General features: G+C 72.4%; 39 protein-coding genes and 2 pseudogenes (1 of these 41 running past the window's edge). 14 read left to right on the top strand and 27 right to left on the bottom strand.

Annotation, left to right across the window (positions count from 1 at the left end; genetic code table 11):
* Nucleotides 1-579, top strand: partial view of an NAD-dependent deacetylase gene (locus ACGFML_RS36670; protein ID WP_393550055.1) — the 3' portion only. Its footprint begins 180 nt before the window's first position; the window shows 579 of its 759 coding nt (coding positions 181-759); its start codon lies off the left edge, out of view; the stop codon is at nt 577-579.
* Between the two features lie 92 nt (nt 580-671).
* On the opposite strand, the gene ACGFML_RS36665 is transcribed toward ACGFML_RS36670, so the two are convergent.
* The 3 genes from ACGFML_RS36665 to hydA all read right to left on the bottom strand — a co-directional run bounded on the left by ACGFML_RS36665 (nt 672) and on the right by hydA (nt 4,267).
* Complete coding sequence (locus ACGFML_RS36665) at nt 672-1,727, bottom strand: biotin/lipoate A/B protein ligase family protein (RefSeq protein ID WP_393550054.1); 1,056 nt, start codon at nt 1,725-1,727, stop codon at nt 672-674.
* A gap of 120 nt (nt 1,728-1,847) precedes the next feature.
* The gene (locus tag ACGFML_RS36660; RefSeq protein WP_393550052.1) at nt 1,848-2,849 is read right to left on the bottom strand and encodes a TIGR03842 family LLM class F420-dependent oxidoreductase; all 1,002 of its coding nucleotides are present in this window, start codon (nt 2,847-2,849) and stop codon (nt 1,848-1,850) included.
* Nucleotides 2,850-2,860: 11 nt separating this feature from the next.
* On the bottom strand, nt 2,861-4,267 hold the full coding sequence (gene hydA, locus ACGFML_RS36655; protein WP_393550050.1) for a dihydropyrimidinase: 1,407 nt from the start codon (nt 4,265-4,267) through the stop codon (nt 2,861-2,863).
* Between the two features lie 457 nt (nt 4,268-4,724).
* On the opposite strand from hydA, the gene ACGFML_RS36650 reads away from it, so the two are divergent.
* Complete coding sequence (locus ACGFML_RS36650; RefSeq protein ID WP_393550048.1) at nt 4,725-5,609, top strand: ABC transporter substrate-binding protein; 885 nt, start codon at nt 4,725-4,727, stop codon at nt 5,607-5,609.
* A gap of 187 nt (nt 5,610-5,796) precedes the next feature.
* On the opposite strand, the gene ACGFML_RS36645 is transcribed toward ACGFML_RS36650, so the two are convergent.
* The 3 genes from ACGFML_RS36645 to ACGFML_RS36635 all read right to left on the bottom strand — a co-directional run bounded on the left by ACGFML_RS36645 (nt 5,797) and on the right by ACGFML_RS36635 (nt 9,388).
* Entirely contained in the window at nt 5,797-7,110 is a 1,314-nt protein-coding gene (locus ACGFML_RS36645; RefSeq protein ID WP_393550047.1) for an aspartate aminotransferase family protein, read from the bottom strand.
* Nucleotides 7,107-7,949, bottom strand: a complete 843-nt coding sequence (locus tag ACGFML_RS36640) for a nitrilase-related carbon-nitrogen hydrolase (RefSeq protein ID WP_393550045.1) — start codon at nt 7,947-7,949, stop codon at nt 7,107-7,109. Before ACGFML_RS36640 ends, ACGFML_RS36645 begins: the two co-directional genes overlap by 4 nt.
* 125 nt (nt 7,950-8,074) lie before the next feature.
* Nucleotides 8,075-9,388, bottom strand: coding sequence for a hypothetical protein (locus ACGFML_RS36635; protein WP_393550043.1), 1,314 nt, complete (start codon nt 9,386-9,388; stop codon nt 8,075-8,077).
* Nucleotides 9,389-9,547: 159 nt separating this feature from the next.
* Between ACGFML_RS36635 and ACGFML_RS36630 the strand changes: the two genes are divergently transcribed.
* Genes ACGFML_RS36630 through ACGFML_RS36615 form a run of 4 tightly spaced genes read left to right on the top strand, consistent with a single transcriptional unit; the run spans nt 9,548 to nt 11,457 of the window.
* Complete coding sequence (locus ACGFML_RS36630) at nt 9,548-9,979, top strand: MarR family winged helix-turn-helix transcriptional regulator (protein WP_393550041.1); 432 nt, start codon at nt 9,548-9,550, stop codon at nt 9,977-9,979.
* A complete protein-coding gene (locus ACGFML_RS36625; protein WP_393550039.1) occupies nt 9,976-10,107 on the top strand; it encodes a hypothetical protein in 132 nt (43 codons plus the stop codon). The genes ACGFML_RS36630 and ACGFML_RS36625 overlap by 4 nt, the downstream gene beginning before the upstream one ends.
* Nucleotides 10,107-10,661: an isochorismatase family protein gene (locus tag ACGFML_RS36620; protein WP_393550037.1), complete on the top strand. Its 555-nt coding sequence runs from the start codon at nt 10,107-10,109 to the stop codon at nt 10,659-10,661. The genes ACGFML_RS36625 and ACGFML_RS36620 overlap by 1 nt, the downstream gene beginning before the upstream one ends.
* Before the next feature lie 55 nt (nt 10,662-10,716).
* The gene (locus tag ACGFML_RS36615) at nt 10,717-11,457 is read left to right on the top strand and encodes a Type 1 glutamine amidotransferase-like domain-containing protein (protein WP_393550036.1); all 741 of its coding nucleotides are present in this window, start codon (nt 10,717-10,719) and stop codon (nt 11,455-11,457) included.
* Between the two features lie 46 nt (nt 11,458-11,503).
* On the opposite strand, the gene ACGFML_RS36610 is transcribed toward ACGFML_RS36615, so the two are convergent.
* A complete protein-coding gene (locus tag ACGFML_RS36610) occupies nt 11,504-12,973 on the bottom strand; it encodes an amidase (protein WP_393550034.1) in 1,470 nt (489 codons plus the stop codon).
* Nucleotides 12,974-13,134: 161 nt separating this feature from the next.
* Nucleotides 13,135-14,967: a gamma-glutamyltransferase gene (ggt, locus tag ACGFML_RS36605; RefSeq protein WP_393550032.1), complete on the bottom strand. Its 1,833-nt coding sequence runs from the start codon at nt 14,965-14,967 to the stop codon at nt 13,135-13,137.
* 158 nt (nt 14,968-15,125) lie between these two features.
* Here ggt and ACGFML_RS36600 point away from each other — a divergent pair, with 158 nt between their 5' ends.
* The 3 genes from ACGFML_RS36600 to ACGFML_RS36590 all read left to right on the top strand — a co-directional run bounded on the left by ACGFML_RS36600 (nt 15,126) and on the right by ACGFML_RS36590 (nt 17,971).
* Nucleotides 15,126-15,869 carry a hypothetical protein gene (locus tag ACGFML_RS36600; RefSeq protein ID WP_393550030.1) on the top strand — a complete coding sequence of 248 codons (744 nt, stop codon included), beginning with the start codon at nt 15,126-15,128 and terminating at the stop codon, nt 15,867-15,869.
* A 44-nt stretch (nt 15,870-15,913) separates the two neighbouring features.
* Nucleotides 15,914-17,014: a calcium:proton antiporter gene (locus ACGFML_RS36595; RefSeq protein WP_393550029.1), complete on the top strand. Its 1,101-nt coding sequence runs from the start codon at nt 15,914-15,916 to the stop codon at nt 17,012-17,014.
* A 93-nt stretch (nt 17,015-17,107) separates the two neighbouring features.
* Nucleotides 17,108-17,971 (top strand): polysaccharide deacetylase family protein, encoded by an 864-nt coding sequence (locus ACGFML_RS36590; RefSeq protein ID WP_393550027.1) that lies wholly within the window; start codon nt 17,108-17,110, stop codon nt 17,969-17,971.
* A 285-nt stretch (nt 17,972-18,256) separates the two neighbouring features.
* Here the strand turns inward: ACGFML_RS36590 and ACGFML_RS36585 are convergent, their stop codons facing one another.
* Nucleotides 18,257-18,994 (bottom strand): SDR family NAD(P)-dependent oxidoreductase, encoded by a 738-nt coding sequence (locus tag ACGFML_RS36585; protein WP_393550026.1) that lies wholly within the window; start codon nt 18,992-18,994, stop codon nt 18,257-18,259.
* Between the two features lie 406 nt (nt 18,995-19,400).
* On the opposite strand from ACGFML_RS36585, the gene ACGFML_RS36580 reads away from it, so the two are divergent.
* Together ACGFML_RS36580 and ligD are read left to right on the top strand one after the other, a co-directional pair.
* Nucleotides 19,401-21,683: an MMPL family transporter gene (locus ACGFML_RS36580; protein WP_393550024.1), complete on the top strand. Its 2,283-nt coding sequence runs from the start codon at nt 19,401-19,403 to the stop codon at nt 21,681-21,683.
* Between the two features lie 93 nt (nt 21,684-21,776).
* Complete coding sequence (ligD, locus tag ACGFML_RS36575) at nt 21,777-22,748, top strand: non-homologous end-joining DNA ligase (protein WP_393550023.1); 972 nt, start codon at nt 21,777-21,779, stop codon at nt 22,746-22,748.
* Nucleotides 22,749-22,896: 148 nt separating this feature from the next.
* Here ligD and ACGFML_RS36570 read toward each other — a convergent pair whose 3' ends face one another.
* A complete protein-coding gene (locus tag ACGFML_RS36570) occupies nt 22,897-23,799 on the bottom strand; it encodes a hypothetical protein (RefSeq protein ID WP_393550022.1) in 903 nt (300 codons plus the stop codon).
* 251 nt (nt 23,800-24,050) lie between these two features.
* Here ACGFML_RS36570 and ACGFML_RS36565 point away from each other — a divergent pair, with 251 nt between their 5' ends.
* Nucleotides 24,051-25,118, top strand: coding sequence for a glutathione S-transferase family protein (locus ACGFML_RS36565; protein ID WP_393550020.1), 1,068 nt, complete (start codon nt 24,051-24,053; stop codon nt 25,116-25,118).
* Nucleotides 25,119-25,230: 112 nt separating this feature from the next.
* Here the strand turns inward: ACGFML_RS36565 and ACGFML_RS36560 are convergent, their stop codons facing one another.
* Nucleotides 25,231-25,548, bottom strand: a complete 318-nt coding sequence (locus ACGFML_RS36560; protein WP_393550018.1) for a hypothetical protein — start codon at nt 25,546-25,548, stop codon at nt 25,231-25,233.
* A gap of 203 nt (nt 25,549-25,751) precedes the next feature.
* On the opposite strand from ACGFML_RS36560, the gene ACGFML_RS36555 reads away from it, so the two are divergent.
* Nucleotides 25,752-27,350 (top strand): alpha/beta fold hydrolase, encoded by a 1,599-nt coding sequence (locus ACGFML_RS36555; protein ID WP_393550016.1) that lies wholly within the window; start codon nt 25,752-25,754, stop codon nt 27,348-27,350.
* Nucleotides 27,351-27,396: 46 nt separating this feature from the next.
* On the opposite strand, the gene ACGFML_RS36550 is transcribed toward ACGFML_RS36555, so the two are convergent.
* The 5 genes from ACGFML_RS36550 to ACGFML_RS36530 all read right to left on the bottom strand — a co-directional run bounded on the left by ACGFML_RS36550 (nt 27,397) and on the right by ACGFML_RS36530 (nt 31,203).
* Nucleotides 27,397-28,266 carry an amino acid ABC transporter permease gene (locus tag ACGFML_RS36550; protein ID WP_393550015.1) on the bottom strand — a complete coding sequence of 290 codons (870 nt, stop codon included), beginning with the start codon at nt 28,264-28,266 and terminating at the stop codon, nt 27,397-27,399.
* Nucleotides 28,263-28,907, bottom strand: coding sequence for an amino acid ABC transporter permease (locus ACGFML_RS36545; RefSeq protein ID WP_393550013.1), 645 nt, complete (start codon nt 28,905-28,907; stop codon nt 28,263-28,265). The genes ACGFML_RS36550 and ACGFML_RS36545 overlap by 4 nt, the downstream gene beginning before the upstream one ends.
* Before the next feature lie 10 nt (nt 28,908-28,917).
* Nucleotides 28,918-29,847: a glutamate ABC transporter substrate-binding protein gene (locus ACGFML_RS36540; RefSeq protein ID WP_393550011.1), complete on the bottom strand. Its 930-nt coding sequence runs from the start codon at nt 29,845-29,847 to the stop codon at nt 28,918-28,920.
* Between the two features lie 14 nt (nt 29,848-29,861).
* Nucleotides 29,862-30,605, bottom strand: coding sequence for an amino acid ABC transporter ATP-binding protein (locus ACGFML_RS36535; protein ID WP_393550009.1), 744 nt, complete (start codon nt 30,603-30,605; stop codon nt 29,862-29,864).
* Between the two features lie 157 nt (nt 30,606-30,762).
* A complete protein-coding gene (locus ACGFML_RS36530; protein ID WP_393550007.1) occupies nt 30,763-31,203 on the bottom strand; it encodes a DUF6278 family protein in 441 nt (146 codons plus the stop codon).
* 263 nt (nt 31,204-31,466) lie between these two features.
* On the opposite strand from ACGFML_RS36530, the gene ACGFML_RS36525 reads away from it, so the two are divergent.
* Entirely contained in the window at nt 31,467-33,284 is a 1,818-nt protein-coding gene (locus ACGFML_RS36525; protein ID WP_393550006.1) for an SGNH/GDSL hydrolase family protein, read from the top strand.
* Nucleotides 33,285-33,587: 303 nt separating this feature from the next.
* On the opposite strand, the gene ACGFML_RS36520 is transcribed toward ACGFML_RS36525, so the two are convergent.
* The 11 genes and pseudogenes from ACGFML_RS36520 to ACGFML_RS36470 form a co-directional block, all read right to left on the bottom strand.
* Nucleotides 33,588-34,367 carry an exodeoxyribonuclease III gene (locus tag ACGFML_RS36520; protein WP_393550004.1) on the bottom strand — a complete coding sequence of 260 codons (780 nt, stop codon included), beginning with the start codon at nt 34,365-34,367 and terminating at the stop codon, nt 33,588-33,590.
* A gap of 43 nt (nt 34,368-34,410) precedes the next feature.
* Nucleotides 34,411-35,052: an MBL fold metallo-hydrolase gene (locus ACGFML_RS36515; RefSeq protein WP_393550003.1), complete on the bottom strand. Its 642-nt coding sequence runs from the start codon at nt 35,050-35,052 to the stop codon at nt 34,411-34,413.
* 95 nt (nt 35,053-35,147) lie between these two features.
* Nucleotides 35,148-36,431: a 4-carboxymuconolactone decarboxylase gene (pcaC, locus tag ACGFML_RS36510; RefSeq protein ID WP_393550002.1), complete on the bottom strand. Its 1,284-nt coding sequence runs from the start codon at nt 36,429-36,431 to the stop codon at nt 35,148-35,150.
* A 495-nt stretch (nt 36,432-36,926) separates the two neighbouring features.
* Complete coding sequence (locus ACGFML_RS36505; RefSeq protein WP_393550000.1) at nt 36,927-38,138, bottom strand: cytochrome P450; 1,212 nt, start codon at nt 38,136-38,138, stop codon at nt 36,927-36,929.
* Nucleotides 38,139-38,203: 65 nt separating this feature from the next.
* Nucleotides 38,204-39,541, bottom strand: coding sequence for a crotonyl-CoA carboxylase/reductase (gene ccrA / locus ACGFML_RS36500; protein ID WP_393550079.1), 1,338 nt, complete (start codon nt 39,539-39,541; stop codon nt 38,204-38,206).
* Between the two features lie 78 nt (nt 39,542-39,619).
* Complete coding sequence (locus ACGFML_RS36495) at nt 39,620-40,813, bottom strand: cytochrome P450 (RefSeq protein WP_393549998.1); 1,194 nt, start codon at nt 40,811-40,813, stop codon at nt 39,620-39,622.
* Nucleotides 40,814-40,842: 29 nt separating this feature from the next.
* Nucleotides 40,843-42,276: an MFS transporter gene (locus tag ACGFML_RS36490; RefSeq protein ID WP_393549996.1), complete on the bottom strand. Its 1,434-nt coding sequence runs from the start codon at nt 42,274-42,276 to the stop codon at nt 40,843-40,845.
* Between the two features lie 58 nt (nt 42,277-42,334).
* Entirely contained in the window at nt 42,335-43,096 is a 762-nt protein-coding gene (locus ACGFML_RS36485) for a thioesterase II family protein (RefSeq protein ID WP_393549994.1), read from the bottom strand.
* Nucleotides 43,093-44,130: pseudogene (locus ACGFML_RS36480) on the bottom strand (phosphopantetheine-binding protein); the annotation flags it as partial. The gene ACGFML_RS36485 and the pseudogene ACGFML_RS36480, both read right to left, overlap by 4 nt.
* 150 nt (nt 44,131-44,280) lie before the next feature.
* A pseudogene (locus tag ACGFML_RS36475) lies at nt 44,281-56,333 on the bottom strand (type I polyketide synthase); the annotation flags it as partial.
* 210 nt (nt 56,334-56,543) lie between these two features.
* The coding region (locus ACGFML_RS36470; protein ID WP_393549992.1) for a beta-ketoacyl reductase at nt 56,544-57,671 on the bottom strand (1,128 nt) is incomplete at its 5' end.

Genomic DNA, 57,671 nt, shown 5'->3' with positions numbered 1-57,671 from the left:
CCGGAGATCCGGCGGCGGTCGTGGCGGATGCGGTTGGACAGCCCGGCGTTCCGGGCCCGGCCGAACGCCGCGCACGAGGCGGTGGCGCGGCTGGAGCGGTCCGGCGCCCCGGTGCGGGTGATCACCCAGAACGTCGACGGGCTGCACCAGCTCGCCGGGATGCCCGAGCGCAAGGTCCTGGAGCTGCACGGCACCGCCCGCGCGGTCACCTGCACCCGCTGCCGTGCGCGGTCCTCGATGGCGCGGGCGCTGGAGCGGGTGGCCGCCGGCGAGGCGGACCCGCCGTGTCTGGTGTGCGGCGGCATCCTAAAGTCGGCGACGGTGATGTTCGGGCAGCGGCTGGACCCGCAGGTGCTCGGGACGGCGCTGGGCCTGGCGAAGGCCGCCGAGGTCTTCCTCGCCGTGGGCACGACGCTGCAGGTCCACCCCGCCGCCTCCCTCGCGGGGATCGCCGCCGAGCACGGTGCCCGCCTGGTCATCGTCAACGCCGATCCGACGCCGTACGACGAGATCGCCGACGAGGTGGTCCGGGAGCCGATCGGCAGCGCACTGCCGCGCCTGCTGACGGATCTGGGCTGACGGATCCGGACTGACGGATCCGGACTGACGGCCCGTGCCCCGTCCGGAGCCGGCGTCCACCGCGGCGCTCCGTGCGGCGGGACGCGGTTCCGTCAGGGGACGCGGGCGGTCCACTCCCGGGAGCTGAACTTCCCCGCCGCCAGGGCCCGCGCCCGCGCCAGTTCCGCCTCCGAGACCGTCCCGTCCGCGCCGCCGTAACGGGACCGGAACGACCCGATCATCCGCTCGATGACCTCGGCGCGGGGCAGTCCGGTCTGCCGCCGCAGCGGATCGACGCGCTTCTTCGCGCTGGCGACCCCCTTGTCCGACAGCTTCTCCCGGCCGATGCGCAGCACCTCGACCATCTTCTCGGCGTCGATGTCGTACGCCATCGTGACGTGGTGCAGCACCGCCCCGGCATCCGTCACGACGCGCTTCTGAGCCGCCCCGGCGACCTTCCCGGCGTCCGTCGCGATGTCGTTGAGCGGCTTGTACCAGGCCGTGACGCCCATATCGCCGAGCGCCCCCAGCACCCAGTCGTCCAGATAGGCGTAGCTCTCCGCGAAGGACAGCCCCTGGACCAGCGCCGCCGGCACGCACAGCGAGTACGTGATGGTGTTGCCCGGCTCCACGAACATCGCGCCCCCGCCGGAGACCCTGCGCACGACGGTCACGCCGTGCCGTGCGGCGCCACGGAGGTCGACCTCGTTGCGCAGCGACTGGAAGCTGCCGATGATCACCGCGGGGCGGTCCCACTCCCACACCCGCAGCGTCGGCGCCCGCCGCCCGGCCGCCACCTCGGCGGTCAGCACCTCGTCCAGCGCCATGTGCAGCTCCGGGGGCCGGGGGCCCTCGTGCAGGATCTGCCAGTCGTAGTCCGTCCAGTCCGTGGCGCGGACCACCGCGCGGCGCACGGCGATCCCGACGGCCTCGCTGGTGAAGCCGAACAGCACCGCACCGGCGGGCAGCGCCGCGTCGATCCGGGCCGCCAGCGCCCGGGCATCGCTGTCGGCGGCGGCGCCCTCCAGGGCCCGGTCGATGTCGAGGAGCGCCTCGTCGGGCTCCAGGAAGAAGTCCCCGGCGACGCGCACGGCGCGCAGCGCGCCGTCCACGACGTCGAGGTCGACGACCACGAGCTTGCCGCCGGGCACCTTGTATTCACCGTGCACCGCGGTCCTCCCTGTGCTGTCGGGCGAGCGGAATCCGGAGCGATGCCGCCCCGCCGCGCGCACCCGGGCCCGGACCGGCCGCTGGGGCGGGCCCGGGCTGTGCCCGGGCCCGGTGCCCGTTCAGTCGGCGAACGCGGGGATGATCCGTGCGCCGTAGGCGTCGATGGTGGCTTCCCTGGCGTCGTGCATGGCGTACACCGCGAACTGGTCCACGCCCAGTTCCTCGAGCCGGCGCAGCTTGTCGATGTGTGCCTCGGCGGGGCCGAGGAGGCAGAAGCGGTCGACGACGGCGTCCGGCACGAAGGCGGTGTCCGGGTTGTCGGCGCGGCCGTGGTGGGAGTAGTCGTAGCCCTCGCGGGCCTTGATGTAGTCGGTGAGCTCACCGGGCACCAGGCCGGAGTGTTCGCCGTAGCGGGCCACGAGGTCGGCGACGTGATTGCCGACCATGCCGCCGAACCAGCGGCACTGCTCACGGGCGTGGTCGAGGTCGTCGCCCACGTACGCGGGCGCGGCGACGCAGATGGTGACGTCGGACGGGTCGCGGCCGGCCGCCACCGCGGCGTCCCGTACGGCCTTGATCATCCACTCGGTCAGGAAGGGGTCGGCGAGCTGGAGGATGAAGCCGTCCGCCAACCGCCCCGCCATGGCGAGCGCCTTGGGCCCGTAGGCCCCCATCCACACCGGCAGTTTGCCGTCCTTGATCCAGGGGATCCGGACGCGCCGGTCCCCGATGTCCGCCTCGCGCCCCTCGGCCAGATCGCGGATGACGCCGATGGCCTCGCCGAGTCGGGCCAGGGTGTTGGGTGACCGGCCGGCCACCCGCATCGCGGAGTCGCCGCGCCCGATGCCGCACACGGTGCGGTTGCCGTACATCTCGTTGAGGGTGGCGAAGGTGGAGGCGGTGACCTCCGGGGTGCGGGTGGAGGGGTTGGTGACCATCGGGCCGACGATCAGCCGCTCGGTGTGGTCGAGGATGCGGCTGTAGAGGACGAACGGTTCCTGCCACAGGACGGCCGAGTCGAAGGTCCAGCCGTAGCGGAAGCCGTTGCGCTCGGCGCGGCGCATCAGGGACACGACGGCGGACCCGGGCGGGTCGGTCTGCAGGACAACTCCAAAGTCCACGGCGGCGCTCCTTAGATGAGGTACTGGCAGGTGCCACGTGGGATGTACTGCCCGTGCCCCGCGTGGCCGGTGAACTCCCGCCGGTCGATGACGAGTTCGCCTCGCGAGAGGACCGTCTCGACCTGCCCGGTGAGCCGCTTGCCCTCGTAGGCGGAGTAGTCGACGTTCATGTGGTGGGTCTCGGCGGAGACGGTCTGCTCGGCGGTGGGGTCGTAGATGACGAGGTCGGCGTCGGCGCCCGGGGCGATGGTGCCCTTCTTCGGGTAGAGGCCGAACATCCGGGCCGGGGTGGCGCAGGCGATCTCGATCCAGCGCCGGCGGCTGATCCGCCCTTCCACGACGCCCTGGTGGAGCAGGTCCATGCGGTTCTCCACGCCGGGCATCCCGTTGGGAATCTTGGAGAAGTCACCGCGGCCGAGTTCCTTCTGGCCCTGGAAGCAGAAGGGGCAGTGGTCGGTGGAGACCACCTGGAGGTCGTTGGTGCGCAGCCCGCGCCACAGCGCCGCCTGGTGCTCGCGCGGCCGCAGCGGCGTGGAGCAGACGTACTTGGCGCCCTCGAAGTCCGGCTCGGCGAGGTTGTCGGTGGACAGGAACAGATACTGCGGGCAGGTCTCGCCGAAGACGTTCAGCCCCTTGTCGCGGGCCTGGCTGATCTCGGCCAGGGCTTCCTCTGCGGAGACGTGGACGACGTAGAGCGGTGCGCCGGCCACCCGCGCCAGCTGGATGGTGCGGTGGGTGGCCTCGGCCTCCAGGAGGACGCGCCGAACCTCGCCGTGGTAGCGCGGGTCGGTCCGGCCCTCGGCCAGCGCCTGCTCGACGAGGACGTCGATGGCGATGCCGTTCTCGGCGTGCATCATGATCAACCCGCCGTTGCCCGCGGCGCGTTGCATCGCCCGCAGGATCTGGCCGTCGTCGCTGTAGAACACGCCCGGGTAGGCGGTGAACAGCTTGAACGAGGTGACGCCCTCCGCCACGAGGAGGTCCATCTCCTTGAGCGTGCCGTCGTTCACGTCCGAGAGGATCATGTGGAACGCGTAGTCGATGGCGCACTGGGCGTCGGACTTGGCGTACCAGGTGTCCAGGCCCTGGCGCAGCGCCTGGCCGCGGCCCTGGACGGCGAAGTCGACGATGGTGGTGGTGCCGCCCCAGGCGGCGGCGCGGGTGCCGGTCTCGAAGGTGTCGGAGGAGGCCGTCCCGCCGAAGGGGAAGTCCATATGGGTGTGCGCGTCGACGCCGCCCGGGATGACGTACTTGCCGGTGGCGTCGATGGTGCGGTCCGCCGACCGACTCCAGCTCTCTGCGGACGGGCTGTCGTGCGTGGCGAGGGCCGCGATCCGGCCTTCCTCCACCAGGACATCGGTATGCATCTCGTCGGCGGCGGTGATGACCAGTCCGCCCCGGATGACCGTACGGCTCACAATCCTGCTCCTTCCACCCCAGCAACCTCGGCGGCACCGGAAGGCGGAGCGCGACGTCCACCGTCCCCTCGGCACACCTGCTCCGCTGACGCCATGCCACAACCGGTCTACACCCGTAGATCCCGGCCGAGAAGGAGACGGTAGAAGCATGTCACCCACGGTGGCAATACCGTGACCGTTAATCAGCGGGGGCGTTCGTGTTGCGCCGACGATCGGCTGGACGGTGGAACGCCGGTGCGGTTCGGAGCCCGGCCACCGCTTGCTCCGGGCCGGTCCGGGAGGGGTGCGGGGGCGCCGCGGCGGGCAGAACGAGGACGCCGGAGCGGGCGGTGGGAGGGCGCCCGACCGGCCCGTAGGGCGGCCGGGACGGCGGAAGGGCAGGAGGGGCCTCAGGGCGCGGACGACGCGGCACAGCGCGGATCACAGGACATCGGAGACGTCAGAAAGGCGACACGTCATGGAGCAGAGCACGCCGTGGGAGTTCTCCGACGACCGCGGGCGCCTGGCGGTGGCCGGGGCCCGACCGTTGAGGATCGTCACCTATGTACAGGCGGGGGCGACGCTCTGGGACCACGGCATCCGCCCGGTGGCCGTCTTCGGGTCCCAGCACGACGGCGACGCCCCCGACCCGGCCAAGACCGGCGAGCTGCCGCTCGGGGAGATCCGGTACCTCGGGCCGGGCGGCGCACTGGATCCGGACACCCTGTTGGAGGCCGCACCGGATCTGGTGGTGGCGGTCACCTATGACGGCGAACAGGTCTACGGGCTGGCGCCGAAGACCGCGCTGGAACTGGAGGCGCACGTCCCGGTGGCCGCCGTCGCAGTGGGGCCGGGGCGGGGGCTCGCCGAGGTGCGGGAGCGCTTCGCGGCCCTCGCCGGATCGCTGGGCAAGGGCGAACCGCTGGGCACGGCAAGGGAGTTGGATGCGGCGGAGGACCTGCTGCGGCAGGTGACCGGTGGTCCGGCGCGGCCCCGGGTGCTCGCGCTGTCACCCGGCGACCGCGAGCGGGTCCATCTGGCCCGGCCCGGCGCCTGGCCGGATCTGCGGGCGCTGGCCGAGCACGGCGTCGAGCTGCTCGAGCCGGCCGCCGGTTCCGGTGCGAACTGGTCGACGGTCGGCTGGGCGGAGGCGGCGGGCATGCGCCCGGACATCGTGCTGTCGGACGAACGGGTCAACGCGGCCCGGCCCGGGCAGCTGCGCGGCGACGAACACTGGCGCGCCCTGGAGGCCACCGCCCGCTTCCTGCCGTGGAACCCGGAGCCCCCGTGCAGCCGCCGCGCGCACACCCGCTTTTTCACCCTGGTGGCCGAGACGCTACGGGAGGTGGCGGCCGGAAGGTAGCGCACCCGGCCGAACGGGCCCTGGGGCGACGGGCGGGAACCGGAACCCTTGACGGGAACGGAAGACACACCTGCGGCATGGACGCGGGAGGGACCGGCGCGCTCGCACGCGGGCACGGCGCCGTGCGCGGCGACGGCGGGCGGGCGGGCGGGACGACCGGAGTCGTCCCGCCCGCCGGGTGCTGCCGCTAACCACCCGCGAGCATGCCCTGCGCCGCCGCCAACGCCGCCGCGAGCAGCTCCGCGCCCTCCTCCGCCTCGGCGACGGTGAGCGTCATCGGGGGCGCGATACGCAGCGAGGCACCGCCCTGGCCGCCCCGGCCGATCAGCAGGCCGCGTTCCCGGGCCGCCTCGACGACCAGGGAGGCGGCGTCCGGTGAGGGGTCGTCGGTGCCGGGGCGGACGAGCTCGACGCCGATCATCAGGCCACGGCCGCGCACCTCCCGTACGACGTCGAGGGCGGCCGCGACCGCCCGCAGCCGCTCGATGAGCAGGCCGCCGACGCGCCGGGCGTTGCCCTGGAGGTCGTGTTCGAGGAGGTAGGTGAGGTTGGCGAGGCCGGCGGCCATGGTGACGGGGGTGCCGCCGAAGGTGGAAATGGAGTGTGCGGAGAGGGAGTTCATCACCTCCGCGCGGGCGACCACGCCGCCGATGGACATGCCGTTGCCGATGCCCTTGGCGAAGGTGAGCATGTCCGGCGGGCCGTTGCCGGCATGCGCCTGCCAGCCCCAGAAGTGGTCGCCGGTGCGGCCCCAGCCGGTCTGCACCTCGTCGCTGATCCACAGGATGCCGTGCCGGACGAGCACCTCACGGAACGCGGCGTACAGTCCGTCCGGCGGTGCGGTGAAGCCGCCGACCCCCTGCACCGGTTCGGCGATCAGCGCGGCGACGCCGCCCGCGGTCTGCTGGAGCATGTCCTCCAGGTCGGCGACACAGGCCCGGATGAAGTCGGCGTCGCTCAGCTCGGCGTACGGGCCACGGCTGCGCACCCCGCCCTGCACATACAGGGTCTGGAGCGGGGAGAGACTGGTCGGCGACCAGCTCTGGTTCCCGGTGATGGCGACGGTGGAGAAGGACCGGCCGTGGTAGCCGTTGCGCATCGCCAGGATCTGGTTGGAGCGGCGGTGCGCGGTGGCCAGCAGCAGGGCCGTGTCGTTGGCCTCGGTGCCGGAGGTGGTGAAGAAGACCCGGGCGTCGGGGATGCCGGAGAGCGCCACGATCCGCTCCGCCAGCTCGACCATCGGGCGGGAGAGATAGAGCGTCGAGGTGTGCAGGATGCGGCCGGCCTGTTCGCCGACCGCCTTGGTGACCTCCGGCAGGGCGTGCGCGGTCATGGTGGTGAGGATGCCGCCGAAGAAGTCGAGGTAGCGGTTGCCCTCGGCATCCCAGACGTAGCGGCCCTCGCCGTGGGTGATCTCGATCGGCTGCCGGTAGTAGAGGCTGAGCCAGGACGGCATGACGGCCTGATGGCGGGCGTGCAGTTCCGCGGGGTCGTGGGTCATGGCTGCACCAGCCCGCCGTAGGCGTCGGGGCGGCGGTCGCGGTAGAACGCCCACTGCTGGCGGACCTCGTCGATCACCTCGAAATCGAGGTCCCGGATGACCAGTTCCTCCTTGGAGTCGCTGGCCACCTCGCCGACGAACCGGCCGCGCGGGTCGACGAAGTAGCTGGTGCCGTAGAAGTCGTTGTCGCCGTACTCCTCCACACCGACCCGGTTGATCGCCGCGATGAAGTACTCGTTGGCCACCGCGGCCGCGGGCTGCTCCAGCTGCCACAGGTAGGCGGACAGTCCGCGGGAGGTGGCGGAGGGGTTGTAGACGAGCTGCGCGCCGTTGAGTCCCAACTGCCGCCATCCTTCGGGGAAGTGACGGTCGTAGCAGATGTAGACGCCGACCTTCCCCACGGCCGTGTCGAAGACCGGCCACCCGGCGTTGCCGGGCTTGAAGTAGTACTTCTCCCAGAAGCCCTTGACCTGCGGGATGTGGTGCTTGCGATAGGTGCCCAGCACCGTGCCGTCGGCGTCGATGACGGCCGCGGTGTTGTAGTAGAAACCGGACTGCTCGACCTCGAACACCGGCACGACGATCACCATGCCGGTCTCGCGGGCGAGGTCCTGCATGCGGCGCACGGTCGGGCCGTCGGGCACGGGCTCGGCCCAGCGGTAGTGCTCCGGCTCCTGGACCTGGCAGAAGTACGGGGCGTTGAAGACCTCTTGGAAGCCGATGACCTTCGCGCCCTGCGCGGCCGCCGCGCGGGCGTGCTCCTCGTGCTTCGCGATCATCGATTCGGTGTCGCCGGTCCAGGTCGCCTGAACCAGTGCGGCACGCACAACATCGGCCATGAGCTGCTCCTTTGTCGATGCGTCAGCCTGCAGCCCACGCGGGTCTACGCGTGTGGAGGTGACCGTAGGCCCCGTCACGCACGGTGGCAAGACCATCTCTCAGCGCGGCGCGTCCGGGGCGGAGGTCACAGCCGGGCGGCGCGCAGGGCGTGGGCGACGTCGCCGCGCCGGTGCGGCGAGACCCGCTCGGCCGCGGTCAGCAGCAGCGGGCCGAGCACGCCCGGCGCCGCCTCGGCCGCCTGGGCCGCCTCCTGCGGCGTCCGGGCCCCGACGAATGCGGCCAGCAGTTCCAGGGCCGGTGCGGCCCGGTCCCGGTCGAGCAGCGCCAGCGTGGCCCGCGCCACCTCCGCGGCCGGACGCGTCACGGCCTGCCGCAGCATCCGGGCGCCGTCCTCCGTGCGCCCGGCGGCGACCAGTGCGTCGGCGGCCGCGGCCAGCCCGGCGGGCGGCAGGCAGGCCGCCTCCCAGAGCAGGGTCGGCACTTCGGAGGCGAGGCCGGCGTGCTCCAACTCCGCTATCAGCAGAGGGATTTCTTCGGGGGCGCGGTGGGCGGCGGCGCAGAGTTCGGCGTACGCGAGGCCGCCGTCGCCGGTTGCCCGCAGGCGGACCAGGCGGGCCGCGGCGGTGGCTGCCGCGAGGCGGGCCTCGGGGGTGACGGGGGCCGCCTCGGGGCGGGTCCCGCCCGCCGCCGCGCCGTCACCCGCCGACTCCTCGCCGTACGCCCCGGCGAAGCGGGCACCGCGCGGAGCGGGCCCCGCGGCGGGGATGCCGCCCTCCCCTGCCCCCTCGACCTCCTCGGCCCCCTCGACCTCCTTGGCCTCCCCGACCCCCTCGGGCGCCTCCAGCCCGGCGAACCGGGCACCCCGTGGACGGGCCGGCCGCCGGGCGGCGGCACCCCGCGGGCTCTCGCGCCGGGGCCGCCGCCGCTCCGCCGCCTCGTCCAGCGCCTCCAGCCGGGAGCGGAGTTCGCCGACGCGGGCGCCCGCCCGGGCGTGGTCGTCCTGCGCCCAGGCCAGCTCGTCGCCCAGCCGGAGCGCCTCCGGGAAGCCGGCCGCCGCCTGCGCGGTGGCCCGGAGCTCGTCCGTGCGCCGCGCCGCCCGCCGCTGCTCGTACAGCATGGCGGCCAGGCGCCCGTGGAGGTCGGAGCGGGCGCCGGGCCGGGCGTCGTGGCCGGCCACCGCCCGGGCGTGCAGCCGCTGGGCGCGCGGCCTCGCGGCGCTCCCGGCGTGTTCACCCGGTAGCCCCGCCAGGTCGTGGAGCAGCGACTCCACGACGTCCCAGGGCGGCACGTCCCGCCCCTCCAGGCAGGCCCGCAGCCCTTCCGGGTCACGTCCGGCGAAGACCGCGTACCACCCGGTCGACGGGTCGATCCGCCGCACGAGGCCGTTCAGGAATTCCGCGAACTCCACGACGGAGTCCTGGAGTTGAGTACCGGACACGCTCTTCGCCCCGCCCTCTCAGCCCGACTTCTCCCCTCGTGCGCAGTCGACTCCACCGATGTTTCGGCGACGGCGACGGCACGCTACGGGCGTTTTACGGAACGCGCACACAACAGGGAAACTTGCAAGTTTGCCTGTCGACTGCATACGCTCGACGGTATGACCGACCAGAGCCAGGAACGCCTCGCCACGGACCTCGGCGCGGCCGTGGGACTGCTGCTGCGCCACCTGCGCGCCGCTTCCCCGCAGGGCGAGCTCAGCCCCACCCAGCGCGCGGTCATCGCCCGGATCGACGCCGACGGACCGGCCACCACCGCCGCGCTGGCCCGCGCCGAGCTGGTCCGCCCGCAGTCCATGCGGATGACGCTGAGCGCGCTGGAGGAGCGCGGCGTCCTCGCCCGCAGCCCGCACCCGACCGACGGACGACAGGTCGTCTTCTCCCTCACCGAAGAGGGGCACCGGGTGCTCAAGGTCGTACGGCAGGCCAAGCGGAACTGGCTCGCCGTGGCCATCGGGGAGCGCCTGACCCCGGAGGAGCAGCGCACCCTCGCGACGGCGACGGCGCTGATACGACGGCTGACCGAGGAATGAGCGCACCGATCCGTTCCCGCGAGATCGAGGCGATCACCGCCTCCGGCCTCGTCGGCCTCCCCTACGGCGGGCCCTACGGCGGCCCCGCCCGGCACCGCACCACCGACCCCCAAGGAGCACCTGCCTGATGCCCGCCACCGCGCTCGACCCCCGCACCGCCCTGGTATTGATCGACCTGCAGAAGGGAATCGCCGGCCTGCCCACGGCACCGCACCCCGCCGCCGACGTCATCGCGCACGGTGCCCGCCTGGCCGCCGCCTTCCGCGCCCGCGAGCTGCCCGTCGTCCTGGTGAACGTCACCGGCGGCGCCCCGGGCCGGACGGACGCCCCGCGCCACACCGCCACCCCGCCGGCCGACTGGGCCGAGCTGGTGCCCGAACTCGACCGGCAGCCCACCGACATCACCATCACCAAGCAGCAGTGGGGCGCCTTCCACGGCACCGCCCTGGACCTCGAACTACGCCGTCGCGGCGTCACCCAGGTCGTCCTCGCCGGCATCGCCACCAGCATCGGCGTCGAATCCAGCGCCCGCGCCGCCCACGAGCACGGCTACCACGTCACCATCGCCACCGACGCGGTCACCGACCTGGACGAGGCGGCGCACCGCAACAGCGTGGAGAAGATCTTCCCCCGGCTGGGCGAGACCGACACGACGGACGCGGTCGTCAAGCTGCTGGGCTGAGTTGGCAGGCAGGCCCGCCCCGCCGGACGACGATCACGCTGCATAGGATGCGGCCATGAGCGCTTCGGAGCCCACCATCCTCGCCACCTCCGGTGGTCACCGCGTCGGAAACCGCACGATGGTGGCCTTCGACGCCCTGGTTCATCATGCGGTCGAGCTGTCCGGGGTCCACGGCCGCCGGCCCCGCGTCATGTACGTCGGCACCGCGATCGGCGACGCCGAGCACTTCACCGCGCGGATGACCGAGGCGGCCCGGGTCGCCGGGTTCGATCTCACGCCACTGCACCTGTTCCCCATGCCGAACGTCGAGGACGTGGCGGGCACCGTCCTGGAGCAGGATGTCGTATGGGTCATGGGCGGTTCGGTGGCGAACCTGCTGGCGGTGTGGCGGGTGCACGAGCTCGACACGGTCTTCCGCCGCGCCTGGGAGGCGGGTGTGGTGCTCAGCGGTGTGAGTGCGGGGTCGATCTGCTGGTTCGAGGGAGGGGCCACCGACTCCTTCGGGCCCGAACTGCGGCCGCTCACCAACGCGCTCGGCTTCCTGCCCTACGGCAACGGAGTCCACTACGACAGCGACCCCGGGCGCCGCCCGCTGGTGCACCGGCTCGTCGCGGACGGCACCCTGCCCACCACCCACTGCACCGACGACGGCGTCGGCCTGGTCTACCGGGGAACCGAACTCGTCGAAACCGTCACGGAAGCACCGGGGCGGGGCGCGTATGTGGTCGTGCGCGAGGGCGGCTCGGCCGTCGAGGAACGGCTCGAACCACGCCGGCTGCCGGCTCCGCGGCGGTAGCCGCCACCGCCCGCGCCCAAGTCCGCCCGATGGCCCGGGGGTACGGCTACGGCGCCGGTTGCCCCGCCGGTCTGCGCTCGTGCCACCGCAGGTCGTCCTGCAACTGCGCCGCCAGGGAGATCAGCCGCGGCTCGCCATGGGCCGGGCCCAGGAGCTGGGCGCCCAGGGGGAGGCCGTCGGCGCTGAAGCCGGCGGGGACGCTGACGCCCGGCCAGCCGAGGACGTTCCAGGGCCAGGCGTAGGGGCAGGCGGCGATCATGGCCTGGTCGGTGCGCCACCCGCTGAGTCGGGCGAGGGTGCCGATGCGCGGCGGCGGGGTGGCGGTGGTGGGGGTCAGCAGGATGTCGTAGGGGCCGAACAGGGCGCCGATGCGCCGCTGTTGGCGGCCTTCGGCCGCGCGGGCGCGGCGCAGGACCGGACCGCCGAGGACCCGGCCCATGCGCACCGACCCACGGGTGCGGGGATCGAGCAGGGTGCGGTCGGGGACGCGGGCGGCCCATTCGCCGACACCGGCGGTGGCGCGGGGCAGGAAGGAGAGGCCGACCAGGCCGTAGGCGGGTTCGGCCTCCTCGACGAAGTGGCCGAGACGGGCGAGGGTGCGGGCCACCCCGGTGACCGCGGCACGGACCTCGGGGTGCAGCGACTTGCGGGTGAAGGTGAGGGCCGGCTTCCAGGAGAGGGCGATCCGCAGGCGGCCGGGGTCGCGGCCGGCGGCCTCGCTGGCCGCGATGGCGGGTGGCCGGTGCAGATCGCCCGCGTGGTTGCCGCTCGCCACGTCCAGGAGGAGCGCGGCGTCCTCGACCGTGCGGGCCAGGGGCCCGATGCCGGTGATGCCCTGGAAGGACTCGGCGTCCGGCCAGGTGGAGATGCGGCCGCGCTGCGGCTTGATGCCGACGAGGTGCGACCAGGCGGCGGGGATGCGGACCGAGCCGGCGCCGTCGGTGCCGAGCGCGGCGGGGACCAGGCCGGCGGCCACCGCGGCGGCCGAGCCGCCGGAGGAGCCGCCGGGGGTGTGGTCGAGATTCCAGGGATTGCGGGTGGCGCCGAAGGCCGGGCCCTCGGTGAACGGCCACTGGCCCAGTTCGCAGGCGTTGGTCTTGCCGACGATGACCGCGCCGGCCGCCCGCAGCCGCCGCACGACCTCGGCATCGTGTTCCTTGGGCGGGAACTCCCCCGCGCAGCCGAACGCGGTCGGCTCACCCGCCACGTCCGTGTCGTCCTTGACCGCGACGGGGACGCCGAGGAGCGGCAGCCGTTCGCCCGCGGCCAGCCGGCGGTCGGCCTCCGCGGCCTCGGCCATCGCCGCCTCGGCACGTACCCGGCGGAAGGCATTGACGGTGTCCTGGGTGGCCTCGATGCGCTCCAGGCAACGGCGTACCAGTGCGGTGGAGGTCACCCGCCCGTCGGCCAGCGCACGCGCCTGTTCGGTGAGCCCCTCCAGCTCTCCGTCGGCCGTACCTCCGCGGTCCGCCGGGCCGGACCCGGGTCCGCCCTCATGACTCTCGTCAACGCTCACAGTGCGCGCCCTCCCTGGGACCGTTCTTGCGAACAGACCGTCCCTGCCGATGAACGGCTCTTGCCGTCGAACGGTCCCAGGAGGCTAGTCGTCACCCAGGTGGCCAGCAATGACACGCGCGGTGGGCCACATGGACGCCACACGGACGGCACAGTCCGTTCTCAGGGGCGTCCCCGGGACGGCCGGACCACCATGGCCGAACCGCCGCCGCGCCGTACCTTTTCGGCCGCCGCCAGCCAGCGTCCGTCCGGCATCCGCTGCACCCCGGTGGCCGCCCCGATTTCCGGATTCTGTGTGAAGGCGTGCCCGAGCGCCGCCAGTTGGCCGCGCAGTGCGCTGTTCCACAGGGCCGGTTCGAGTTCGGTGGCGGGCGCGTTGCGCTGGCTGGCGCGGGGGGCGGCGATGGCGTCGGCCAGGGGCATACCGCGGTCGAGGAAGTTCACCAGGGTCTGCAGGACGGTGGTGACGATGGTCGCGCCGCCGGGTGACCCCAGGGCGACCACGGGCGTGCCGTGCCGCAGCACGATGGTCGGGGAGATGGACGAGCGCGGGCGCTTGCCGGGCCCGGGGAGGTTGGGGTCGTGCACGGCGGGATCCGCCGGGGCGAAGGAGAAGTCGGTGAGTTCGTTGTTGAGGAGGAAGCCGCGGCCGGGTACGACGATGCCGCTGCCGCCGGTCTGCTCGATGGTGAGGGTGTAGGCGACGACGTTGCCCCACTTGTCGGCGACGGTCAGGTGCGTGGTGTTCTCGCCCTCGTACGTCGTCGGTGCGGCCTTGCCGGCCGTGCCGCAGGGCTTGGGATGGCGGGGGTCGCCGGGGGCGAGCGGGCTGGTGAGGGCCTTGTCGTCGGTGATCAGGCAGGCGCGGGAGTCGGCGAAGCGCTGCGAGGTCAGGCCCCGGGTCGGTACGTCCTCGAACGCCGGGTCACCGACCCAGCGGCCCCGGTCGGCGAAGGCGATCCGGGCGGCCTCGATGTAGCGGTGCAGGTACTGCTTCTCCGTCAGGCGCGAAATGTCACTCCTCTCCAGGATGTTGAGCGCTTCGGCGACGGTGGTGCCGCCGGAGGAGGAGGGGCCGATGCCGTAGACGTCGAGGCCGCGGTAGGCGGTGTGGGTGGGCGCCTGGGTCAGGGCCCGGTAGGCGCGCAGGTCGCCGGCGGTCAGGTCGCCCGGCCGTACCCGGCGCTCCGCACCGGAGCGGACCGGCGGCCGGCGGACGGTGCGCACGATGTCGCGGCCCAGGTCGCCGTGGTAGAGCGCGCCGACGCCCCGGTCCGCCAACTCCCCGTATGTGCGCGCCAGGTCGGGGTTCCTGAGCGTCGAGCCGACCGCCGGCAGCTTGCCGCCGGGCAGGAAGAGGCGGGCGGTGGCGGGGAAGTCGCGGAAGCGGGCTTCGTTGCCGGCGGTCTGCTGACGGAAGGTCTCGTCGACCGTGAAGCCGTCGCGGGCCAGTTTCCGGGCGGGGCCGAGGACCTGGCCGAGCGAGCGGCTGCCCCACTTGCGCAGGGCGGTGTCCCAGGTGGCTGGTGTGCCCGGGGTGCCCACGCCCAGGCCGCTGGTGACCGCGTCGGCGAACGGTATCGGCTTGCCGTTCTCCAGGAAGAGGTCCTTGCCGGCGGTGTGCGGGGCCCTCTCGCGGCCGTCGAGGGTGTCCACGGAATGCGTCGCGGCGTCGTAGCGGACGAAGTAGCCGCCGCCCCCCACACCCGAGGAGTACGGCTCGGTGACGCCGAGGGCGGCGGCGGTGGCGACGGCGGCGTCCACGGCGTTGCCGCCGTTCTTGAGGACGGCGATACCGGCCGCGGAGGCGTCCGCGTCCACGCTGGAGACCGCCCCGCCGTACCCGACGGCGACCGGGGACTTGGCGGGGGCGGCGGCCGGCCGGGGCGAGGAGCCGCCGGGTGGGGCGGGCCGTGCGGCGGCCGGCACGGTCAGCAGCGAGCCGGCCAGCGCGGCGGCCGCCCCCAGGACGGTGAGACGTCGGACGTTCGGCATACCGGTGTCCTCCAGATGCGTACGCGGCGGGGGGCGGCAGGGGCCCGGAGCCTACTCGCGGAGGCAGCGCCGCGGCAGAGGGCATAGTGGGGCAAGCCGGCCCAGCCGCCCGCCCCGCCCTCGAACATCCACCCGGGCAGCCGCTACGCTCGCCCGCCATGGATGACACCCTGCTGCTCCTGACCGTGGCGTTCGCGGCCCTCGTGGTGGGCCTGGCGGCCGGCTGGGCCGTGCAATCGGCGGCGGTCCGCCGGAAGCTGACCCGCGAACAGGGCTTCTTCGGCCTGCCGGACGGTTCGGAGTGCGTACTGGTCACCCACCGGGACAGCACCTCGGCCCACTGGAGCATCCCGCGCCATGACGCGCTGGCGCTGCTCGGGCTGGCCTCGGTGATCGAGAACTGCGGGGCGCACCCGGAGGTGGCCCCGCACGACACCGGCCTCCAGGGCTTCGGGGCACGCACCGAGTTCTGTGTCGGCGACCCGACGGCACACCGCCGGCTGGCGGCCCATCTGGCCAATCTGCTGCCGGGCGTCGCGGTGCATCCGGGCGACGAGTCCGGCGCCGGCCGCGGCACCTTCACCATCGGCGGCACGGCGTACCGGATGGAGCCGGGCGCGGTCGAGTACGTCCTGCTGGCCCGACTCACGGCCGGCGAGGGGGACCGGCCGGTGTTCCTGGCGGCCGGTCAGCGCCCCGTCACCCACCGGGCGGCGGTGCGCCATCTGGTCCGCAACCGGGCGCGGCTGGCCCGAAGGCACGGCGCGGGCGGCCAGTTCGCGCTCCTGCTGAAGGTGGTGAACTCGCAGGCGTACGGGCCCGATGTGGTCGAGTTGGTCGCCGATGTCACCAAGGCGGCGCTCTCGCCCGTGGAGACGAAGGGGCACCGCGCGGCGGCCTGACGCCCGGCGGGCGGCCCCCGGAGGTATCTGCCAAGCTCGGAGGCATGATCGCCAGCCTGCGTCCCGCCGTGCTGCACTGGACCGGTGTCGTGCCGGTCCTGGCGGTCGTCCTGCTGGCCCTGACGTGGGGGCGGTCGCTGCCGGTCGGCGTGGTGGTGCTGGTGTCGTGCTTCCTGGCGGGAGCGGTACTGGCCGCGGTGCACCACGCCGAGGTGATCGCGCACCGGGTGGGCGAGCCGTTCGGGTCCCTCGTCCTGGCGGTCGCGGTCACGGTCATCGAGGTGGCGCTGATCGTCACGCTGATGGCCGACGGTGGCGACAAGAGTGCGGCGCTCGCCCGGGACACCGTCTTCGCCGCACTGATGATCACCTGCAACGGCATCGTCGGCCTGTGCCTCCTGGTGGGCTCCCTCAAGCGCAAGGTGGCCGTCTTCAACGCCGAGGGCACCGGCGCGGCGCTGGCCACCGTCGCGACGCTGGCCGGACTCAGCCTGGTCCTGCCGACGTTCACCACCACCACGCCGGGGCCGCGGTTCTCCACCCCTCAGCTGGTCTTCGCCGCGCTGGCCGCGCTGGTGCTCTACGGCATGTTCGTCACCACCCAGACCGTCCGGCACCGCGACTACTTCCTGCCGGTGACCGCGGCGGGCGAGGTGATCGACACCTCGGACCACGCCGATCCGCCGACCCGGCGGATGGCGCTGGTGGCCCTCGGGCTGCTGACGCTGGCCCTGGTCGCGGTGGTCGGGCTGGCCAAGGCGGTGTCGCCGACCATCGAGTCCGGCGTGGCCGCGGCCGGCCTGCCGTCCTCCGTCGTCGGCATCGTGATCGCCCTGCTGGTGCTGCTGCCGGAGACCATCGCCGCCGCACGGGCGGCCCACCGGGACCGTGTGCAGACCAGCCTCAATCTCGGGCTGGGCTCGGCGATGGCCAGCATCGGGCTCACCATCCCGGCCGTCGCGGTGGCCTCGGTCTGGCTCACCGGCCCGCTCTACCTGGGGCTCGGCGCGACGCACATGGTGCTGCTCGCCCTGACCGTCATGGTGGGCACCCTGACGGTGGTCCCCGGCCGCGCCACTCCCTTGCAGGGCGGCGTGCATCTGACCCTGCTGGGCGCGTACATCGTGCTGGCGGTCAGCCCCTGACGCCCTCGCCGGAGGTCGGCCGAACGGGTGCGGCACCTCGCGCTCCTGGTGTGGCTGCGGCCCGGAGCGGGGGCCGTATGAGAGCACGGGAAGGTGACCTCCGATCGGTATGCTCGTCGCACGAACTCCCGGCGGCTGGTCCTTCGGGGCGGTGTCGCGGTGGGCCTGCTCGGCGTCGGCCGCCTGCTGACCTCGTCCGGCTCTCGGGCTCCGCAGGCCCAGTGGGACCGGGTGCCGGTACCGAAGCCGCATCCGCCGGCCGGTGCGCCCCCACCGAGGATCCAGCGCGCGATCGCCAGGCACTACCGGCTGCGCCCGATGGCGGGCGAGACGTCGCTCTCCGGCCCCGGCGCCTCGCCCGTCCACCCGGACGTCGCCTTCCGGCTGCCGACCCGGGGCCACGAGGTGGCGCTGACCTTCGACGACGGGCCCGACCCCCGCTACACCCCGGAGGTCCTGCGGGCGCTGCGCCGGCACGGGGTCCGGGCGACCTTCTTCGTCGTGGGCGAGAGCGCCGCCGCCTTTCCCGGCCTGCTGCACGACATCGTCGACGACGGTCATGCCGTCGCGAACCACACCTGGGCCCATGCCCAGCTCACCACGCTCCCGCCGGCCGCGGTCCACGATCAGCTCGGCCGCACCAGCAGCGTCATCGCCGACACTCTGGGCGCCGCACCGCGGCTGGCCCGCGCTCCGTACGGCGCCTGGAACGCGCCGTCGCTGAGCATCTGCAGCGACCTGGGCATGTCGCCCGTCGGCTGGTCGGTCGATTCGCAGGACTGGACGCGCCCCGGCCCCGGGTACATCGCGGACACCGTTCTGAGGGGCCTGGAGCCCGGCACGATCGTCCTCTCCCACGATGGCGGCGGCGACCGCGCGCACACCGTCGAGGCCCTGAAGCGGTATCTGCCCCGACTGTTGGACCGCGGCTACCGGCCGATCCGTATCGAGGTCTGAGGTCGGCCGACACGCACGGCGGGACCCGCCGCTGCGGTGGCGGTGCGCCACACCGGACACGGCCCGCCGCCCGATCTGCGGCTGCCGTGGCATGAGGGGCACCTGCGGCGGGTGGGCCGGGTGACCACTGTCACCCGGCCCACCCTCTTCGGGAACGGCCCGAATGGTTTATCGTTCAATTGGAGCGGGACGGAAACGAACTTCCGGATCCCTCCCCCACAGACCGCCCCGGCCGAAATCCCCCGTTCGGCCGGGGCTTCCCCTTTTCCACCGCCGGCGCCCCGCTCAGCGCAGATGCGACGCCCCGTTGACGTCGAGCACCGCCCCCGACGACCAGACGGCGTCGGGCGAGGCGAGGTAGTGCACGGCGGCGGCCACGTCCTGCGGCGTGGCCACCCGACCGAACGGGCTCTGCCGCTCGACGTCGTCGGTGATCCGGTCCGCGACCCGTTCGGTACGGACGAAACCGGGCGCGACCGAGGCGACGGCGATCCCGTACGGCGCCAGATGCACCGCGAGGGACTGGCCCATGGCGTGCAGCGCCGCCTTGGCCGCCCCGTACGCCGGGTGGTCCGGCTCGCCGCGGAACGCACCCCGCGAACCGATGTTGACGATCCGGCCCGTCACCTCCCGCTCGATCATGTTCCGCGCCGCGCAGTAGCTGAGGTGCGCCGCCCCGAGCAGGTTCACGTCCACGATCCGCCGCCAGGCGGCCTGCCACTCCTCGAACGACGTACGGTCCAGCGGATGTGCCGTATTCGCCGCGGCGTTGTTGACCAGCACGTCGACCCCGCCCAGACCGTCCACCGCCGCCTCGGTGACCGCGGCCGCCCCCTCCGGAGTGGACACGTCGCCCTGCACCAGGACGTGGCCGCTCCCGGGCAGCGCGGCGAAGGCCTCCTCGGCCGCCTCCCGGCGCGACGCGAAGTGCAGCGCGACCCGGTCCCCGTCCGCGGCGAACCGCTCCGCGACCGCCCGGCCGATCCCCCGCGAGGCTCCCGTCACCAGTACCGCCCGGCTCATCCGCACTCCCGCCCGTCCACAACAGCCTCGACAGTTCCGATCGACCACCCGCGGCATCCCGCCGGGCGATGACCGGACAAGATCGTAGAGGTACGACGCCCGAGCTGCCGACGGCGGGCCTTCGACGGCGCCACCCGCGAGTTCTCCGCGCCGTGCGCCCCGGCACCCACTGCCTCCGCCGCACCACGACCGCCACCCGCGACGGGCGCACGCACCGCGCCGGCCCGGCACCGGGCCCGTACCGGCATCACCCGTCTCGGCCCCCTGGACGTGCCGGACGGCCGGAACGCGCCTTGAATGCTGAGTGTCCGATGCGCTCCACGTGCCGCCCCGCTCCCGGGGCGGCACGTGGAGCACCACCAGGCCGTGGTGGCCGTCCGCGCCCCGGCCACCGTCGGGAGCACACATGCCGTTGCCGAAGGAGCCGAGCGCCCCCACCGCGCCCGGCGACGGCCGCCGCAGAGGTGTGCTGCGTCCGCTGGGCGAGTGGTGCGCCCGGCACTTCGTCACGGTCCTCGTGCTCTGGCTCGCCGCGCTGGTCGGCGTCCAGGCGTGGCAACACGCCTACGGCGGCGAGTACTCGGACAACTTCACGCTCCCCGGCACCCAGTCCCAGCAGGGCAGCCAGGTGCTCAAGGCGCACGAGCCGCAGGCCGGCGGCTACAGCAGCCAGGTGGTCCTGCACGACACCCGGCCGCTGACGGACTCCCGCAGCCGGATCACCGACGCCGTCGGCGCCCTGCAGAAGCTGCCGCAGGTGCTGGCCGCACAGAACCCGCTGCCGCCGTCCGGATCGGCACCGGCGAAGCCGCCGCCCGGTACGCCGAACGTCGGCCCGCTCGCCGCCGACGGCCGGACCGCGTACATCACCATGCGCTTCGCCGTGCAGCCCTCGACGCTGCACGCCGGCTACCTCGACGGCGTCGACCGGGCCGTCCAGCCGCTGCGCTCGGCCGGCGTGGAGGTGGAGTACGGCGGGCCGCTCGGCGAGCTGGCCCGGCCCAAGGCGAACGACGTGGTCAGCGAGGCGATCGGCTTCGGCGTGGCGATCCTCGTCCTGTTGGCCGGCTTCGGCAGCGTCCTGGCGGCCGGGGTGCCGCTGCTGACCGCACTGATCGGGGTGGTCTGCGGGCTGGGCGTCCTGGGGCTGATCGCCGCCGCCTTCACCTTCGCCACCGTCTCCCCCACCCTCGCCACCATGATCGGCCTCGGCGTCGGCATCGACTACGCGCTGTTCCTGATCACCCGGCACCGGCAGAACATCATGGACGGCCTCGACCCGGTCTCCTCCGCCGGCCGGGCGAACGCCACCAGCGGCCGGGCCGTCCTGGTCTCCGGCTGCACGGTCGTCATCGCGCTGACCGGGCTGACGGTCTCCGGGGTGAGCTTCATCGGCAAACTGGGCGCCGCGGCCGCCGTCACCGTGGTCTCCGCCGTGCTCGGCGCACTCACCCTGGTGCCCGCACTGCTCGGGCTGATCGGCCGTCGGATCGACCGGCTGCACGTCCGCAGGCCCGTCGCGGAGACCGACAGCCCGCCCGGCCACGAAGCCCAGGGCACCTGGCACCGCTACGCACAGCGGGTGGAGCGGCGCCCCTGGTGGTTCCTGACGGGCGGCGTGCTCGTGATCGCGGTCCTGGCCGTCCCGCTGTTCTCCCTCCAACTGGGCCACATCGGCGACGGCGCCGACCCGAAGTCCTTCACCGACCGGCGTGCGTACGACCTGATGTCCTCGGCGTTCGGCCCCGGCTCCAACGGGCCGCTGATGCTGGTCATCGACCAGAGCGACGTCCCGCAGCCGGACCGCCCCGATCTGGCGGCGCAGGCCCAGAAGGCGCTCACCGGGGTGCCGGACGCCGCCCTGATCACCCCCCTCAAGCCCACCGCGGACGGCGATGTGCTGGTCGCGACCGCGTACTCCACCCGGTCCCCGCAGGACGCGGCCACCACCCGGCTGACCAACCACCTCACCGACGACGTCCTCCCGGACGCCGTTCGGGGAACGGACGCGCGCGGCCTGGTCACGGGCACCACCGCGGCCCAGGTGGACTTCCTCGACATCGTGGCCGCCCGCCTCCCACTGATCATCGCCGTCGTCGTCGGCCTCGCCTTCCTCGTCATCCTGCTCGTGTTCCGCGGGGTACTGGTGGCCGTCAAGGCGGCGGTGCTCAACGTGCTGTCGATCGCGGCCTCGTACGGGGTGGTGGTGGCCGTCTTCCAGTGGGGGTGGGGCGGCCCTTCGCTCGGCGTCTCCGGCACCGTGCCCATCGAGAGCTATGTGCCGATGATGATGTTCGCGATCGTCTTCGGGCTGAGCATGGACTACGAGATCTTCCTGCTGTCACGGGTCCACGAGGCGTGGCTGCGCACCGGCGACGCCCGGGCGAGTGTGGCGCACGCCCTGGAGATCACGGCCCGGGTGATCTCCTGCGCCGCACTGATCATGGTGAGCGTCTTCGCCGCCTTCATCATCAGCGACAACATCGTGGTGAAGATGCTGGGGCTGGGCCTGGCGGTGAGCGTGTTGATCGATGCCACCGTGGTGCGGCTGCTGCTGGTCCCTGCGGTCATGACGCTGCTCGGCCGGGCCGCCTGGTGGACGCCGCGATGGCTGGACCGGATCCTGCCGCATGTGGACCCGGAGGGCGGGGACGCGGACGCGGCGGTGCGTACGGCGGCGAAGCCGTAGGGGCTCGACCCGTGCGACCGTACGGCCCCGACCCCGGCGCGGGGCCGCCTGGCCCGCCTGGCCCCCGGACCGGTATCCGCCGATCATCGGAACATGGCCCCGAGCGAGGAGCGCGGCTTCTTCCCGTACCCCGAGATCCGGCCGATGCTGGCCACGGTCGGACCGTTGCCCGCCGAGTACGAGCAGGCGTCGTGGGCGTTCGAGGCCAAATGGGACGGTGCGCGCTGCGTCGTCAGCACGCCGGGGGACGGCACGGTCCGGCTGGTCACCCGGGCCGGCAACGACGCGACCACCACCTACCCCGAGCTCGCGCCGCTGGGTGAGCAACTGCGCGGGCGGCCCGCGGTGCTGGACGGCGAGGTGGTGGTGCTGGACGCGCGCGGGCGGCCGGACTTCGGGCTGCTGCAACGGCGGATGGGGGTGGTGAACCCGCGCCGCACGGCCCGCCTGGCCATGGAGCACCCGGTCCATCTCGTCCTGTTCGACGTGATGTATCTGGGTGGCTCACTGCTCGGCGCGCCCTACTTCGAGCGGCGCGGCGTCCTGTCCGGGCTGCGACTGCGCGGCCCGAACTGGTCGGTGCCCGCCTACCTGGAGGGCCATGGCCAACAGGCGTGGGAGGCGTCGCTGCGGGGCGGCATCGAGGGCGTGGTGGCCAAGCGGCTGAACTCGCCGTACACGCCGGGGGTCCGGTCACCCGAGTGGCGCAAGACCAAGCATCTGGAGACCCTCGACGTGATCATCGGGGGTTGGACGGAGGGCCATGGCGGGCTGGCCGGGCTGCCCGGATCGGTGCTGGCGGGCGTGGCGGAGGCGAGCGGGCTGCGCTACGTCGGCAACGTGGGCTCGGGGCTGTCCGACCGGGAGCGGCGCGAGCTGGCGCAGTACCTGGGCGTGATCCCCCTCGGCCGGTCCCCCTTCACCAACCCCGTGGAGGTGCCCGGTGCCCATTGGGCCGAGCCCCGGCTCGTCGCCGAGGTCACCTTCACCGGCTGGACCTCGGCGGGAAAGCTGCGCCACCCGATCTGGCACCGGCTGCGTCCCGATCTCACCCGCCTGGGGTGACGCCGTGTCGGGACTGCGGGGGAGGGCCTGGTGGGAATGCCTGGTGTGCGGGCCTGGTGGGGTGCTCGCGGGCGGCCACCGTGAGGCAGGGACGGCTGCCCCTCGGCCACGCTTGCCCGTCAGCGGTTCATCGGTCCGACAGTGGGCCTCACGGGCGGCAGAACCCGGCGACGGCGACCGAGCCGCCGTCGTTCTCGTCGTCCGTGCCCAGGATTCCCTCGTCCGACCCCGGCAGACAGGCCAGCGCCTCGACCTTGTGGCCGGCGAACGCGGCGAGCCGGTGCGGCGAGCCGGAGACGGACAGACGGGCGTCGCCGTCGTCACCGACGGAGAGGTGCCCGGCGCGGTAGAGCGCGGAGTCGTACGGCCCGTCGTCACCCGGGTCCGATGCGGAGGACACGGTCAGCCCGCCGGCGGGCGAGACCTTGACGTCCGAGACGTGCCGGACGTCCTCGGCCGGATACGGCGCGGTGAATTCAGCGGAATCGCGTTTCCCGAAGTCGCCGGTGGCCGGATTCCAAGTCGCGGCGGTCAGCTTCGCCGGCCGGTCGTCCTGTCCGCGGTCCGCCCAGACGGCGGCAATGCCGTCCTTCGTCGCGGTCAGCGCAAATCCCTCGTAGTTGCCGTCCGAGGAAACACCGGGCAGCCGAAAGGAATCGACGACGTACGCAATGCCCTTTTCCGTGTGAATGCGGTACGCCGTACCGCTGCTGGCCAGGGCCACGTACTCGTGGGCGTGCCCCGGTACGGCGTCGATCGCCTCCAGGTCGACGGGCGGTTTCCCGCGCCACTCCACCGGTTGCACCCGGGGTGCGGCGGTCGGGCTGTAGCGCACGGCAACCAGCCGGTTCTCGCCGGGGTTCTTGTTGTCACGGACGGCGAGGGTGTTCACTGCGTCGCCGTCCCGGCCGTCGACCACGATGCCGCTGATTCCGGAGGTGATGCCGTCCCCCACCCGCTGCCAGTCCGCCGATTGCGCGGCGTGGGCGGTCGCGGTGGGCGCGATGAGTGCGGCGCCGGCTATCGCGGCGCCGAATAGCTTCTTGATCATCGGCCGATTCTAAATGCGGTCCCCGGGTTACCGGCGAGTGGCCTTTACGACCTTCGTAAAGCTTTGCACAGCGCGCGGTCGTCGCCGGCCACTCACCGTCAAATCACCACCTCCATAATGGTATTCCGGGACATATATCCCTGCGCGTCACCGGCCGGCCGCCGGGGAAGGCTCGCACTGCGCACGTACGACACACCGTCCGCCCCGCGACCCTCGCGCCCGCACGTACAGGACACGGAAAGGAGCCGGTGATGGGCCACCCCACGCACCACGACGGCACTCGGAACGACGGCAGCGGCGGCGCCGGCGCCGGCGCGGACGGCAACGCCGGATACGGCCGACGGCCGTTCGCACGCTCGAAGAGCCACTTCGCCGACCGGATCACGGCGGACGGCCGGGACGGCTGGCCCGTGGAGGCCGGCCGCTACCGCCTCGTGGTCAGCCGCGCCTGCCCCTGGGCGAGTCGGGCCCTGATCTCACGGCGACTGCTCGGCCTGGAAGGCGCGCTGTCGCTCGCCGTCACCGATCCCCTCCAGGACGACCGCAGCTGGCGCTTCACCCTGGACCCCGGCGACCGCGACCCCGTACTCGGCATCCGCTTCCTGAGCGAGGCGTACACCGCTCGCGAGAAGGACCACCCGGGCGGCGTCAGCGTCCCCGCCGTCGTGGACGTGCCCAGCGGACAGCTCGTCACCAACGACTACCAGTCGATCACCCTGGATCTGGCGACCGAGTGGACGGCCCTGCACCGCCCCGGCGCACCCGACCTCTACCCCGAGCCCTTGCGCGCCGAGATCGACGACGTCATGGAAGCGGTCTACCGCGACGTCAACAACGGCGTCTACCGCGCCGGTTTCGCCACCGGGCAGCGCGAGTACGACCAGGCGTGCGGCGATGTCTTCCGCCGTCTGGACCTGCTGTCCGAGCGCCTGGCCGACCGCCGCTACCTGGTGGGCGACACCCTCACGGAGGCCGACATCCGGCTGTTCACCACCCTGGTGCGCTTCGACGCCGTCTATCACGGCCACTTCAAGTGCAACCGCTACAAGCTGGCCGAGGACCCGGTGCTGTGGTCGTACGCCAAGGACCTGTACCAGACGCCCGGCTTCGGCGACACCGTCGACTTCCACCACATCAAGCAGCACTACTACCGCGTGCACACGGGCATCAACCCGACCGGGATCGTCCCGCTGGGGCCGGACCTCCACGGCTGGCTGACGCCGCATCACCGCGAGGAGCTGGGCGGCCGGCCGTTCGGGGACGGCACGCCGCCGGGCCCCGTCCCGGCGGGCGAGGAGGTGGCGACCGGGCACGCGTAACCGCCGCCACCCCCGCCGTCCACCGTCGCGGGGCGGGCCCGCCGGGCCGGGGAGGCCGGGGAGGCCGGGACCGCTCGCTCTGCCGTCGCCCTCGTCCGACACCGAACAGCCGTTACGGCTGCCGCGCGGACCGCTCCTCGATCCAGCGGCCGTGCGCCTCCCAGGCGGCCTGTTTGCTCATGCCCAGGGCCGCGCCGATCTGCGACCAGGAGGCACCGGCCTCCCGCGCGGACCGCACCGAGACCTGCCGCCCTTCCGCCGCCTTGCGCGCGACCACCTCGCCGAGCGCCAGCATCTCCAACACCTCGTCCCGGGAGAGCGGCTGGACGTCCGCATGCGACGCCGGGGAGTCGCGTGCCCTGAGCGCGTCATAGCGGGCCGTGGCGGAGTGCAGGGTGAAATGCCCCGCAAGGCTGTCGGGAGTCAACATCACCCCAGGCTTTCGTCATGTGATCTTGACGTCAAGTTGCCATGACAGTTTCCCCGGAGGGCACCCTTGACGTTACTCAGCCGTAACCTACCGACGGGTTACCTCAGGTAAGCGGCGGACCTTACTCTCCAGTCAACTCGAGCCTCGCGCGCCCCTCCTGTCTTCGGACAGCGCGCGGCTCGCCTCGAGATCTGGAGCAGAAGATGAAGCCCTCCCGCACGACCCTGCGCGCCGCGATCGGCACCGCCTCCGCCGCGGTCCTCGCCACCACGGTTCTCACCGGCGCACCGGCCACCGCACACGCCGCGACGCCGGCAGCGGCACCGGCAGCCGCCTCCGGCTCGCCCTCGGTGAAGTTCGTCGACATCCAGGGCGACGGCGGCACCACCCTCAAGGCGAACGTCTTCACCCCGGCCGGTGCGGACGGGACCCGGCGCTACCCGGTCATCGTGCTGCCGACGAGCTGGGCGATGCCGCAGGTCGAATACCTGGCGCAGGCCAAGAAGCTGGCCGACTCGGGGTACGTGGTCGTCGGCTACAACTCGCGCGGCTTCTGGCAGTCGGGCGGGCAGATCGAAACCGCCGGCCCGAAGGACATCGCCGATGCGTCGAAGGTCATCGACTGGGCGCTGGCGCACACGCCCGCCGATCCGCACAAGGTCGGCATGGGAGGAGTCTCCTACGGGGCCGGAATCAGCCTGCTGGCGTCCGCATTCGACAAGCGGATCAAGGCAGTTGCGGCCCTCAGCGGCTGGGGCGACCTGATCGGCTCCATCTACAGCGGCCGCACCCAGCACCTCCAGGCCGCGGCGATGCTCGGCGGCGCGGGCGCGCTCACCGGCCGCCCCAGCCCGGAACTCCAGACCGTCCTGAAGGACTTCCTCGCCTCCCGTCTCGACAAGGAGCAGGACATGATCGCGTGGGGGAGGAAGCGCTCCCCCGCCACGTACATCGACAAGATCAACGCCAATGGCGCGGCCGTGATGCTGGGCAACGCCTGGGGCGATTCGCTCTTCCCGCCGAACCAGTACGCCGACTTCTACGAGAAGCTGAAGGGGCCGAAGCGGCTGGAGTTCCGCCCCGGTGACCACGCGACGGCCGAGGCGCTCGGACTCCTCGGACTGCCCAACGACACCTGGACGCACACCAAGCGGTGGTTCGACCACTACCTCAAGGGCACCGACAACGGCATCGACCGCGAGTCGCCGGTTCTCCTCAAGTCCCGTTCCACCGGCGCCTACGAGGGCTACCCGAGCTGGAAGGACGTGCCGTCCGCGCACCGCAGGATAGACCTGGACGGCAGCAAGCAGATCAACACCAACCTCGACTCCGGCGCCGACGGCGGGCTGATCTTCCTCTCCAGCATGCTGGACCAGTTCCTGCGGCTGCCGCCGATGGCGTCGGTGCCGCTGCTGCCGCGCTCCCTGGCCGCCGTCTGGCAGTCGGAGCGCTACGAGACGGGGCAGCGGGTGCGCGGGACGACCCGTGTGCACACGACCGTGACCAGCACCGCCGAGAGCGGCACCGCCATCGCCTACCTCTACGACGTGGGCCCGCTCGGCCTGGGCAAACTGGTCACCCACGCGCCGTTCACCTTCCACGGCAAGACCCCGGACAAGCCCTTCGGCGTCGACCTGGATCTCTTCTCCACGGCCTACGACGTCCCGGCCGGGCACCGGCTGGCGGTGGTCGTGGACACCGTCGACCCGCTCTACATCGAGCACAACCCGCACGGCGCCCGACTGACGTTCTCCTCGCCGGCGGACGACCCGTCGTATGTGTCGGTGCCGGTGCGCGACTGACGCACCCTTCCCGCGGGCCCGGGTCGCATCCGGGGCACCGGCCGCCTCATCCGTGGGGCGGCTGGTGCGCGCCCGGCAGCAGGGTGCCCGGCTCCGGCGGGGCCACCTCCGCCGCCTCCACCTTCGGGTTGCGCCTCTGGCGCTTGGCGACCCAATTGGCGAGCCAGGACAGCAGCATGCACATCCCGATGTAGATCGGCGAGATGATCATGACGACGGGGATGAACGGCAGGTCGTAGTCGAGGTTGGAGGCGATGAGCTTGCCCGCGTGCAGGAACTCCTCGTAGGTGATGAGGTAGCCGAGCGAGGTGTCCTTCAGGGCGACGACCAGCTGGCTGATGATTGCGGGCAGCATGGCGCGGAGCGCCTGCGGCACCAGGACGTACGTCATGACCTGCGTCTTGCGCATGCCGAGCGCATACGCGGCCTCCCGCTGGCCGCGGTCGACGGAGTGGACGCCGGTGCGGAAGACCTCGGCGAGCACCGAGCCGTTGTAGAGGGTCAGGCCGGCGACGAGGGCGGGCAGCGGGGCCACCTGCAACGCCACATAGATGAAGAAGATCATCACCAGGACGGGCATCGCGCGGAAGAACTCGACCAGCAGCGTGCTCACCCAGCGGACGGCCCGGTGCTCGGAGAGCCGGCCGGTGGCCAGTACCGCTCCCAGCGCCAGCGAGAGGACCGCCGCGAAACCGAAGGCCCGCAGGGTGTTGCCGAGGCCGGTGAGCAGGAGTTCCTGAATTCCCTTGTAGGTGAAGGGAGTCCACTTCGCCGCGGTGAACTGCCCGGTGGCGAAGAGGAGCTGGATGATCCAGCCGATCAGGGCCAGGAGGACGAGGGTCGACAGGAGGCCGTAGAGCCGGTGGCGGTGCCTGGTCCTGGGGCCCGGGATGTCGTAGAGGGCGGTGGTGGTCATCGGGCGACTCCGAAGTGCTTCTCCAGAAAATTGAAGATCGCGCTGATGGTCAGGGTGACGATCAGATAGCCCACGGCGATCCAGACAAAGGTCCAGATGATGTTGTAGCCCTGCTCGTTGAGCGGTTTGTAGACCCCGAGGAGTTCGACGACGCTGAAGGCGCCGGCGATCGCGGAGTTCTTGGCGAGCGCGATGAGAGTGGAGCCGATCGGCGGGATGACCGAACGGAACGCCTGCGGCAGGACGATTCCGCCGAGGGTCTGCGGAAACGTCATGCCCAGGCTGCGGGCCGCCTCGCCCTGCCCCGTCGGCACGGTGTTGATGCCGGAGCGCACCGCCTCGCAGATGAAGGCGGAGGTGTAGCAGCCGAGGGCGAGGACGGCGAACAGCTGGAAGGGCAGGACGAGGCCGAAGCGCGGCAGCCCCAGCACCACGGCGAAGAACAGCAGCGTCAGCGGTGTGTTGCGCAGCACCGTCACCCAGGCCGTACCGAAGGCCCGCAGCGAACCGACCGGCGCGACGCGGAAGGCCGCCATCACGAAGCCGAGGACGAGGGCGAGGAGCGAGGCGAGGACGGTGAGTTCGACGGTGCCCAGCAGACCGTCCCCGTAGAGGGCGAGGTTGTCGAGGAGAACATTCACGGGTCGGGTCCTAGCTCGCCGGGTAGCGGTCGATCGGGGGCGGCTTCGGTGCGGGCACTCCGGACAGGCCGAGCGTCGCGTCGTACGCCTTCTTCCAGTAGCCGTTCTTCTCGTCGGTGGCGAGGATGCCGTCCAGGGCCAGGCGCAGTGCGTTGTCCCCGCGCGGGACCCCGATTCCGTAGGGCTCCTCGGAGAACGGCCGGCCGACCACCTTCAGTTCGTCGGGCACCTTGGCCGCATAGCCCAGCAGGATGGCGTCGTCCGTGGTGACCGCGTCGACCTGATAGGTCAGGAGGTTGTCCACGCACACCGAGTAGGTGTCGTAGGTGACCAGGTCGGCCCGGGGGTAGTCGGCCTGGATGCGTTGCGCGGGGGTGGAGCCGGCCGCCGAGCAGACGCGCTTGCCGGCCAGGTCCTGCGGCCCGTGGATGTCCTTCTCGTCGGCGCGGACCAGCAGCGACTGACCGGCCATGTAGTACGGCCCGGCGAAGCCCACCAGCTTCTTGCGCTTGTCGTTGATGGTGTAGGTGCCGACGTAGTAGTCGATCTGCCCGTTCTGCAGGGCCGTCTCGCGGTTGGCCGAGGCGATCGTCTTGAACTGGACGGACCCGGGCGGGAAGCCGAGGCCGGCGGACACCATCTTGGCGATCTCGATGTCGAAGCCGGTGTAGCGGCCGGAGGCCGGGTCCTTCTCGCCGAGATAGGGCTGGTCCTCCTTGGCGCCGACGATGAGGTGGCCACGGCGCCTGGCCTTCTCCCAGGTGGGCGAGGCGGGCAGGGTGAAGTTCCGGGCCACCGGATACCGGGGCAGTTCGCTGCCCTTGGGGCCCTTGACCGGCGGGCTGCCCTCCCGGCCGCAGCCGGCGACGGCCAGGGCGAGCGCGGTGAGCAGCAGAGCCGTCAGGGCGCGGCGCAGGGGCGTGAGGTGACAGTGCGGCATCGCGGCGCCCCCGTTCAGTGCTTGAGGATCTTGGAGAGGAAGTCCTTCGCCCGTTCGCTGCGCGGATCGGTGAAGAAACCCTCGGGGGTGCGGTCCTCGACGATCCGGCCGTCGGCCATGAACACCACACGGTTGGCGGCGGAGCGGGCGAAGCCCATCTCATGGGTGACGACGACCATCGTCATGCCGTCCTGGGCGAGCTGGCGCATCACTTCCAGCACCTCGTTGATCATCTCCGGGTCGAGCGCGGAGGTCGGCTCGTCGAAGAGCAGCGCCTTGGGATCCATGGCGAGCGCACGGGCGATGGCCACGCGCTGCTGCTGACCGCCGGAGAGCTGGGCGGGGTATTTGTCGGCCTGGGAGGAGAGCCCGACCCGGTCGAGGAGTTCGCGGGCCCGCTGCGCCGCCTCGTCCTTCTTCTTCCTGCGGACCTTGACGGGCGCCAGCATGATGTTGGCCAGGACGGTCTTGTGGGCGAAGAGGTTGAAGGACTGGAAGACCATGCCCACATCGGCCCGCAACTGGGCCAGCGCCCGGCCCTCTTCGGGCAGCGGCCGTCCGTCGAGTTCGATGCTGCCCGACTCGATGGTCTCCAGGCGGTTGATGGCCCGGCACAGTGTGGACTTCCCGGAGCCGGAGGGCCCGATGACCACCACCACCTCCCCACGGCCGACGGTGAGGTCGATGTCCTGAAGGACGTGCAGTTTTCCGTAGTGCTTGTTGACCCCGCGCAGTTCAATCAGCGCATCACCGGCCATATGCAGACCTGCCCACTCTCATCCGTACAGCGGAGAGCCCGCAAACTACCGGGATGAAAGGGGCACTTCCCTTCGGACACGCACGCAGTGCGGGATATGGGAGGTTAAACCACGGCGACGGCGGAACTCTGCGCGCCGGCCACCGCTCCGGGGCGGCTCAGCTCTCCGCCGCCTCGGCATACAACTGGGACAGCTCGGGCACCCCGACATCCGCCCACTCGTGCCCCGCCTCCACCACATCGAGCTCCCGCCCCGACGCCAGCCGGACCACCGGCTGTCCGTTCGGCCACACATGCCACACGGCTCCCCGGACCGTGCGCACCAGGACCGTGCCCAGATACAGGCCCGCGTCATTGCCGAGCCAGGACTCCACTTCCGGATCGTCCCTCCAGACCGGCTGCAACTGGTCCAGCGCCTCCAACGAGGCCACGGAGTCGTCCAGTTCCACGCCTTCGGCGGCGGCCTGCGCCCGCAGCAGTTCGCATTCGGAGAGCAGCTCGATGACGCTGTCGGGGTCGGCGCTGACCGACTCCGCCAGCGGTACCGAACGGTCCGCCTGCGCGCGCTTGCGCCACTTGTCCAGGAAAGACATGTTCATGGTGTGAGGGTCCCACCCGTACCAGGGCCGCGGCCACAGGCGCGCGGCGCAACGGATCCCTGTTCGTCACCTTGACGCCCCCTCTGGGCGTCCCTACTTTCATGGCGCTCGGATCGGATCTGTCGGGTCCGCAGGAGCAACCCCGCCCCTCGCGGGAACAGCCGGACCGCAGCTCAGCACCTGCCCGTTGACCTCGTCCGACGTCGCCCGGGGTCATCCGACTTCGCCGGAGCACCAGCCGGATCACCAGAGGGAAGGCATTCATGCGCGTACGACGACGGGGCCCCGCCCTGGCACTGCTGCTCGCCGCGACCGTACTGCCCGCCGCCACCGTCCTCGCGGGACCGGCCGCCGCGGTGCCGCACCCGTACCGCCCGCTGCCCTTGGCCGGGCTCTTCGACAACACGGCCGTCAGCGACGACGCGAGACCGGGCGCCGCCGACCTCGACGGTGCGGGCCACTCGCTCTCCGCACAGGACCTGGCGGCGGCCGGCTGGACGCCCGGACGCACACTCACCCTCGACGGGGCACACCTCGGCTGGCCGCGTCCGGCCGCCGGCACACCGGACAACGTGGTGGCGGACGGGCAGGCGGTGGCGCTGCGCGGACGGGGCGGGGCCCTGACGTTCCTGGTCGCCGGGAGTGGCGCCGCCGGCGCCGCGGTCACCGGGCACGGGACCGTGCACTACCGCGACGGATCCCGCTCCTCCTACGAACTCACCGCGCCCGACTGGCGCTCAGGGCCGCTGAGCATCAAGGCGGTGGCACTGCCGCACATCAACGGCGCGGGCGGGCAGAGCGCGGGGGCGGCACGGCTGTACGCGGTGTCCGTGCCGCTGCGGGCCGGGCGCGAGGTGGCGTCGGTGGTGCTGCCGCGGAATGCGGGGCCGACCGCCGACCTCCATGTCTTCGCGGTCTCGGTGGCCGACAGCGGGCGGGGCAGGACCGGGAGTTGGGCGGCGAGCACGGCCGGCTATCGGGCGGTGGGCCCCTGGACGGACCGTACGCTGCGGCTGGTCGTGCACTCCGGTGCGGGCGGTCGGCGGGCGCGGATACGGCTGGCGAACACCTTCGCGGCGGCTCCGGTGGACATAGGGGCGGCGAGCGTGGCGGTGCAGGGTGCGGGCGCCGCTGCGGACGGGGTGCCGGTGCCCCTGACGTTCGGCCGGGGCCGCCCCGGAACCCGGATACCGGCGGGCGCCGAGGCGTTCAGCGACCCGGTCGACTTCCGGGTGCCGGCGGACACCAACCTCCTGGTCTCGCTCCATCTGCCGGGGACGGTGACGGCCGCGCCGGTCCACCAGGAGGCCACCCAGGTCTCGTATCTGAGCGCGCCGGGCAGCGGGGACCGCACCGGTGAGCGCGAGGGCGCGGGCTTCCCGGAGACCCTGACCATCTGGCCGTTCCTGACGGGGGTGGATGTCGACGGCGGACCCGGTTCGATCGTGGCACTGGGCGACTCCATCACCGACGGCGTGCAGTCGACAAGCGGCGCCAACCGCCGCTGGCCCGACGTCCTGGCCCGCCGCTTCCAGACGCAGTCCGCACTCCCCCGCTACGGCGTACTCAACCACGGCGTCTCCGCGAACCGCATCGTCACCGACCGCTACCAGGGCGACGGTGTCAGCACCGACACCGGCGGGGTGAGCGCCCAGCACCGGCTGGAGCGCGACGTGCTCGCGCAGCCCGGCGCCCGTACGGTCGTGGTGTTCGAGGGCATCAACGACGTGCGCTGGGGCACCGGCGCGGACGAGGTCGTGGCCGGCCTGCGTGCCCTGGCCCGGCGTGCCCACGAGCGGGGGCTGCGGGTCGTGGCGGCCACCATCACCCCCTGTGAGGGCTACGCCGACTGCACCCCGGCCGTCGAAGCGCGCCGCCAGGCCGTCAACGCCTTTGTGCGCGACCACGGCGGCGTCTTCGACGCGACACTGGACTTCGACGCCGTCCTGCGCGACCCCGGCCGGCCGCAGCGGATGCTGCCCGCCTACGACAGCGGCGACCACCTCCACCCGGGCGATGCGGGCCTGAAGGCGCTGGGCGAGTCGGTGGACCTGCGGGCGCTGGTGCCCGGACGGGGCTGACGGCGCCGCTCGCCCGGCCCGGCCGCCGGTGCGCCGAGGTCCCGAGCGCCGACGCGACGGTTCTCCCGAGCGCAACAGGCCACGGCATCACGTGAGTTGCGTGGGTCCGTGCGCCGCGATCCGTGTGACGCACCCGGCGCACGGCGTGACATCAGCCACTCGACATCGGCTCCCGGCAGGCCGTGCTCGGCCAGGAAGGCGGTCGTCGCGGCACGGAAGGCGGCATCGCGGTCGACCGGCGTGTTGTCGAGGTCGAGCATCAACAGCGGCCTGCGACGGCCGGCACTCCTGATGCGTCTCCGCTCAGACGTCGAGGTCCACCACGACCGGCGCATGGTCCGAGGCGCCCTTGCCCTTGCGCTCCTCGCGGTCGACGTAGGAGTCCGAGACGGCCTTGGCGAACGGCTCGTTGCCGTAGACCAGGTCGATGCGCATGCCCTTGTTCTTGGGGAAGGCGAGCTGGCGGTAGTCCCAGTAGGTGTAGGGGTGGTCGTACTTGAGCGGGCGCGGTACGACGTCCGTGAGGCCCGTGTCGCGGAGGGCGGTGAGGGCGGCGCGCTCGGCGGGGGTGACATGGGTGAGGCCCTCGAAGACGGCGGGGTCCCAGACGTCGTCGTCCGCCGGGGCGACGTTGTAGTCGCCGAGGACGGCGAACGGGCGACCGCCCGCCGCGTCCCCGGCGACCGCTGCCTTCAGGGCCTCGAACCACTGGAGCTTGTAGGCGTAGTGCGCATGCTCGACCTCGCGGCCGTTGGGGACGTACACCGACCAGACGCGGGCCGGGCCGCAGGTCGCCGAGACGGCGCGCGGCTCCTGGACGCCGTCGTAGTCGGGGCCGCCCGGCAGGCCCTTGACGACGTCCTCCAGTCCCACCCGGGACAGCAGCGCCACGCCGTTCCACCGGCCGTCGGCGTTGACCGCGGCTTCGTAGCCGAGCTGTCGTAGCTCGTCGTACGGGAACTGCTCGGCGGAGCACTTTGTCTCCTGGATGCACAGCACGTCCGTGCCGGTGCGCTCCAGCCAGGCCAGCAGCCTCGGCAGACGGGCGGTGATCGAGTTGACGTTCCAGGTCGCGATGCGCATGTACGCAAACCTACAGCGAGGGTGTGACAGCCGGCCGGGGCAGTCAGCCGAGCGTGGTGCTGGCGCCTGGGGTCAGGCGGCCGTGGTCGGCGCCGCCCAGCTTGTCGATCATGGAGTCGTAGATCGGCCGGGCGTGGTCCTGGAGCAGACTGTCGTGGACGTCGATGGCCCTGCGGGGCGCGACCGCGCGGACGTAGTCGATGACCTCGGCGACCTTGTTCCAGGGGGCGTGGACCGGCAGCAGGAGGGTGTCGACGGTGCGGCCCTCGGGGACGGTCAGCGCGTCGCCGGGGTGGAAGACCGCGCCGCCGTCGACGAGATAGCCGACGTTGGTGATCCGCGGGATGTCGGGGTGGATGACGGCGTGCAGCTGGCCGTGCACCTCGATGTCGAAACCGGCGGCGGTGAAGGTGTCGCCCTCGCCCACGGTGTGCACCCGGCCGGGGAAGGCGGCCGAGAGCTGGTCGGCGACGCTGGCCAGCGTCCAGATCTCGGCGCCCGGCTTCGCCTCCATGCCCGCCCGCAGCCGGTCCTCGTTGAAGTGGTCCATGTGTTCATGGGTGACCAGGATCGCGTCCGCGCCGACGGCCGCGTCCTCCTCGCTGAAGAGGCCGGGGTCGATGACGAGCGTCTGCCCGCCCTTTTCCAGGCGGACGCACGAGTGGGTCTTCTTCGTCAGTTCCATGGGGCCATCTTGCCGCGCGGGCCCCGTCGCACACTGCCGGAACCCCGCACCCACGCCGGATCTTGTCACGCACTCGCGGAAGCCGGCGGAGGCGCTCACCCCTCGGGTGTCGTCTCCTCCTTGATCACCCGCTGGGCCACCGCGAACGCGGAGTTCGCCGCCGGGACGCCGCAGTAGATCGCGGTGTGGATCAGTACTTCCTTGATCTCGGCGGGGGTCAGGCCGTTGCGCAGGGCGGCGCGGGTGTGCAGCGCCAGCTCGTCGTGGTGGCCGCGGGCGACGAGGGCAGTGAGGGTGATGACGCTGCGGATACGGCGGTCGAGGCCGGGACGGGTCCAGGTCTCCCCCCAGGCGTAGCGGGTGATGAAGTCCTGGAAGTCGCCGGTGAAGTCGTCGGCGGCGGCCTCGGCGCGGTCGACGTGGGCGTCCCCGAGAACCTCACGGCGGACCTTGACGCCTGCCTCGTACGTGCCGCCGCGGTCCGGGTCCGACTTGGTGAGGCCGGACTCTATGGCGGCGGGGGGCGCCACCGGGGGCGGCGGGGGCGCGATCTGTGCCTTGGGGGCGGCGGCGCCGATGGCGACCTGGCCGGCCGGGCCGGGCTTGTCGTGCCAGGCGGTGGTGAAGTGCCGGATGAGGAGTTCGGTGACGGCCGAGGGCTGCTCGACGGGCGCGAGGTGTGAGGTGCCCGGCACCAGCGCCAGGCTCGCGTCCGGTATGCCGGCGACCAGGGTGCGGGCGTCCGTGGTCGGGGTGACCTGGTCCTCGGAACCGACGACGACGAGGGTGGGCACGCCCACCCGGCTGAGCGAGGACCGCACGTCGTACGAGGCCAGCGCCTCGCAGGCGGCGATGTAGCAGCCGGGGTCGGTGGTCCGCACCATCTGGACGGCCCACTCGACGATGGCCGGCTGGGCGCCCGCGAAGTCGGCGGTGAACCAGTGCTCGGGGGCGGTGCGGGCGATCGGGTCGAGGCCGTTGGTACGGATCACCACGCCGCGCTGGCGCCAGGCGTCCGCGGTGCCGTAGCGCGGCGAGGAGGACACCAGCGCGAGGGAGGTGACCCGGTGCGGGCGGGTGAGGGCCAGCTGGAGGCCGATGGCGCCGCCGACGTTGCACCCCGCGTAGCCGAACCGCTCGACGCCCAGAAGGTCGAGAGTGGCGACCAGGCGGTCGGCCAGTTCCGCGATGGAGGACGCGGCGTGGGCGGGCGAGCCGCCGTGACCGGGCAGATCGAAACGGATGACGCGCCAGTGGCGGGTCAGTTCGGGGATCTGCCGGTCCCACATGTGCCATGTGGTACCGAGCGAGGCGCCCAGTACGAGTACGGGTGCGTCGTCGGGACCGTCGATCCGGTGCTGCAGGGTCTTCTCGCTCACCCGACCACGCTACCGAACTCTGTGACGCGGTCCTGACACCCGGGTAAGGAAGAGCCGCCGAAGTGCGGCCGCCGACCGCGCCCGAAGCGGGATTTACGCAGGTCAGAGCCCCATCGACAGAGACGACGAAGACAACCGGATGAACCCGGCCCGTCGAAGCACACCCTGACCCGCCGGTACGGATGCGGCGCCTTGCACGCGATCAGGACCGGGCGCCTTCCGGCCCGTCCAAGCGGCGTCGCCGGGTGTGCCGATATCTGAACTCATGCCCCTCATACGCTCGGATCTCACCATTTCTCACGTGGTGGGGTCGGAACGCCGTGCGGCCGCCGTGCTGCGGGACGCCGCGTGCGCGCTGTCGGGGAGGCGCGCCCCGGCGGATCGGGCGGCCGTGCCCTTCGAGGGCGGCTTGGGCTGGGGTCCGGCGGCGCCGCTCCTGAGAGGACGCCGCCGACGCGCCCGGGTCCCCTCAGGAGACCTTTTGCCCGATTTTCCCTACCAGGTGACGGGCAGAGACGTCACCCCATGGATCAGACGGCCGGAGGACCTCGGCACCTGCTCCGCCGGCACGGCCAGTTGGAGCGTGGGGAACCTGCGCAGCAGGCTTTCGAGCGCGATCTCCAGTTCCAGGCGAGCCAGTCCCGCGCCGAGGCAGTAATGGATGCCGTAGCCGAACGTCAGGTGCTGGGCGCCGGGGGCGCGGGTGACGTCGAGGGTGTCGGCATCGGTGAACTGCCCGGCGTCACGGTTGGCCGAGGCCAGGGACGCGAGTACCGCGGTACCCGCGGGGACGACGGTGTCGCCCAGCTTCACCTCCTCCACGGCGATACGCAGGGTCGCCTCGTCACCCGGCGGCACGAAGCGCAGCAGCTCCTCCGCGGCGGCCGGGACCATGCCGGGGTCGCGGCGCACCGCCTCGAACTGCTCGGGGTGTGTCAGCAGCGCCAGGACGCTGTTGGCGATCTGATTGGTCGTGGTCTCGTGCCCGGCGATGAGGAGGGTGATCGCCAGGTGGAGCAGCTCCTCCTCGTCGAGCCGTTCGGCGTCCGCCTCGTGAATCGACACCAGGGCGGAGAGGAGGTCGTCGCCCGGCTTCTGCCGCTTGGCGGCGATGAGCCCGCCCAGATAGGTGGCGAGGCCCGTGTGGGCGGCGACGATCTGCTCGACCGGCAGGGAGACGGTCGACAGGACGGTGCCGGACCATTCGGCGATCTGCTCGCGTTCGTCGAGCGGCACCCCGAGCAGTTCACAGATCACGGTCACCGGCAGCGGGAAGGCGAAGGCGGGGACGAGGTCGGTCGACGACCCGGTCCGCTCCATCGCGTCCAGCAGTTCGTCGGTGCAGCTCTGGATGCGCGGCCGCAGAGCCGCCACCCGGCGGGCGGTGAACTCCCGGGACACCAGCCGGCGAACCCGGGTGTGCTCCGGCGGGTCCATGCTGAGCAGGTTCTTGGCGTTCTGCGGCTCGGTCCCGATCCGGGGGGCACCGGGCTGCGCGGTGGCGGCCCGGCTGAAGCGAGCGTCGGACAGGATCGTGCGCACCGATTCGTAGTCGGTGACGAGGAGGGCCTGGTCCCCGCTGGGCATCCGGATGTCCGCGACCGGACACGTCTCCCTCAGCCGCTTGTAGTGAGGGCACGGTTCGAGCGCATCGGGCCGCTCGAACGGGTAGGCCAGGGAGGTGTTCTCGACCGGGTTGTCGGTCACGTGTGTACGACCAATCTGTGTGAATGTGAGAGGGATGGCAGCGCGGGCGACCTGGCCGCCCGCGCTCAGACGTTGCGGAACCGGTGGATGGCCGGCTCGTGCCGCTCTCGCAACTCGGGCGCGGTGACGCCCAGACCTTCGTGCGGGGCCAGGCACAACACACCGACCTTGCCGTGGTGGCGGTTGCGGTGGACGTCGCTGACCGCCTGGCCGATCTCGGTGAGTGGGTGGGTGCGGGAGAGCGTGGGGTGGATCCGACCCTTGACGACCAGCCGGTTGGCCTCCCACGCCTCGCGGTAGTTGGCGAAGTGGGATCCGATGATCCGCTTCAGGTGCATCCAGAGGTAGCGGTTGTCGAACTCGTGCCGGTAGCCGGAGGTGGAGGCGCAGGTCACGATGGTGCCGCCCCTGCGGGCGACGTAGACCGAGGCACCGAAGGTCTCCCGGCCCGGGTGCTCGAAGACGATGTCCACGTCCTCGCCGCCGGTCAGCTCGCGGATCCTGCTCCCGAAGCGCTTCCACTCCCGGGGGTCCTGGGTGTGTTCGTCCCGCCAGAACCGGTAGTTCTCCGCGCTGCGGTCGATGATCGCCTCAACGCCCATCGCACGGCAGGTCGCCGCCTTCTGCTCGCTGGAGACGATGCAGATCGGTATCGCGCCCCCCGCCAGCGCGTACTGAGTGGCGTACGAACCGAGGCCACCGCCCGCTCCCCAGATCAGCACGGTGTCGCCGACCTTCATGCCGGCGCCGTTGCGTGAGACGAGCTGGCGATAGGCGGTGGAGTTGACCAGGCCGGGTGCGGCGGCCTCCTCCCAGGTCAGGTGGGCGGCCTTGGGCATCAGCTGGTTGGCCTTCACCAGCGCCAGCTGGGCGAGACCCCCATAGTTGGTCTCGAAGCCCCAGATCCGCTGCTCGGGGTCGAGCATGGTGTCGTCGTGGCCCGCCGCGTCCTCCAGTTCGACGGAGAGGCAGTGCGCCACCACCCGGTCACCGGGCTGCCATCGGCGCACTCCGGGGCCGGTGCGCAGGACCACGCCGGACAGGTCGGAGCCGATGACGTGGTACGGCAGGTCGTGCCGGGCGGCCGGGCCGCCGGTGCGGGCGTAACGTTCGAGAAAGGCGAAGGTCGGCACGGGCGAGAACAGCGCGCTCCACACCGTGTTGTAGTTGACGGAGCTCGCCATGACGGCGATCAGGGCCTCGCCGGGGCCGGGCTCCGGGGTGGGTACGTCACTGATGTGCAGGGCTTTGGCGGGATCCCGGTCACCGACCGGGATCCCGTCGAACATGTGCTGCTCATCCTTGAACAGCACGGCGGCCCGGTACGACTCCGGTACCGGCAGCGACGCGACATCACGCGTCTCCGCGTCGGGTGACTCGATCGCGGCAACGAGGTCGGTCATCATTACAGACTCCCTTGGTCCAGGGGGTGTTCGGAGCCGTCAGGCGGTGGCCGCGCCCGTCACCACCTGACGGAGGAATTACTTGGGCAGTTTCACGGGCAGTTCGGTCAGGCCGCGCATCACCAGCCCCGGACGCCATCGCAGATCGGCCGACGGGTCCGGACGCTCCATCCGCGGAAAGCGCTCCAGCATCTGGCGGAAGGCGATATGGGCCTCCAGCCGGGCCAGCGGGGCGCCCAGGCAGTAGTGCATGCCGTAGCCGAAGGCCATGTGCTGGTTGGGGTTGCGCTCGGCGTCGAAGGTCATCGTGTCGGTGAAGACCTGCTCGTCGCGGTTGGCGGAGAGCAGGGAGATCAGGACGAGCTCGCCCTCCTCGATGGTCCGGCCGCCCAGTTCCAGGGTTTCGGTGGCGACCCGGAAGCTGGCGCCGGGCACCGGACTCTCGAAGCGCAGGAACTCCTCGACGGCCGCCGGGATCGCCTCGTGGTCGGCGCGCAGGCGGTCGGCCAGCTCGGGCCGGTCCAGCAGCAGGGCCGTGCCGTTGCCGAGCAGGTTCACGGTGGTCTCGTAGCCGGCGATGATGAGCAGGAAGCACATCGAGGTCAGCTCGTGCTCGGCGAGCCGGTCCTCGTTGTCGCGGGCCGCGATCATCGCCGACAGCAGCTTGTCGTCCGGTTCGGCCCGCTTCTGCTCGACGAGGTCGCGGACGTAGTGGACGAACTCGGTGACCACCTCGACGGGGAAGTTCTGGGTGCCCACGCCGGCGAGGTAGGCGCTGGACCAGGTGCGGAAGCGCTCGTGGTCGCTCACGGGCACGCCGAGCAGCTCGCAGATCACCTGCATCGGCAGCGGGTAGGCGAGGTCGCGGATGGCGTCCGGCTGTTCCTGGACGGCCATTTTGTCCAGCAGGTCGCTGGTCATCTGCTCGATCATCGGCCGGAGGCGCTCGATCCGCTTGGCCGTGAACACCGAGGCGACCAGCCGCCGCAGCCGGGTGTGGTCGGTGCCGTCCACCCGGAGCATGTGGGTGCCCATGCTGGCGCGGATCTCGGCGGGCAGGATGTCCTGGGCGACGATCCGGGTGCCGATCCGGTTGGACAGCCGGGCGTCACCGAGCCCCGCCCGGCAGTCGGCGTACCGGGTGACGAGCCACAGCGGCACGCCGTTGGGCAGTTCGACCTGGAAGAGCGGGCGCTCCTCGCGCAGACGCTCGAAGAGGTCGTGCGGGGACTTCACGCCGTAGTCGGCGTAGAGGTCGGCGAAGGTGACCATGTACGTGTGCTCCTTGCAGAGTTGGGAGATCAGTCGAGCGCCGGCTGCTTGGCGGCGGGGGCCGGGGCCGGGGCGGGGGGCTTGAGCGCCGGGATGCCAAGGGCCAGTGCGCCGCCGGCAAGCATGACCACGACGCAGATCCACAGCCCGGGGATCATGGCGTCGGTAAAGGCGCCCGGCGAGAAGTAGTTGCCACCCCGGCTGGTGAACACGGTGGCGAGGACGGCGATGCCCAGGGCGCTGCCGATCTCGCGGACGGTGGCGTTGGTGCCGGACGCCTTGCCGATGTCCTGCGGCTCGACGGAGGTCACCACCACCATCGCGCTGGGCGCAAAGGTCAGGCCGGTGCCGATGCCGCACAGCATGCACGGCACCACCAACTGCCAGTCCGCGGTGCCCGGGTCGGAGATCAGTGCGCACCAGGCCAGACCCACCGCGGCGAGCCCCAGACCGGCGGCGATCAGCCTGCTCGCGCCCACCTTGGGAACCAGCTTTCCCGCGTAGGGCCCGCAGATCATCGGCATGACGGCCCACGGCAGGGTCCACAGACCGGCCACGAACGGCGAGTGGTGCCGGGCGACCTGGAGGTACTGGGCGAGGAAGAAGACGGATCCGAACAGGCTGAAGTACACGGTCAGGGAAGCCAGATTGGTCAGGGTGAAGGAGCGGCTGCGGTAGATCCGCAGCGGGAGCAGCGGCTGATCGGTGCGGCGCTCCCACAGTACGAAGAGCAGCAGCAGGACGGCAGCCGCCCCGTACAGTCCGAGTATCCGGGCGTCGGTCCAGCCGTACTCGCTGCTGTCCACGATCGCCCAGATCAGGGCGAGCACACCGGTGGCGCCGAGGAACAGCCCGGGCAGGTCCAGTCCGGCCGCGGCGCCCCGGCTCTCAGCATGGACGCGCAGTACCAGCGGCACGGCGACGATTCCGATCGGGACGTTCAGCCAGAACAGCCAGTGCCAGCCGATGCCGGTGGTGATGGCGCCGCCGAGCAGCGGCGCGATGCCGACCGCCAGGCTGCTGATGCTGGACCAGACACCGATCGCCACGCCCCGCTTCTCCGGAGGCACGGCCACGGTCAGCATGGTCAGCGACAGCGGCAGCACGGCCGCCGCGCTCATGCCCTGCAGGGCGCGCAGGGCGATGAGCGCCCCGGTCGAGGTGGCGAGGGCGCAGCCGATCGAGAACAGCACGAAGAGCGAGAGTCCGGAGACGAACACCTTTCGGCGTCCGAACCGGTCCCCGAGGCCGGCCGCGACAAGCAGCAGGCCGGCGAAGCCGAGGATGTAGCTGTTCGTTATCCACTGCAGGCCCTGGATCGAGGCGCCCAGGTCGCGTCGGATGGATGTCAGGGCGTTGGTGACCACCAGGTTGTCCAGCGCGACCATGAACATCGGCAGGGACACGGCAAGGACGGTCAATCCGAACGACGGGCGTGCCGGGGCAGCCGGTTCGTTTTCCATTGCTCGATCTTTCTGTGTTGGGGGATTCGCCGGCGCGGGGGCGTCGGCGGGTGTGCGGTCAGCGAAAGCGGGCCAGGTCCTCGGTCAGCGTCTGGGCCACCTGGGCCTTCTGCTCGGCCAGATAGAAGTGGCCGCCGGGGAAGCCACGCAGGGTGAAGCCGCCCTCGGTGTGGTCGCGCCATTCCTCGGCCTCGGCGCGGGTGACCTGCGGGTCGTCGTCGCCGACGAGCACGCTTATCGGGCAGCGCAGGGGCGGCCCGGGCTGGTACCGGTACGACTCCACCGCCAGGTAGTCACCGCGGATGGCCGGCATGATCATCCGGATGACGTCGTCGTCGAGGAGCAGCCGGTCGTCGGTTCCGTTCAGGCGGCGGATCTCGGCGGTGACACCGTCGTCGTCCATGAAGCGGACCTTGGTGTCGCGCAGCGTGGGCGGTGCGGAGCGGCCGGAGGCGACCAGCCCGAGCAGTTCGAGCGAGGAGCGCTGCTCGATCCGGCGGGCCACCTCGAAGGCCACGCAGGCGCCCATGCTGTGCCCGAAGAGCACCAGCCGGCGCCGCGGCAGGGACTCCAGCACGGTGAGGATCTCGTCGGCCAGTCGGGGAATGGACGTGATGGGCGCCTCGGCACGCCGGTCCTGCCGTCCCGGGTACTGCACCGACAGCACCTCGACCGCGGGGCCCAGGGTGTCGGCGAGCGGGCGGAAGTAGCTGGCGGAGCCGCCCGCGTGGGGGAAGCAGACCAGCGTCAGGTCGGTGTCCTGGGGGGCCGGATGGAAGCGGTGGATCCAGAGCTGTTGTGCAGTCAGGGCGTGGGTCATCCTCGTACCTCCGTGCGGAGCCAGGACGCGATGGCGTCGGCGGTTGTCCGATGGTGTTCGTCGAGCATCGAGAAGTGGTCGCCGGGCACGCCGACCACGTGCTGGGCGGGCTCCCAGCCCGGCCCACGCTCGCCCGGTGGCGCGCCGGGGGCCTCGGCGGTGGCGCGCAGCAGCAGCACGGGGGTGTCGAGGGGCTGCGGGGACCAGTGGGCGAAGGCCCGGAAGTAGCCCCCCATCGCCACCAACCGCTGGTCGTCGAGGAGTTCGGCGGCCTCCTCGTTCTCCAGTAGCTGCGAGACCATCAGCCGGGTGCTGGACCGGTCCGCGCTCCGGGAGAAGGTGTCGGCCAGGACGACGGCGGCGGCCGGGGTGCTGAGCGCAGCCAGGTGCTCGGCGACGGCGTGCGCGATCCAGCCGCCGGAGGAGCGTCCGAGGAGCACGATCCGGCGGCCGGCGGCGAGTTCGACGGCGGTCTCCGCCTGGGCTACGACCAGCGCCTCGGCCGAGCGGGGCAGCGGCTCGCCGGCCGCGAAACCGGGGTTCGGCAGCGCCCAGACCTCGCCGGCCGCGCCGAGCGCCGCGCCGAGCCGCAGGTACTCCTGCGGTCCGGAGACGGCGCTGAGCGAGGGGAAGCACAGGACGGCGAGGTCTCCGGCGCCCGCGGTGATGCGGACCGGGGTGGGCCAACGGTCCGCCTCGGCACGGCGCGCGAAGTCCGGCCGCAGCGCCGCGGCGGCGGTCAGCAACTGGAAGCCCTCGGTGAGTCGGTCGGTGCGGTGGGCCTGCCGGAACAGGCCGGTCAGCGGGTCGCCGGCAGGCTCGTCCGGCGTCTGCGCCAGTCGCTCCGCGAGGTGGGCGGCCAGTGCGTGGACCGTGGGGTGGTCGAAGATCAGGGTCACGGGCAGGGACAGCCCGGTGGAGTCCCGCAGCCGATTGCGCAGTTGCACGGCCGTCAGGGACTCGAATCCGAGCTCCACGAAGGACCGGTCGGAATCGACGTCCTGCGCAGTGGCGTGGCCCAGCACGGCGGCAGCGGCCGAGCGGACGTGGTCGGTGACCGCGGCGGTCCGCTCCTCGTCGTCGGCGAGGCGGGCCAGCATCGCCGGCAGGGTGTCGGTGACCTCCTGCCCGGTGAGGGCGGGCGCGGGCGCGGCGGGCAGCGTCGCGGCGGGCTCGGACGCCAGCCAGAAGGAACGCCGTTGGAACGCGTAGCGCGGCAACTCGACGCGTCGGGCAGCCGGGAGTGCGGCGGTGAAGTCCACGGCGGCGCCGCGTACGTGGAGTTCGCCGGCCGACGCCAGGAAGCGGCCGATGTGGCCCTCGTCGCGCACCAGCGAGCCGGTCACCGTGACGGTGCGGCCGGCCTCGGTGGTCTCGGCCGTCTCCGTCATGCCGCCGACGAGCACGGGGTGCGGGCTCGTCTCCACGAAGTACCGGAAGCCGTCCTGGACGAGCAGCCGTACGGTGTCCTCGAATCGCACGGTCCGGCGCAGGTTGCGGTACCAGTAGTCGGCGTCCAGTTCGGTCCCGGCGAGCGGTGTGCCGGTGACCGACGAGTAGAACGGCACGTCGGCGGGTTTGGGCGCGACGGCGGACAGCCGGGTCAGCAGTTCCTCGTGGACGGCCTCGACCTGCGGCGAGTGGGAGGCGTAGTCCACCGGGATGCGGCGTACCCGCACCGCGTCCGCCTCGCTCTGTGCCAGGAACGCGTCCAGGGCGTCAGCGTCACCGGCGACCACGGTCGCGCCGGGGCCGTTGACCGCGGCGACCGCGAGCCGGTCCGCCCATGGGGCCAGCCGGGGCGTCACCTGCTCGGCGGGCAGGGCGACCGACGCCATGCCGCCGAGGCCGGCCAGTCGGGTCAGAACCTGGCTGCGCTGGGCGACCACCAGCGCGGCGTCCTCCAGCGACAGGGCGCCGCTGACGCAGGCGGCCGCGATCTCGCCCTGCGAGTGGCCGGCGACGGCGTCCGGCTCGATGCCGTACGACCGCCACAGAGCGGCCAGCGACACCATGACGGCGAACAGGGCAGGCTGGACCACATCCACCCGGTCGAGGGAGGGTGCGGCCGGGTCGCCGCGCAGGACCCGCGTCAGTGACCAGTCCACGTGTGGGGCGAGGGCTTCCTCGCAGGCTTGGAGGCGGTTGCGGAAGACCGGTGAGGAGGCCGCGAGTTCGGTGGCCATACCCCGCCACTGCGAGCCCTGGCCGGGGAAGACGAAGGCGGTGCGACCGGCCGTGCGGGCGGCGGTCGTGCCCCGCACCGTCCCTGGGGCGTCCTGGCCGTCCGCGAGGGCGCCGAGCCGGGCGAGCAGGTCGTCGCGGGCGTCGGCAACCACGACCGCCCGGTAGTCCAGCGCGGAGCGACCGGTCGCCAGGGACCAGGCCACGTCGGCGGCGGGCTGATCCGAGTGGTCGAGCAGGTGCGCGCGCAGCCGGGCGGCCTGGGCGCGCAGCGCCTGGGGAGTGCGGGCGGAGAGCACCCATGGCAGGGGGCCGGCTGCCCTCCCGGCCTCGGCCTCCTGCACCACGGCCGCCCCGGACGCCGCTTCGTCGGACGGGGCCTGCCGCCGGCCGGCGGCAGGCCCGGACTGCTCCGCTGCGGGTTCGCCGGCCGAAGTCTCGGGCTGTTCGAGGATGACGTGGGCGTTGGTGCCGCTCATCCCGAACGAGGAGACGGCGGCGCGGCGTGGGCGGTCCGCGCGGGGCCAGGGCCGTGCTTCGGTCAGAAGCTCGACGGACCCCGCCGACCAGTCGATCTGCGGGGACGGCGCGTCGACGTGCAGGGTCTTGGGCAGCGTCCCATGGCGCATGGCCTGCACCATCTTGATCACACCGCCGACGCCGGCCCCGGCCATGGTGTGTCCGATGTTCGACTTCAGCGAGCCGAGCCAGAGCGGGCTGCCGGCCGGGCGGTTCTGGCCGTAGGCGGCGAGCAGGGCCTGGGCCTCGATGGGGTCGCCGAGCCGGGTGCCGGTGCCGTGTGCCTCGACGGCGTCGATGTCCGCGGGATCGAGGCGGGCGTCGGCGAGGGCCTGCCGGATCACCCGGCGCTGGGCGCGGCCGTTGGGTGCGGTCAGGCCGTTGCTGGCACCGTCCTGGTTGACGGCACTGCCCCGCACCACGGCCAGCACCTGGTGTCCGAGCCGGCGTGCCTCGGACAGCCGCTCCAGCAGGAGCAGGCCCACGCCCTCGCCCCAGGAGGTGCCGTCGGCCCCGGCGGCGAAGGACTTGCACCGGCCGTCCGCGGCCAGGCCGCCCTGCGCGCCGAAGTCCGCGAACGCGCCGGGCGAACTCATCACCGTCGCACCGCCGGCCAGGGCCATGGCGCACTCCCCGCGCCGCAGCGCCTGGGCCGCCAGGTGCAGGGCCACCAGGGAGGAGGAGCAGGCCGTGTCGACGGTGACGGCCGGGCCCTCCAGACCGAGGAAGTAGGCGATCCTCCCGGAGGCGACGCTGCCGGAGTTTCCGGTGCTGAGGTAGCCCATCACCTCGGCGGGGATGGCCTCGGCCCGGGTGGCGTAGTCGTGCAGGTTCAGGCCCGTGAAGACACCGACCGCCTCGCCGCGGGCGGCGGACGGGGCGATCCCGGCCGCCTCGAACACTTCCCAGGCCGCTTCCATCAGCAGCCGCTGCTGGGGGTCCATGGCCAGGGCCTCGCGCGGCGAGATGCCGAAGAAGTCGGCGTCGAACTCGTCCGCGCGGTGCAGGAATCCGCCGCGGCCCGCCGCGTCGGCCGGCCAGCCCCGATTGTCCGGGAAGCCGGTGATGGCGTCCCGTCCCTGCGACACCAGGTCCCACAGCCCGTCCGGGTCGTCGACGCCGCCCGGGTAGCGGCAGCTCATGCCGATGATCGCCACCGATTCGTGCCGGCGGTCGGTCAACTCGCGCACCTGTCGGCGGGCCTCGCGCAGGTCGGCCGTCGCGCGCTTGAGGTAGTCGAGGTACTTCGCCTCGTTGGTCACAGCTTCCGTGCTCACGGCGACTCCAGTTCGGCGTCCAGCAGGTCGAAGATCTCCTCGGCGGTGGCGGACTCCAGCTCCGTCTCCGCCGGGCGGTCCACCGGCCGCTCCCGGGAGCCGGTGAGTGCGCGCAGCCGGGCGTGGATCTCCTCGCGTTCTGCGCCCTCGTCGGGCAGCGCGGCCAGCAGCTCCGCCAGCCGGTCCAGTTTCCGGTGGAGTTCGCGCACGCCGGAGAGCTCGGCCGCGGCCTCCTCCGCCAGCCGCTCGGCGAGCGCGGCGGGGGTGGGGCAGTCGAACAGCACGGTCGGCGGCACCTGGAGGCCGGTGGCCACCGTCACCTGGTTGCGCAGTTCCACGGCGGTGAGCGAGTCGATGCCGACGTCCTTGAAGGACTGCGCCGGGTCCACGTCGTCGGGGCCGAAGTGCCCGAAGACCACGGCGGTGCCGCGGCGGACGATGTCGAGCAGGGTGCGTGCCCGCTCGTCCGGCGTCAGCGCGAGCAGCCGCTCCCTGGCCCCGGGCACCGCGGCGGGCGCGGCCGTGACGGTGCGCCGGGCCGGCGGGGACGCCGGAACGGTGCGCTCCGCCGTCGGGCGGGGCAGGTCGGCCGGTGCGGGACGCAGGCCCACACGGCCCGCGGACGCGACCGGCAGCCCGTCCGGGTCGGTGAGCAGGATGGAGACGGTGCCCGGCTCGGCCGGGACGACCCGGACGCGGACGGTCGTGACGCCGGTGGCGTGCACGGACACGCCCGACCAGGACAGGGGCAGCAGGCCGGCCGACTCGGTCAGGGCCAGCGGGTGCAGCGCCCCGTCCAGGAGGACGGGGTGGATGCCGTACCGGTCCGCCTCTCGCGCCTCGGCCGGCCCGAGGGCGACCTCGGCGAACAGCTCCGCGTCGCGGCGCCACACGGACCGGACGGCCTGGAACGCGGGTCCGTGGTCGAGTCCCGCCCGCGCGAGGAGCCCGTAGAGGTCCTCGGCCGCGGCCGGTTCGGCACCGGACGGCGGCCACACGGCGAGACCGGTGTCCGCAACAGGGCCGGTGTCCGGGGCGAGGCCGGTGGGGTGCAGCGTGCCGTGGGCGTTGCGGGCCCATCCGCCGGGGCCGGAGGCGCCCTCGGGCCGCGAGTGCAGCTCAACGGTGCGGCCGTCGCCGGACGGGCCGACGCTCAGCCGGAGCTGGACGCCTCCCTGGTCCGGCAGGACCAGTGGGTTCTCCAGGGTGAGTTCCTCAAGGAAGGCGCAGCCGGTCTCGTCCCCGGCCCGCAGGACCATGTCGAGCACGGCCGAGGCGGGCAGCACCGGCGTCCCGGCGACGGTGTGCTCGGCCAGCCAGGGGTGGGTGCGGACGGCGAGACGGCCGGAGAACACCAGCCCGTCGGAACCGGGCAGTTCGATGGCGGCGCCGAGCAACGGGTGGTCCGCCGCGTCGATTCCGGCCGCGCCCAGGTTCTCCGGGGGCGCCGGCGGCGCATCGAGCCAGTACCGCTGCCGCTGGAAGGCGTAGGTCGGCAGCTCGGTGCGCGGCGGGCGGGGTCCGTCGAACGCCGCCGACCAGTCCACCGGGGTGCCGCAGAACGCCGGCCAGTCCAGAGCGACGCCGTGTGCGTGCAGCTGGACCACGGCCCTGGTGAGGCTCTGCGCCTCGCCGGTGCCGCCGCGCAGGCAGGGCACGAAGGTGACGGCTTCGGTGTCCGCCGGCAGGCAGTTGGGGCCCATCGCGGAGAGCACCCCGTCCGGGCCGACCTCCAGGAAGGTGGTCACCCCGTCGGCCACCAGCGCGGACACGGCGTCGTGGAAGCGCACGGGCCGGCGTACGTGCCGTACCCAGTACTCCGGGCCGCCGAGCTCCCCGGCCGTGACCGGCCCACCGGTCACGGTGGAGACGAACGGGGTGCCGGCCGGGGTGAACCGAACGTCGCGCGCCACCTCGGCGAAGCCGTCCAGCATGGGCTCCATGAGCGGCGAGTGGAAGGCGTGGCTGACCTCCAGGCGCTTGGTCTTGCGGCCCGTGTCGCGCAGCCGTTCGGCGATGCCGAGCACGGCTTCCGCGGCGCCGGACAGGACGACGGCGGACGGCCCGTTGACGGCGGCGACTCCGACCTGGTCGGACATCTCCCCGACGAGGTCGAGCGCTTCCTGCTCGGTGGCCTGTACGGCGACCATGGCGCCGCCCGCCGGCAGCTCCTGCATCAGCCGCCCGCGCGCCGCGACCAGGGCGGCGGCGTCCGGCAGTGAGAAGAGGCCGGTGACGTGCGCGGCGGCCAGCTCACCGATGGAGTGCCCGGCCACGGCGTCCGGCCGGATGCCCCAGTGCTCGATCAGCCGGTAGAGGGCGACCTCCAAGGCGAAAACCGCGGGCTGGGTGAACCCGGTCTGGTGGATCAGGCCCGCCTCGGGGCTGTCCTCGGCCGCGAAGACGATCTCCTTCAGCGGTCGGTCGAGATGCTGGTCCAGGGCGGCGCACGCCGCGTCGAAGGCAGCGGCGTAGACGGGGTACGTCTTATACAACTCGCGCCCCATGCCGAGCCGTTGGCTACCCTGCCCGGTGAAGAGGACGGCGAACCGACCGGAGCGCCGCCGGCCTTCGGCGACTCCCACGGCGGGCTCACCGGCGGCCACGGCGGCCAGGCCGCGCAGGAGTTCGACTCGGTCCCCGGCCATCACCACAGCCCGGTGCTCGAAGGTGCTCCGCGTGGTCAGCAGCGCGTACCCGGCTGCGCCCAGGTCGAGTCCGGGGCGCTCGGTGACGAAGACGTGCAGGCGCTCGGCCTGTGCGCGCAGCGCCACCTCGGTCTTGCCGGCGAGCACCCAGGGAACCGGACCGAACCCCGCGTCGGCCACCTCCTCGGCGTCGGCGGCCTGTTCGAGGATGACGTGGGCGTTGGTCCCGCTCAGCCCGAAGGAGGAGACGGCGGCCCGGCGCGGCCGGTCGGCTTCCGGCCAGTCCCGCTGCTCGGTCAGCAACTCCACCGACCCCGCCGACCAGTCCACATGCGACGACGGCACATCCACATGCAACGTCTTCGGCAACACACCATGCCGCAGAGCCATCACCATCTTGATGACCCCACCCACACCCGCAGCCGCCTGCGCATGCCCAATATTCGACTTCAACGACCCCAAAAACAGGGGCTGTTCAACGGGGCGCTCCTGACCATAAGTGGCGATGAGCGCCTGCGCCTCGATCGGATCACCCAACCGCGTACCGGTCCCATGCGCCTCCACCACATCCACGTCGGCGGCACCGAGCCTCGCATCGGCCAGCGCCTGCCGAATCACCCGCTGCTGGGAAGGCCCACTCGGCGCCGTCAACCCATTACTCGCACCGTCCTGATTGACCGCACTCCCCCGCACCACAGCCAACACCCGATGCCCCAACCGCAGAGCATCCGACAATCGCTCCACCACCAGAACACCCGCGCCCTCAGCCCAGCCGGTACCGTCCGCACCCTCAGCGAACGCCTTGCACCGACCGTCCGGGGACAGCCCCCGCTGCCGGCTGAAGTCCAGGAACGCGGCCGGCGACGACATCACCGTCACACCGCCCGCCAACGCCATGGAACACTCACCACGCCGCAATGACTGGACCGCCAGGTGAAGGGTCACCAGGGACGACGAACACGCCGTGTCCACCGTGACGGCCGGACCCTCCAGGCCGAAGGTGTAGGACAGCCGCCCGGCGGCCACGCTGCCCGCTGTGCCGGTGCCGCGGAACGCCTCCAACTCCTCGGGGATGGTGCGCAGCCGGGCGAGGTAGTCGCGGTTCATCAGGCCCATGTAGACGCCGGTACGGCTGCCGCGCAGCGAGTCCGGGTCGATACCCGCACGCTCAATGGCCTCCCACGACGTCTCCAACAACAACCGCTGCTGCGGATCCATCGCCAACGCCTCACGCGGCGAAATCCCGAAGAACCCCGCATCGAACTCGGCGGCGTCGTAAAGAAAACCGCCCTCACGGGCATAGACCTTCCCCCGCACCTCCGGGTCCGGGTCGAACAGGCCCTCCAGATCCCAACCCCGATCGGTGGGGAAACCGAAGATCGCGTCCGAGCCGGTGGCCACCAACTCCCACAAATCCTCCGGAGAACGCACCCCGCCAGGGAAACGACAGCCGATTCCCACGATGGCGACCGGCTCGTCGTCGGTGCCGGTGACGGGTTCGGCGGTATCGGCGGTGTCGGTGGTGTGCTCCGCCAGGAGTTCCCCGCGCAGGTAGGCCGCCAGCGCGGTCGGGGTGGGGTAGTCGAAGACGAGGGTGGGGGGCAGCGCCAGCCCGGTGAGGGGGCCGAGCGCGTTGCGCAGTTCGACGGCGCTGAGCGAGTCGACACCGAGGTCGCGGAAGGTGTGTTCGGCGCCGATGGCGTCGGGGGTGGCGTGGCCGAGGACGGTCGCGGCGTGTGCGCGCACCACGTCGAGCAGCATGGCGTCGCGTTCGGCGGCGGGCAGCGCGAGCAGCCGGTCGCGCAGCGTCGCGGCGGGCGCGGCGGCCGTCCGGGCGGTGCGGCGGGGGGCCCGGATCAGCCCGCTGAGCAGCGGGGGTATCTCCTTTCCGGGCCGGGGCGCGGTGTCGAGTCGCATCGGGAGCAGGGCCGCACGGTCGGCGGCGAGGCAGGCGTCGAAGAGCGCCAGTCCGTCCTCGAAGGTGAGCGGGGCGAAGCCGGCCCGCTCGATGCGGGCGAGGTCGGCCTCGGCCAGGTGGTCGGTGATGCCGCTGCGTTCGCCCCACAGGCCCCAGGCGAGCGACAGCGCGCTCCGTCCGGCCGCGCGGCGGTGTGCGGCCAGGCCGTCCAGGAAGGCGTTGGCCGCCGCGTACCCGGCCTGTCCCGCGCCGCCGAACACTCCGGCGGCGGAGGAGAACAGCACGAAGTGCGCCAGGTCCATGTCCTGGGTGAGTTCGTGGAGGTGGAGCGCGGCGTCGGCCTTGGGCCGCAGCACCGCGTCGGCCCGCTCCGCGGTGAGGGACTCCAGCAGTCCGTCGGCCACGATCCCGGCCGCGTGGACCACACCGGTCAGCGGGTGTGCGGCGGGGATGCCGGCCAGCAGGCCGGCGAGAGCGGACCGGTCGGCCACGTCACAGGCGACGACCGACACGGTGGCACCCAGTTCGCCGAGTTCGGCCGCCAGAGCCTCGGCGCCCCCGGCCGCCGGGCCCCGGCGGCTGGTCAGCAGCAGCCGGCGGACGCCGTGCGCCGTCACCAGGTGCCGGGCGACGGCCGCGCCGAGGGTGCCCGTGCCTCCGGTGACCAGGACGGTCCCGTCCGGCCGGAACGCGGCTGCGCCGGCGGGGGCCTCGGCCCGGGCGAGCCGGGCCACCGACCAGGTGCCGCCGCGGACGAGGAACTGCGGCTCGGTGCCGAGCACCGCTGCCGTGAGCGACTCCCCGGGGCGGTCGGTGTCGACCAGGACGAACCGGCCAGGGTGCTCGGTCTGTGCGGAGCGCACCAGGCCGTGCAGCGCGGCACCGGCCGGGTGGGTGACCTGCTCCCCGGTCGCCCCGCTGGTGACGAGGACCAGGCGGGCGGCGGTGAAGCGTTCGTCGGCCAGCCATCCCTGCAGCAACCGCAGCGTGCGGTGGACCGCGTCGTGGAGGTCGTCGAGTGCCGGCTGCTCGCGTACGACCACCACGTCCGGGAGGGCCGCTCCGGCGTCGAGTGCGGCTGCCAGGGCCGGCAGGTCGGGGTAGTGGTCGTCCGCGGCGGGGCCGACGCCGGCCCAGCTGCCCGGGGCCAGCGGCTGGGCCGCGTCCGTGGGCAGCCAGTCGAGCCGGTACAGGCTGTCCGCGGTGGCCGAGGTGCGCAGAGTCTCGGCCGTGACGGGGCGCACCACCAGTGATTCCACGGACGCCACCGGCTGTCCGGACGGATCGGCCACCGTCAGGGCCATCGTGTCCTGGCCGGCCGGGGCAAGCCGTACCCGCAGGGTGTCGGCACCGGTCGCGAAGAGCCGCACCCCGGCCCAGTGGAACGGCAACTGCGGCCGGCCCGAGTCAGCCGGTGCGGCGAGGCTCCAGACGTGCAGCGCGCTGTCCAGGAGCGCAGGGTGCACGCCGTACCCCTCGGCCGGCTCCTCGGACAGGGTGACCTCCGCGAAGATTTCCGGACCACGCCGCCATGCCGCGCGTACGCCCCGGAAGGCCGGGCCGTAGTCGAGTCCGGCGGCGGCGAGGTCGTCGTACAGCGTGTCCACCCCAAGGGGGCGGGCGCCCCGCGGGGGCCAGTGGGCCAGGTCGGGACCGGGGTCGTCGACGGCGTCGTCGGCGGCGGCCAGGGTGCCGGCGGCGTGTCGGGTCCACGGCCGGTCGGGGAGGCCGTCGGGCCGGGCGAAGACGGTGAGCTCGCGCCGGCCGCTCGCGTCCGCGACGCCGACGGCCAACTGGATCTGGACGGCGCCCTGTTCGGGCAGGACGAGCGGGGCCTCCAGGGTCAGCTGCTCGATCGTGCGGCAGGCGGACAGGTCGGCCGCGTGAAGCGCCAGGTCGACGAAGGCGGTGCCGGGCAGCAGCACGGTGCCGGCCACCGCGTGGTCCGCGAGCCAGGGGTGGGTACGCACCGACAGGCGCCCGGTGAGCAGCAGCTCGTCGGCGCCCGCCACCGAGACCGCCGCGCCCAGCAGCCGGTGCTCGGCGGCGCGCAGGCCCAGCTCGGCCGGCCGGGCGGTGCCGGCGGCCGGGGAGTCGGCGAGCCAGTAGGGGACGCGTTCGAAGGCGTACGTGGGCAGCTCGGTGCGGCGCGGGCCGAGGTGGCCGAAGACCGCGTCGGCGTCGACGTCGATACCGCGCACGTACAGGTGGGCGAGGGCGGTCAGCAGCGTGTCGGACTCCGGGCGCCCCTCGGCCAGGGTGGGCAGCAGCACTGCGTCGCTGTCCTCGGCGAGGCACTCGCGTCCCATCAGCGACTGCATCGCGACCGGGCCCAGCTCCAGGTAGGTGCGGACGCCGTCGGCCTCCAGGGTGCGCATCCCGTCCAGGAACCGGACGGCGCCACGCACATGGCGGCCCCAGTACTCCGGGGAGCAGAGCTCGGCCGGGTCCGCGAGCCGGCCGTCCAGGCAGTTGATGACGGGGATGCGCGGCCGGTGGAACTCCAGTGCCCGGAGCGCTGCCACGAACGGTTCCACAACCGGTTGCATGTGCGCGGAGTGGAACGCCCGGCCGAAGGACATCCGATGGGTCCGCCGGCCGGCGGCCTGCCATTCGTCGCCGATCCGCGCGACGAATTCCTCGTCCCCGGAGACGACCACCTGCCGCGGGCCGTTGACCAGGGCGATGTCCGCCGTGTCGGAGCGGCCCTTCAGGGAGGCGCGGACCTCCTCCTCGGACGCCTCGATCGCGACCATCGTGCCGCCCGGCGGTGTCTGCTGGAGCAGCCGTCCCCGGGTGGTGACGAAGACGGCCGCGTCCTCCAGCGAGAGCGCACCGGTCACGTGCAGCACGGCCGAGTCTCCGTTGGAGCCGCCGAAGACGACGTCGGGCCGGATGCCCCAGTGCTCGATCAGCCGGTGGAGGGCGACCTCCAGGGCGAACACTGCCGGGTGACCGTACTCGGCCTGGGCCAGCAACGCGGCCTCGGGGCTGTCCTCGGCCGCAAAGACGATCTCCTTCAGCGGCCGGTCGAGATGCCGGTCCAGGGCGGCGCACGCCTCGTCGAAGGCCGTCGCGTAGGGCGTGAACGCCTCGTACAACTCGTGTCCCATGCCCAGCCGCTGGCTGCCCTGGAAGGTGAACAGGAAGGCCAGCTTGCCGTCGCCGTGCGCGCCCCGCACCACGTGGGCCACGGGCTCGCCGGCCGCCACCGCGGCGAGCCCGGTCAGCAACTCGGCGCGGTCCCCGGCCAGGACGACTGCCCGGTGCTCGAACCCGGCGCGACGGCGCAGCAGCGAGTACGCCGCATCGACCAGGTCGAGTTCGGGGCGCTCGGTGACGAAGGCGTGCAAGCGCTCTGCCTGTGCGCGCAGCGCCACCTCGGTCTTGGCCGAAATCACCCAGGGGAGCAATCCGTGCGGCCGGCGGGACACCTCTTCCGGCTCCGGTCCGGTGAGCTGTTCGAGGATGACGTGGGCGTTGGTCCCGCTCAGCCCGAAGGAGGAGACGGCGGCCCGGCGCGGCCGGTCGGCTTCCGGCCAGTCCCGCTGCTCGGTCAGCAACTCCACCGTCCCCGCCGACCAGTCCACATGCGACGACGGCACATCCACATGCAACGTCTTCGGCAACACACCATGCCGCAGAGCCATCACCATCTTGATGACCCCACCCACACCCGCAGCCGCCTGCGCATGCCCAATATTCGACTTCAACGACCCCAAAAACAGGGGCTGTTCAGCGGGGCGCTCCTGACCATAAGTGGCGATGAGCGCCTGCGCCTCGATCGGATCACCCAACCGCGTACCGGTCCCATGCGCCTCCACCACATCGACATGCCCCGGGCTCAACCGCGCATCAGCCAGCGCCTGCCGAATCACCCGCTGCTGGGAAGGCCCGTTCGGCGCCGTAAGACCGTTGCTCGCACCGTCCTGATTGACCGCACTCCCCCGCACCACAGCCAACACCCGATGCCCCAACCGCAGAGCATCCGACAACCGCTCCACGACCAGGACACCCGCGCCTTCGCCGAAGCCGGTGCCGTCCGCGCCCTCCGCGAACGCCTTGCACCGACCGTCCGGGGACAGCCCCCGCTGCCGGCTGAAGTCCAGGAACGCGGCCGGCGACGACATCACCGTCACACCACCGGCCAACGCCATCGAACACTCACCACGCCGCAACGCCTGCACCGCCAGATGCAACGCCACCAGCGACGACGAACACGCCGTATCGACCGTGAGGGTGGGGCCTTCCAGGCCGAAGGTGTACGCGATCCGTCCGGCCGCGATACTGCCCGCGGTACCGGTGCCGAGGTGGCCCTCCAGATCCTCCGGTACGCCGGCGGCGTGGACGGCGTAGTCGTGGTACATCAGGCCCATGTAGACGCCGGTACGGCTGCCGCGCAGCGAGTCCGGGTCGATACCCGCACGCTCAATGGCCTCCCACGACGTCTCCAACAACAACCGCTGCTGCGGATCCATCGCCAACGCCTCACGCGGCGAAATACCGAAGAACCCCGCATCGAACTCGGCGGCGTCGTAAAGAAAACCGCCCTCACGGGCATAGACCTTCCCCCGCACCTCCGGGTCCGGGTCGAACAGGCCCTCCAGATCCCAACCCCGATCGGTGGGGAAACCGAAGATCGCGTCCGAGCCGGTGGCCACCAACTCCCACAAATCCTCCGGAGAACGCACCCCGCCAGGGAAACGACAGCCGATTCCCACGATGGCGACCGGCTCGTGCGCCTTGGCGTCGACGTCACTGAGCCTCTGGTTCGCCTGCCGGAGGTCGACCGTCATCCGCTTCAGGTACTCGAGGAGTTTTTCCTGCTCTGCCATCGCCTTGCCCATTGCCTTTCGAAGATCACGTAGAAAGTGCCGCTCATCGCCTCGAACCGGTCCGCGTCACACGGATCCGAATTCCTTGTCGATGAGGCCGAGCAGCTCGTCAGCTGTGGTCGAGGCGATTTCCTGGTCGATGTCCGCGCTGCCGCCGGTGCCGGCGACCTTCGCGGCGAGGGCGCGCAGCCGGGACGACACCTGCTCCGGGTCCGCCAGCCGTGAGACGGAGGCAAGCAGGACGGACTCCCACCGGTCCAGCTCCGCCAGGACGGCAACTGCGTCCTGGTCCGGGCAGTCGTCGAAAAGTTCGCTGCCGAGATGATCGGCCAGGGCGGCCGGGGTGGGGTGGTCGAACACGACGGTCGGCGGGAGTTTCACACCGGTTGCCGTGATCAGCTGGTTGCGCAGCTGGACGGCGGTGAGCGAGTCGAAGCCCAGCTCCTTGAAGGCGTGTTCCGCCGTCACTGAGCCGGTCTCCGAGTGCCCCAGCACCGCGGCGGCATGGGTGCGGACGAGGTCCAGCAAGGCCGTCCGGCGCTCCTCCTCGGGCAGCCCCAGCAGCTGATCCCGAGCGGATACGGGCGTGGACCGCGCGGTCACCGGCCCGGCGTGCCCGGGGCGGCGCACCTCGTACCGCAGCACCGGCGATACGTCCTGGCGTCGAAGCGCCGCGTGGTCGAGGCGGATCGGCACCAGCACGGGTTCTCCGGAGCTTCGCGCGGTGTCGAAGAGGCCCAGTGCCTCCTCGGACGACAGACCGAGCACTCCCGAGTGCCCCGCGCCCTCGCCCTCCGCGTCGGAGAGCGACGCCGTCAGCGCACTGCGCTCGCTCCACAGGCCCCACGGCAGGGACAGCGTCGGCAGCCCAGCAGCAGTGCGGTGAGCGGCCAGGGCGTCCAGGAACACATTGGCCGCCGCGTAGTTGCCCTGTCCGGGGCTACCGAGAACGCCGGCCGCGGAGGAGAACAGCACGAACGCCTTGAGGGGGTGGTGGTGGGTGAGCTGGTGGAGATTGAGTGCGGCGTCGATCTTCGGGCGCAGTACGCGCTCCAGCTGCTCGGAGGTCAGCGCGGTGACCACGGCATCGTCGAGGACACCCGCCGCGTGGATCACAGCGGTCAACGACCGCTCCTGCGGAATCGCCGCCAACACACCGGCCAACGCCTCACGGTCCGCCGCATCACACGCGAC

It is taken from the genome of Streptomyces sp. NPDC048650, assembly GCF_043199095.1.
GTDB lineage: Bacteria > Actinomycetota > Actinomycetes > Streptomycetales > Streptomycetaceae > Streptomyces.
Note: the sequence above shows the minus strand (reverse complement) of the source record. Positions and strands in the feature narration are given on the sequence as shown.

What these genes read in the sequence shown, in the direction of transcription:
- ACGFML_RS36540 (WP_393550011.1), bottom strand. Translation starts at nt 29,847, where the DNA reads ATGCCGCACTGTCACCTCACGCCCCTGCGCCGCGCCCTGACGGCTCTG.
- ACGFML_RS36520 (WP_393550004.1), bottom strand. Translation starts at nt 34,367, where the DNA reads ATGCGCATCGCGACCTGGAACGTCAACTCGATCACCGCCCGTCTGCCG.
- ACGFML_RS36630 (WP_393550041.1), top strand. Translation starts at nt 9,548, where the DNA reads ATGACCGACCAGAGCCAGGAACGCCTCGCCACGGACCTCGGCGCGGCC.
- ACGFML_RS36650 (WP_393550048.1), top strand. Translation starts at nt 4,725, where the DNA reads ATGGAGCAGAGCACGCCGTGGGAGTTCTCCGACGACCGCGGGCGCCTG.
- ggt (WP_393550032.1), bottom strand. Translation starts at nt 14,967, where the DNA reads ATGCCGAACGTCCGACGTCTCACCGTCCTGGGGGCGGCCGCCGCGCTG.
- ACGFML_RS36625 (WP_393550039.1), top strand. Translation starts at nt 9,976, where the DNA reads ATGAGCGCACCGATCCGTTCCCGCGAGATCGAGGCGATCACCGCCTCC.
- ACGFML_RS36645 (WP_393550047.1), bottom strand. Translation starts at nt 7,110, where the DNA reads ATGACCCACGACCCCGCGGAACTGCACGCCCGCCATCAGGCCGTCATG.
- ACGFML_RS36525 (WP_393550006.1), top strand. Translation starts at nt 31,467, where the DNA reads ATGCGCGTACGACGACGGGGCCCCGCCCTGGCACTGCTGCTCGCCGCG.
- ACGFML_RS36530 (WP_393550007.1), bottom strand. Translation starts at nt 31,203, where the DNA reads ATGAACATGTCTTTCCTGGACAAGTGGCGCAAGCGCGCGCAGGCGGAC.
- ACGFML_RS36580 (WP_393550024.1), top strand. Translation starts at nt 19,401, where the DNA reads ATGCCGTTGCCGAAGGAGCCGAGCGCCCCCACCGCGCCCGGCGACGGC.
- ACGFML_RS36555 (WP_393550016.1), top strand. Translation starts at nt 25,752, where the DNA reads ATGAAGCCCTCCCGCACGACCCTGCGCGCCGCGATCGGCACCGCCTCC.
- ACGFML_RS36565 (WP_393550020.1), top strand. Translation starts at nt 24,051, where the DNA reads ATGGGCCACCCCACGCACCACGACGGCACTCGGAACGACGGCAGCGGC.
- ACGFML_RS36615 (WP_393550036.1), top strand. Translation starts at nt 10,717, where the DNA reads ATGAGCGCTTCGGAGCCCACCATCCTCGCCACCTCCGGTGGTCACCGC.
- ligD (WP_393550023.1), top strand. Translation starts at nt 21,777, where the DNA reads ATGGCCCCGAGCGAGGAGCGCGGCTTCTTCCCGTACCCCGAGATCCGG.
- ACGFML_RS36585 (WP_393550026.1), bottom strand. Translation starts at nt 18,994, where the DNA reads ATGAGCCGGGCGGTACTGGTGACGGGAGCCTCGCGGGGGATCGGCCGG.
- ACGFML_RS36490 (WP_393549996.1), bottom strand. Translation starts at nt 42,276, where the DNA reads ATGGAAAACGAACCGGCTGCCCCGGCACGCCCGTCGTTCGGATTGACC.
- ACGFML_RS36640 (WP_393550045.1), bottom strand. Translation starts at nt 7,949, where the DNA reads ATGGCCGATGTTGTGCGTGCCGCACTGGTTCAGGCGACCTGGACCGGC.
- ACGFML_RS36515 (WP_393550003.1), bottom strand. Translation starts at nt 35,052, where the DNA reads ATGGAACTGACGAAGAAGACCCACTCGTGCGTCCGCCTGGAAAAGGGC.
- ACGFML_RS36600 (WP_393550030.1), top strand. Translation starts at nt 15,126, where the DNA reads ATGGATGACACCCTGCTGCTCCTGACCGTGGCGTTCGCGGCCCTCGTG.
- ACGFML_RS36485 (WP_393549994.1), bottom strand. Translation starts at nt 43,096, where the DNA reads ATGACCCACGCCCTGACTGCACAACAGCTCTGGATCCACCGCTTCCAT.
- ACGFML_RS36560 (WP_393550018.1), bottom strand. Translation starts at nt 25,548, where the DNA reads ATGTTGACTCCCGACAGCCTTGCGGGGCATTTCACCCTGCACTCCGCC.
- ACGFML_RS36595 (WP_393550029.1), top strand. Translation starts at nt 15,914, where the DNA reads ATGATCGCCAGCCTGCGTCCCGCCGTGCTGCACTGGACCGGTGTCGTG.
- ACGFML_RS36620 (WP_393550037.1), top strand. Translation starts at nt 10,107, where the DNA reads ATGCCCGCCACCGCGCTCGACCCCCGCACCGCCCTGGTATTGATCGAC.
- ACGFML_RS36550 (WP_393550015.1), bottom strand. Translation starts at nt 28,266, where the DNA reads ATGACCACCACCGCCCTCTACGACATCCCGGGCCCCAGGACCAGGCAC.
- ACGFML_RS36570 (WP_393550022.1), bottom strand. Translation starts at nt 23,799, where the DNA reads ATGATCAAGAAGCTATTCGGCGCCGCGATAGCCGGCGCCGCACTCATC.
- ACGFML_RS36535 (WP_393550009.1), bottom strand. Translation starts at nt 30,605, where the DNA reads ATGGCCGGTGATGCGCTGATTGAACTGCGCGGGGTCAACAAGCACTAC.
- ACGFML_RS36495 (WP_393549998.1), bottom strand. Translation starts at nt 40,813, where the DNA reads ATGGTCACCTTCGCCGACCTCTACGCCGACTACGGCGTGAAGTCCCCG.
- ccrA (WP_393550079.1), bottom strand. Translation starts at nt 39,541, where the DNA reads ATGACCGACCTCGTTGCCGCGATCGAGTCACCCGACGCGGAGACGCGT.